43 protein-coding genes and 1 riboswitch are annotated in these 57,671 nt (G+C 54.6%); of the genes, 18 read left to right on the plus strand and 25 right to left on the minus strand.

Annotated elements, in window-relative coordinates; genetic code table 11:
• Positions 1–224: 224 nt before the first annotated feature.
• Positions 225–1,532, plus strand: coding sequence for a hypothetical protein (locus FAZ14_RS10415; protein ID WP_152446789.1), 1,308 nt, complete (start codon positions 225–227; stop codon positions 1,530–1,532).
• 357 nt (positions 1,533–1,889) lie between these two features.
• On the opposite strand, the gene FAZ14_RS10420 is transcribed toward FAZ14_RS10415, so the two are convergent.
• Genes FAZ14_RS10420 through FAZ14_RS10445 form a run of 6 tightly spaced genes read right to left on the minus strand, consistent with a single transcriptional unit; the run spans position 1,890 to position 9,187 of the window.
• Positions 1,890–3,008, minus strand: coding sequence for an alkylhydroperoxidase domain protein (locus FAZ14_RS10420; protein ID WP_153508493.1), 1,119 nt, complete (start codon positions 3,006–3,008; stop codon positions 1,890–1,892).
• Complete coding sequence (locus tag FAZ14_RS10425) at positions 3,005–4,045, minus strand: putative FMN-dependent luciferase-like monooxygenase (RefSeq protein ID WP_016941599.1); 1,041 nt, start codon at positions 4,043–4,045, stop codon at positions 3,005–3,007. Before FAZ14_RS10425 ends, FAZ14_RS10420 begins: the two co-directional genes overlap by 4 nt.
• 27 nt (positions 4,046–4,072) lie before the next feature.
• Positions 4,073–5,716: a dipeptide ABC transporter ATP-binding protein gene (locus FAZ14_RS10430; protein ID WP_153508494.1), complete on the minus strand. Its 1,644-nt coding sequence runs from the start codon at positions 5,714–5,716 to the stop codon at positions 4,073–4,075.
• Entirely contained in the window at positions 5,713–6,573 is an 861-nt protein-coding gene (locus FAZ14_RS10435; protein ID WP_153508495.1) for an ABC transporter permease, read from the minus strand. Before FAZ14_RS10435 ends, FAZ14_RS10430 begins: the two co-directional genes overlap by 4 nt.
• A 1-nt stretch (position 6,574) precedes the next feature.
• Positions 6,575–7,516: an ABC transporter permease gene (locus tag FAZ14_RS10440; protein WP_153508496.1), complete on the minus strand. Its 942-nt coding sequence runs from the start codon at positions 7,514–7,516 to the stop codon at positions 6,575–6,577.
• A 27-nt stretch (positions 7,517–7,543) separates the two neighbouring features.
• Positions 7,544–9,187, minus strand: a complete 1,644-nt coding sequence (locus FAZ14_RS10445; RefSeq protein ID WP_153508497.1) for a TIGR04028 family ABC transporter substrate-binding protein — start codon at positions 9,185–9,187, stop codon at positions 7,544–7,546.
• Positions 9,188–9,516: 329 nt separating this feature from the next.
• Here FAZ14_RS10445 and FAZ14_RS10450 point away from each other — a divergent pair, with 329 nt between their 5' ends.
• A complete protein-coding gene (locus tag FAZ14_RS10450) occupies positions 9,517–9,768 on the plus strand; it encodes a YdgH/BhsA/McbA family protein (RefSeq protein ID WP_012882788.1) in 252 nt (83 codons plus the stop codon).
• Between the two features lie 105 nt (positions 9,769–9,873).
• On the opposite strand, the gene FAZ14_RS10455 is transcribed toward FAZ14_RS10450, so the two are convergent.
• Positions 9,874–11,130: a valine--pyruvate transaminase gene (locus FAZ14_RS10455; RefSeq protein WP_153508498.1), complete on the minus strand. Its 1,257-nt coding sequence runs from the start codon at positions 11,128–11,130 to the stop codon at positions 9,874–9,876.
• A 393-nt stretch (positions 11,131–11,523) separates the two neighbouring features.
• Here FAZ14_RS10455 and FAZ14_RS10460 point away from each other — a divergent pair, with 393 nt between their 5' ends.
• The gene (locus FAZ14_RS10460) at positions 11,524–12,732 is read left to right on the plus strand and encodes an aldose 1-epimerase family protein (protein ID WP_153508499.1); all 1,209 of its coding nucleotides are present in this window, start codon (positions 11,524–11,526) and stop codon (positions 12,730–12,732) included.
• A 66-nt stretch (positions 12,733–12,798) separates the two neighbouring features.
• Here the strand turns inward: FAZ14_RS10460 and ghrB are convergent, their stop codons facing one another.
• From ghrB to FAZ14_RS10475, 3 genes are all read right to left on the minus strand, one after another.
• Positions 12,799–13,761, minus strand: a complete 963-nt coding sequence (ghrB, locus tag FAZ14_RS10465) for a glyoxylate/hydroxypyruvate reductase GhrB (protein WP_038926782.1) — start codon at positions 13,759–13,761, stop codon at positions 12,799–12,801.
• Between the two features lie 199 nt (positions 13,762–13,960).
• Entirely contained in the window at positions 13,961–14,416 is a 456-nt protein-coding gene (locus FAZ14_RS10470; protein ID WP_016941591.1) for an N-acetyltransferase, read from the minus strand.
• Entirely contained in the window at positions 14,413–14,973 is a 561-nt protein-coding gene (locus tag FAZ14_RS10475; RefSeq protein ID WP_016941590.1) for a DNA-3-methyladenine glycosylase I, read from the minus strand. The genes FAZ14_RS10470 and FAZ14_RS10475 overlap by 4 nt, the downstream gene beginning before the upstream one ends.
• A gap of 245 nt (positions 14,974–15,218) precedes the next feature.
• Between FAZ14_RS10475 and FAZ14_RS10480 the strand changes: the two genes are divergently transcribed.
• The 3 genes from FAZ14_RS10480 (at position 15,219) to glyS (ending at position 19,180) form a co-directional block, all read left to right on the plus strand.
• Positions 15,219–16,025, plus strand: coding sequence for a sulfite exporter TauE/SafE family protein (locus FAZ14_RS10480; protein WP_038926785.1), 807 nt, complete (start codon positions 15,219–15,221; stop codon positions 16,023–16,025).
• A gap of 161 nt (positions 16,026–16,186) precedes the next feature.
• The gene (gene glyQ / locus FAZ14_RS10485; protein WP_012882795.1) at positions 16,187–17,101 is read left to right on the plus strand and encodes a glycine--tRNA ligase subunit alpha; all 915 of its coding nucleotides are present in this window, start codon (positions 16,187–16,189) and stop codon (positions 17,099–17,101) included.
• Between the two features lie 9 nt (positions 17,102–17,110).
• Positions 17,111–19,180 (plus strand): glycine--tRNA ligase subunit beta, encoded by a 2,070-nt coding sequence (glyS, locus tag FAZ14_RS10490; protein WP_153508500.1) that lies wholly within the window; start codon positions 17,111–17,113, stop codon positions 19,178–19,180.
• Positions 19,181–19,259: 79 nt separating this feature from the next.
• On the opposite strand, the gene FAZ14_RS10495 is transcribed toward glyS, so the two are convergent.
• The 7 genes from FAZ14_RS10495 to FAZ14_RS10525 all read right to left on the minus strand — a co-directional run bounded on the left by FAZ14_RS10495 (position 19,260) and on the right by FAZ14_RS10525 (position 28,268).
• Positions 19,260–20,255 carry a WaaS/CpsH family glycosyltransferase gene (locus tag FAZ14_RS10495; protein ID WP_153508501.1) on the minus strand — a complete coding sequence of 332 codons (996 nt, stop codon included), beginning with the start codon at positions 20,253–20,255 and terminating at the stop codon, positions 19,260–19,262.
• Between the two features lie 219 nt (positions 20,256–20,474).
• On the minus strand, positions 20,475–24,068 hold the full coding sequence (gene uca, locus FAZ14_RS10500; protein ID WP_153508502.1) for an urea carboxylase: 3,594 nt from the start codon (positions 24,066–24,068) through the stop codon (positions 20,475–20,477).
• 100 nt (positions 24,069–24,168) lie between these two features.
• A complete protein-coding gene (locus FAZ14_RS10505) occupies positions 24,169–24,804 on the minus strand; it encodes an urea amidolyase associated protein UAAP2 (RefSeq protein ID WP_016941585.1) in 636 nt (211 codons plus the stop codon).
• Positions 24,805–24,806: 2 nt separating this feature from the next.
• The gene (locus FAZ14_RS10510) at positions 24,807–25,526 is read right to left on the minus strand and encodes an urea amidolyase associated protein UAAP1 (RefSeq protein WP_023638586.1); all 720 of its coding nucleotides are present in this window, start codon (positions 25,524–25,526) and stop codon (positions 24,807–24,809) included.
• A 50-nt stretch (positions 25,527–25,576) separates the two neighbouring features.
• Complete coding sequence (locus FAZ14_RS10515) at positions 25,577–26,356, minus strand: ABC transporter ATP-binding protein (RefSeq protein ID WP_153508503.1); 780 nt, start codon at positions 26,354–26,356, stop codon at positions 25,577–25,579.
• A 27-nt stretch (positions 26,357–26,383) separates the two neighbouring features.
• Positions 26,384–27,196 carry an ABC transporter permease gene (locus tag FAZ14_RS10520; protein WP_012882809.1) on the minus strand — a complete coding sequence of 271 codons (813 nt, stop codon included), beginning with the start codon at positions 27,194–27,196 and terminating at the stop codon, positions 26,384–26,386.
• A gap of 16 nt (positions 27,197–27,212) precedes the next feature.
• The gene (locus FAZ14_RS10525) at positions 27,213–28,268 is read right to left on the minus strand and encodes a putative urea ABC transporter substrate-binding protein (protein WP_153508504.1); all 1,056 of its coding nucleotides are present in this window, start codon (positions 28,266–28,268) and stop codon (positions 27,213–27,215) included.
• A 79-nt stretch (positions 28,269–28,347) separates the two neighbouring features.
• A riboswitch (guanidine-I (ykkC/yxkD leader) is annotated at positions 28,348–28,442 on the minus strand.
• A gap of 535 nt (positions 28,443–28,977) precedes the next feature.
• Between FAZ14_RS10525 and FAZ14_RS10530 the strand changes: the two genes are divergently transcribed.
• Entirely contained in the window at positions 28,978–29,688 is a 711-nt protein-coding gene (locus FAZ14_RS10530) for a DUF3053 domain-containing protein (RefSeq protein WP_016941581.1), read from the plus strand.
• Positions 29,689–29,986: 298 nt separating this feature from the next.
• Here the strand turns inward: FAZ14_RS10530 and FAZ14_RS10535 are convergent, their stop codons facing one another.
• The 3 genes from FAZ14_RS10535 to fdhD all read right to left on the minus strand — a co-directional run bounded on the left by FAZ14_RS10535 (position 29,987) and on the right by fdhD (position 34,058).
• The gene (locus tag FAZ14_RS10535) at positions 29,987–31,873 is read right to left on the minus strand and encodes a methyl-accepting chemotaxis protein (RefSeq protein ID WP_016941578.1); all 1,887 of its coding nucleotides are present in this window, start codon (positions 31,871–31,873) and stop codon (positions 29,987–29,989) included.
• Positions 31,874–32,340: 467 nt separating this feature from the next.
• Positions 32,341–32,967, minus strand: coding sequence for a superoxide dismutase [Mn] (gene sodA / locus FAZ14_RS10540; protein WP_016941577.1), 627 nt, complete (start codon positions 32,965–32,967; stop codon positions 32,341–32,343).
• A gap of 272 nt (positions 32,968–33,239) precedes the next feature.
• Positions 33,240–34,058: a formate dehydrogenase accessory sulfurtransferase FdhD gene (fdhD, locus tag FAZ14_RS10545; RefSeq protein WP_153508505.1), complete on the minus strand. Its 819-nt coding sequence runs from the start codon at positions 34,056–34,058 to the stop codon at positions 33,240–33,242.
• A 363-nt stretch (positions 34,059–34,421) separates the two neighbouring features.
• Between fdhD and exaC the strand changes: the two genes are divergently transcribed.
• Positions 34,422–35,957 carry an acetaldehyde dehydrogenase ExaC gene (gene exaC / locus FAZ14_RS10550; RefSeq protein WP_016941575.1) on the plus strand — a complete coding sequence of 512 codons (1,536 nt, stop codon included), beginning with the start codon at positions 34,422–34,424 and terminating at the stop codon, positions 35,955–35,957.
• Between the two features lie 159 nt (positions 35,958–36,116).
• Here the strand turns inward: exaC and xylB are convergent, their stop codons facing one another.
• Both xylB and xylA read right to left on the minus strand, forming a co-directional pair.
• A complete protein-coding gene (gene xylB / locus FAZ14_RS10555; protein WP_153508506.1) occupies positions 36,117–37,577 on the minus strand; it encodes a xylulokinase in 1,461 nt (486 codons plus the stop codon).
• Between the two features lie 154 nt (positions 37,578–37,731).
• Positions 37,732–39,051, minus strand: a complete 1,320-nt coding sequence (gene xylA / locus FAZ14_RS10560) for a xylose isomerase (RefSeq protein WP_016941573.1) — start codon at positions 39,049–39,051, stop codon at positions 37,732–37,734.
• Positions 39,052–39,417: 366 nt separating this feature from the next.
• Here xylA and xylF point away from each other — a divergent pair, with 366 nt between their 5' ends.
• From xylF to xylR, 4 genes are all read left to right on the plus strand, one after another.
• Positions 39,418–40,413, plus strand: a complete 996-nt coding sequence (gene xylF / locus FAZ14_RS10565) for a D-xylose ABC transporter substrate-binding protein (RefSeq protein ID WP_016941572.1) — start codon at positions 39,418–39,420, stop codon at positions 40,411–40,413.
• Between the two features lie 90 nt (positions 40,414–40,503).
• Positions 40,504–42,045 carry a xylose ABC transporter ATP-binding protein gene (locus FAZ14_RS10570; RefSeq protein ID WP_029456364.1) on the plus strand — a complete coding sequence of 514 codons (1,542 nt, stop codon included), beginning with the start codon at positions 40,504–40,506 and terminating at the stop codon, positions 42,043–42,045.
• A complete protein-coding gene (gene xylH, locus FAZ14_RS10575) occupies positions 42,023–43,207 on the plus strand; it encodes a xylose ABC transporter permease XylH (protein WP_038926810.1) in 1,185 nt (394 codons plus the stop codon). Before FAZ14_RS10570 ends, xylH begins: the two co-directional genes overlap by 23 nt.
• A 235-nt stretch (positions 43,208–43,442) precedes the next feature.
• Positions 43,443–44,702 carry a D-xylose utilization transcriptional activator XylR gene (gene xylR, locus FAZ14_RS10580; RefSeq protein ID WP_038926809.1) on the plus strand — a complete coding sequence of 420 codons (1,260 nt, stop codon included), beginning with the start codon at positions 43,443–43,445 and terminating at the stop codon, positions 44,700–44,702.
• Positions 44,703–44,739: 37 nt separating this feature from the next.
• On the opposite strand, the gene FAZ14_RS10585 is transcribed toward xylR, so the two are convergent.
• Both FAZ14_RS10585 and FAZ14_RS10590 read right to left on the minus strand, forming a co-directional pair.
• Positions 44,740–45,312: a DJ-1/PfpI family protein gene (locus FAZ14_RS10585; protein ID WP_085930106.1), complete on the minus strand. Its 573-nt coding sequence runs from the start codon at positions 45,310–45,312 to the stop codon at positions 44,740–44,742.
• Positions 45,313–45,626: 314 nt separating this feature from the next.
• A complete protein-coding gene (locus tag FAZ14_RS10590; protein ID WP_016941567.1) occupies positions 45,627–45,905 on the minus strand; it encodes a metal/formaldehyde-sensitive transcriptional repressor in 279 nt (92 codons plus the stop codon).
• 99 nt (positions 45,906–46,004) lie between these two features.
• Between FAZ14_RS10590 and FAZ14_RS10595 the strand changes: the two genes are divergently transcribed.
• A complete protein-coding gene (locus FAZ14_RS10595; protein ID WP_016941566.1) occupies positions 46,005–46,895 on the plus strand; it encodes a nickel/cobalt efflux protein RcnA in 891 nt (296 codons plus the stop codon).
• A gap of 325 nt (positions 46,896–47,220) precedes the next feature.
• Complete coding sequence (argG, locus tag FAZ14_RS10600) at positions 47,221–48,570, plus strand: argininosuccinate synthase (protein WP_016941565.1); 1,350 nt, start codon at positions 47,221–47,223, stop codon at positions 48,568–48,570.
• Positions 48,571–48,716: 146 nt separating this feature from the next.
• Here argG and FAZ14_RS10605 read toward each other — a convergent pair whose 3' ends face one another.
• Complete coding sequence (locus tag FAZ14_RS10605) at positions 48,717–49,217, minus strand: MarR family winged helix-turn-helix transcriptional regulator (protein ID WP_016941564.1); 501 nt, start codon at positions 49,215–49,217, stop codon at positions 48,717–48,719.
• A gap of 353 nt (positions 49,218–49,570) precedes the next feature.
• On the opposite strand from FAZ14_RS10605, the gene FAZ14_RS10610 reads away from it, so the two are divergent.
• The 4 genes from FAZ14_RS10610 (at position 49,571) to FAZ14_RS10625 (ending at position 57,436) form a co-directional block, all read left to right on the plus strand.
• The gene (locus FAZ14_RS10610) at positions 49,571–50,428 is read left to right on the plus strand and encodes a carboxylate/amino acid/amine transporter (protein ID WP_016941563.1); all 858 of its coding nucleotides are present in this window, start codon (positions 49,571–49,573) and stop codon (positions 50,426–50,428) included.
• A gap of 739 nt (positions 50,429–51,167) precedes the next feature.
• The gene (locus FAZ14_RS10615) at positions 51,168–52,118 is read left to right on the plus strand and encodes a pseudouridine-5'-phosphate glycosidase (RefSeq protein ID WP_038926807.1); all 951 of its coding nucleotides are present in this window, start codon (positions 51,168–51,170) and stop codon (positions 52,116–52,118) included.
• Between the two features lie 11 nt (positions 52,119–52,129).
• Positions 52,130–52,822: an HAD family hydrolase gene (locus FAZ14_RS10620; protein WP_016941561.1), complete on the plus strand. Its 693-nt coding sequence runs from the start codon at positions 52,130–52,132 to the stop codon at positions 52,820–52,822.
• Between the two features lie 141 nt (positions 52,823–52,963).
• Positions 52,964–57,436, plus strand: coding sequence for an indigoidine synthase IndC (locus tag FAZ14_RS10625; protein WP_153508507.1), 4,473 nt, complete (start codon positions 52,964–52,966; stop codon positions 57,434–57,436).
• The last annotated feature ends 235 nt before the right edge of the window (positions 57,437–57,671 follow it).

The raw sequence follows: 57,671 nt of genomic DNA on the forward strand, positions 1-57,671 counted from the left end.
ACTTGTTACTTGTTACTTGTTACTTGTTACTTGTTACTTGTTACTTGTTACTTGTTACTTGTTACTTGTTACTTGTTTATTTTTATTGAACTTTTTTTAAATTAAATGCGATATTTGTCACAAAAGATTCTGTTGAATGAGTGTTGGTTTTTTAGGTGATGATGACTATCCGAATCTCCAGAGGGCATTTGAAGTCACCCAATTTATCTATGAGGAGGAGTTTGGTGAAAAAATGCTTAATGTTTGGCAACAATAGTGATTATATTTTAAATTTCTATAAAAAGATATTTCCATTTTGTGTAAGTCGGTTTGCACCCTATATTGGATTTATGATAATAACCATTGTTATGGCTAGATATAACAGGGAAGAGTTGGCTATTTTTAGTTATTTTACCGCTATGTTTGCACTTCCTATTACAATCCTCTCAATGCCTTTAGCTATGATTGGTAATCTGGTTACAAGTGGGCAGAGAGATGGAAAATCGGGTGGCGCTATATTCCTGTCTGGTATGCCACTGGCGACTATACTTTCAATGTCTGGTTTTTTTATATCGTGGGGAATTGGTAATTTTTTTCTGAATTTGTATGATAAAGAGTCTTATCTGGTATATATCTGTTGCGTTCCATTTTTGATATTTAATAATTATCTTTTTTTCTTTATTGAGAGTTTTATAAGTGGCGGATTTATTGCTAAAGTAAAGTTATTTCTTTCTTTACTTTCCTCCTTGTTAATCTCATTAATCTCTTTTTATTTGAATGATATGAAGGCAGTTTATGTTTTTTGGTCTTTTTTATTTATAGAAGTCTCATTTTTCTTTTTTTATGGTGGGATTCTTCTTTATAAGAAAATAGATTTTGAATTGAAAGATCTTAATTATAAGAGAACAACTAGTCAACTGATTAATTTTGGCTCACCCATAGCTATTGGTCTGGCCGGACAGAAGTTAGTCTATTTTCTTTTAACTCAAAGACTAATGGGGATTAATCCTTTATATGTTTCTGACCTTTCAGTGATAATGAGTGTTATAGGATTGATTAGTATTCCTGTTGGTGCATTTTCTCAGATACATAGCCTATTTATTAGTGAGAGGAAACTTCCAGAGCAATATGGTTTTTTCAAGGTTGGATTATTTTTAATACTTTTAATTTGTTTGATTACTATTTTGCTTCTCTCTGTTTTTATGAAAGAAGTTATGATGTTATATGGAAATAATGGATTTGTTAATAATGCCGCTGTATATATATCTATATTCTTGTTTTTTATTACATCATCTTATATGCAATTTGGTATGTCACATTTGAGGGCAATAAATGATACCCTTATTCCCCAGGGAGTTGCTAACATTGTTCTGATTATTATTTTCTTACCTATTATATGGATGCCATATTTTAGCAGTATGAATGTGCCCAGTTTCATTATTGTTCAGGCTGCTTGTCTTTTTATTATATGTATATTTTTATTCCTTAGGGTAAAGAGTAAGGCATTATCTCAAGGGGGCTGTCAGAATGGGTCTTTGGGGGGTAAAGTATAGATGAGGAGAGTTAAAAGATAAGTGAAGGCCGGATTAATCCTACAGTACACATCCAATAAACCTCAAGATGCAGGGTTGAGGTTTATTGGGTTTAGAAATAAATAACACCAATATCTTTAGTCGATATATTTCTCTCATCTTGGTTATCCAGGCGTATTCTTTTCCTTGTTGTTTGGATTACAGACAGTGAACAAAATTCTCACATACTGAAGTATGCTTCGGTTTATTCACTGTCTTTTCCTATTGTATCGAGTAATAGATTCTTCCGTTCAACGTATATGGCATACAGCCTGTATGCTGTTTGTGTCTGAATGGGCTGTAACAATGACGTTTATTTGGATCAGTTCTAAATCTGATTTACCGCCCCGGCCAGAACGGCTCGCCGAGCGTCAGCATCAACCGGTTGGCCCAGGCAAAAAACGCGGTGGACTGAATCAGGTCGAGAATCGCCAGCGTGTCCAACCCTTGTTCACGCAGGCGCGCCAGATCCTGTGCGTTGGCCTGCGATGGCGTGGTGGAGAGCCGGGCGGCGAAGGTGATGATCGCTTGCCAGCGGGGGTGCTGTCCGGCGGCAAGATCTTCCCCCGGTGGTACGTCAAGCAGGCGTTGTACGGCGTCATGCTGCTTAGACAGTTGGCTGGCTTTGCGGGCGTGTACCGAGGCGCAATAAATACAGCCGTTTACCTTGCTGACGACGGCGGCAGCCAGTTCCCGGTCCTGACGCGGTAGTCCGCCGGACGTATAGAAGATGCCCTTGTCGGTAAGTGTGCGTTGCTCCAGCACCGGTAGATTGCGGCCCAGCAAGCGGAAGTAGTCGGAATCGGTATGACCGAAACGCGCCAGAATGGCTTGCTCATCCGGGGTAAATTCCGCCAGCGGTTTGGCCGGGAGCCACGGTTCCCAGCCGAGTTCACCCTGTGTAAACGCATTCGGCGCGGTTTTGCCGCTGTTGGTCAGCGCCTGGGTATGCCAGTGACCGGCGGCGGCGGCGGGTGCAACGGGGGCCCGTTCTTCGGCGTGACCGGCCAGTAGTCGATAACCGTACAGCAAGCGGCTTTGAAAACTGACAAACGCGACCAGTTGCGACAGGGTGACGATGTCGTCTACTGCCCAACCCACTTGTTGCAGTGCCTGCAACGACCCCGGTTGTGCGGCGATGGGCTGTAATGCCAGACGTTCGGCATGTTCCAGCGCCAGGTCCAGCGCTGCACCGGGCGTCGGGGCCGGAAAATCCGCCAGCCGTTGGGCATAAAAGTGCTGTAAACGGGCGTTCTGATGCCAGCCGCTGACCTTTTCGGCGATGAAAAAGCGCAATGCCAGCGGTAACGTGTCGCTTGTCGTCTGGCTGAACAGCGCGTCGTAGCTGCCTTGCGTATGCCGGGTGGCGGCATCACGCGTCGCTCTGGCCTGCGCCAGCGGCGAATCCGGGGCAATTTCCGAAAGCGTATCCAATATATCGAATGTCGACTGTGTCATGCGACCTCCTGCCCGACCGGGCGGGTGTGTTTGTCTTTTACCGGCGACCAGCCCAGTGCGGGGGCAACCCGGGTGGCAATCAACTCCAGCGAGCGCAGAATATGGGCGTGTGGCGGGTCGATAGAATGCACCTGAAACGCCAAATCAGTGGTCCGCGCCAGCGAGCTGTCCGCCTGCAGTGAGGCGATGACGTCTTCCGGTGTGCCAACGTGGCTGTCGAATGAGGCGATCAGTTCTTCTACCGAGCCGTTACGTGCCGGACGGCCCAACTGGGCCAGCCGGGCGGCGGAACGTTGCAGCCCGGTTTGCGCCAGTTGCAGCGCCAGCGCCCGGTCATCGGCGACGAACACACTGCGCGAACCCATGATGCGCGGTGTGACGCCGGACGGCAGCGCCTCCAGATAGGCGTCGATCATCGGGTTTTGCAAGTCGGCCAGCGTGGCATCCGGGAAAGCCTCCGGGCGCGGTTGGGTACGGGACAGCATCAGCCCATCGCCGGCCCGACCGGCACGGATAGCGCCTTCCACGGAAAACGTGGCCTGCCATACACGGCTATTGAGATGCGCAGCGGCTGGATAAAGCTGATTGCCGTCGGCGCTCAGCGGCTCGCCCGCCCAGGCGGCGCGCACCTGTGCCAGATAGCGGCCCAGAATCTCGCCACGCTGTTCGCTGTTATGGCCGAACGCCGCGAACGATGACGGCGTGCCGCCGGAGCCGATGCCGACTTCCAACCGACCGTGACTGAGCAGGTCCAGTACGGCGGTATCTTCCGCCACCCGCAACGGGTGTTCCATCGGCAGGGTAATCACTCCGGTACCAAGCCGAATACGTTGGGTTTGCGCGGCGACTTGCGCCAGGAACACCAACGGTGACGGCAGGCCGCCTTCGTCGGCGTGAAAGTGATGCTGTGCCACCCAGGCACTGTCGAAGCCCAGTTGCTCAGCTTTGATGATTTGTTCGGCGGCTAAGCGGTAACGTTGCCCGGCGGGCACGTCATCCAGCAAGCGGGTGAAAAACCCCAGACGTTTTTGAGTCATGATTAAATCCTTGGTGTAGTGTGTCCCTTAAGAGACGTGGTGCTGACCGGGAATCGCATCGATCAGTTCCTGGGTATAACGTTCAGCCGGTTGGGCAAAAATGCGCTCTACTGGCCCGGACTCCACCTGTTTGCCGTGGTACAGCACGGAAACGGTATCGGCTATCTGCCGTACCACGGCGAGATCGTGGGAAATAAACAGGTAGGTCAGCCCCAGCGAGGCTTGTAACTCGTCCAACAGGCGCAGGATTTGCGCTTGTACGGTGACATCCAGCGCGGAGACCGCTTCGTCCAGCACCAGCACTTTCGGCTCCAGCACCAGCGCGCGAGCGATGGCGACCCGCTGACGCTGGCCGCCGGACAGTTCTGCCGGACGACGTTGCAGTAGCGAGGCAGGCAGCGCCACCCGCTCGAACATCTCATGAACCCGGCTGGCCCGTTCTGTGCGAGCGTGGCGGTTAAAGTTGCGCAGCGGTTCCTCCACGATATCGAATAACCGCTGCGACGGGTCGAGTGAGCTAAACGGATTTTGATAAACCAACTGAATGGTCTGACGGAACTGACGTAGCGCTTCGCCGCGCAGTTGCGTCATGTCGGTGCCGTCGATCAGAATGCGGCCAGCCGTTGGGCGCTGGAAGCCAAGAATCAGGCGCGCGGTAGTGGTCTTGCCGGAGCCGGACTCGCCGACAATGGCGTGTGTGGTGCCAGGGGCTACGCTAAACGACACCGTATCCACCGCCCTAAATCGCTGCTTATGGTCGCCCGCCAGCGGGAATTCCTGTACTAACTGTTCCACCTGTACCATCGGCTGACCGGTGGCAGGCTGGTTCACCGCCACACGTGATGGACGGTGAGTCAGCGAGGGGATGTTGGCCAGCAGGGTGCGGGCGTACTGGCTTTGCGGCGCACTCAGCACCTGTCGGGCTGGCCCCTGCTCCTGAATATAACCTTTCTGGAACACCAGCAGGCGGTCGGCACGCTCGGCGGCCACCCGGAGATCGTGGGTGACGAATAAAATGGCGGTGTTGTTCTCCCGGCGCAGTTCGTCCAGCAGGTCGAGAATGCGTTTTTGCACCGTGACATCCAACGCGCTGGTGGGTTCGTCGGCGATGATCAATGCCGGTTTCAAGGCGATGGCGATAGCGATCAGCACCCGCTGTTTCATGCCACCGGAGAGCTCGTGCGGGTACTGGCTGGCGCGCAGCTCCGGCCTGGTCAGCCCGACGCGCGTTAACAGTGTCAGCGTTTGCTGGCGCAGGCTATGGCGATCGCTTTTTTGGTGTAGCCGCAACATCTCATCCACCTGCTCGCCGATGGTTTTGACCGGGTTGAGCGAACTGCCGGGGTCTTGCGGCACCAGGCTGACCACCCGGCCACGAATGCTGTCCAGTCGTGACGGTGACCACCGGCTAATCTCTGTGCCATTAAGGCGAATGGCTCCACGAGTCAGGCGACCGTTGTGTGCCAGCAGGCCGATCACCGCTTGCGCGGTGGTGGTTTTGCCGGAGCCGGATTCTCCTACCAGCGCCACCACTTCACCGGGTTGAATGACGAAGGACACCCCTTCTACGACCGTGCGTTCACCGTCGTCATCACGGTAGGCGATAGCGACGTCTTCCAGCTCCAGCACCGGTGTGGCTGGGCTGTGTTGTAAACTGAGCGGCAGACTCATCGCGTTAGCCTCCGAATAGACTGGCTGATGCGGTTGGTCGCCAGCACCACCGCGACCACCAGCAGGCCGGGGAAGGTGGTCAGCCACCAGGCGGTGGCCAGATAATTACGGCCTTCGGCGATGAGCAATCCCCATTCCGGCGTTGGTGGTGGTGCGCCGTAGCCGAGAAAACTCAGCGTGGCGAGTGCCAGAATCGCGCTGCCGAATTGCAATGCGGCGAATGCCAGTACGCTGGTGAGCGAGTTAGGCAGAATGTGGCGCCACAGCACGCCAAAGAAGGTGCCGCCACTGCCAAACGCCGCTTCAACATAATCGCTGCGGCGCACGCGCAGCACTTCCGCACGCACCAGTCGGGTAAAATTCGCCACCGACGTCACGCCCACCGCGATAGCCGCATTCAGATTGCCGAACCCCAGCAGGATGATGACGCTCAGCGCCAGCAGCAAACCGGGAATAGCCAGTAGCACATCGACACTGCGCATCACCACGGTATCCAGCTTTCCACCTACCGCGCCTGCCAGCAGCCCCAGCAGACTGCCGAGTACCAGACCCAGCGATACGGCTACTACCGCGCCGGAGAGTGAGTGCACCGCCCCATAGACGATGCGGGTGTAGAGGTCTCGCCCCAGTTGGTCGGTACCTAGCAGGTACGCCCCACCCGGTGCCAGCCGTTGTGCACCCGGCACACCCTCAATCGGTGATGTATGGGTAAACAGGCCGGGGAACAGTGCCCACAGTGCCACGGTCAGTAGCACCAGCCAGGCGAGCACCAGACCGGGCTGCGTGGCATAACGGCGCAGACGTGGTGTCTTGCGCAGCAGCGGAAAGGTGATTTTTTCCAGTTGAATGCTCGCCATATCACACCTCCAATGCGGTTTTCAGCCGCGGATCAAGCAACGGGTAGAGCAGGTCGACCAGCAGGTTGACGACCACAAAGGCGGTGGCGGAAATCAGCACGATGGCCTGCAACACGCTGGCGTCCTGCGTGTTGACCGCTTCCTGCGTTAACTGCCCCAGCCCGCTGCGGCCAAATACGGTTTCAGTGATGAGTGCACCAGCGATTAACTCACCCAGTAGCAGACCTGCCAGCGTCAGCGCAGGCAGCACGGCGTTGCGCGCCACATGACGCCATAACACACTCTGGCGGCTCAGGCCTTTGGCGCGCGCCACTGCCACGAACGGTTGTGCCAGCACTTGATCGATGCTGCGCATCAATACTTGAGCAATCGGGGCGGCAATCGGTACGGAGAGTGTCAGGACTGGCAAAACCAGTCCTTCCCATTCGCCGGGGTTGATCACCGAAATCCAGCCCAGCCGGAAGGAAAACACCTGAATCAATACGATGCCGAGCCAAAACGTGGGGATGGATATCAGCAGCGACGGTACGGACTGAAAGAGCTGGCGCAGCCAGGTGAATGGGGCCAGCGCTGAGAGAAACGCCAGCGTGATCGCCAGCAGCAACGCCACGCTGAACCCCAGCACTGCCAGCAGCAAGGTGGGGGGCAGGTTGGTTGCCAGTAAGTCGCTGACGGGCAACCCAGCCTGCAATGACAGCCCGAAATCGCCGTGCAGCAGGCGTGACAGTGACGCTGCATATTGGGTCAGCAACGGCACATCAGCACCGTAGGCCAGCCGTAGTTGCGCGATTTGGCTGGCGCTGAGCCCCAGCTCCGGGTTCATGAATTTGATCAGCACTGCATCACCCGGCAGTGCCTGTAGCAGCATGAACGACAAGGTAAATGCTGCCCACAGCACCAGCAGTGCATGTCCGAGGCGTGTTGCCAGATACGCTATGCGCATATTTTGCCCTCCGTCGCCGATGCCCGGTTACTTATCCAGCCAGGTGTTGTAGAAACTGGGGCGGCCCACCGCCTCAAAGCCTACGCCTTTCGTGCTGGCGCGACCGGCGAACACCTGCGGCTCTTCAAAAATCGGAATCACGTATGCCTTATCGATCAGGTAGTTCTGTACTTCGTCGACCAGCTCCAGCCGTTTGTTGCGGTCGGTCGCGGAGGCGATGCCATCCAACAGGGTATTAAGGTGGGTGTCTTCAAAGGTTTGTACCTTGTCGCTGGCCCCACCCTTTTGCAGCAGCAGATTGCGCAAGGTGGGGTAATACTGGCTTTTCAGCACATCCGGGTCCGCCCGGCCTACCATGCCCGGCGATACACCGGTTTTCAGTGGGTCGAGGCTGTCGACGGTTTTAGTGCCCGCATCGCCTGCCAGTACGTTCAATTTCACGCCCACTTTGGCCCACTGCTGCGCTACCAGTTGCAACATCTCTTTGTTCTGCGGCTGTGGCGGCGATTCGTAGGCGGTTAACACCAGCGATTGGCCGTCTTTCTGTCGAACGCCCTGCGCACCGATTTTCCAGCCCGCGTCGTCCAGCAGACGGGCGGCGGCGGCTGGGTCGAACGTCAGCTTATCGGACAGGTTGATGTAACCGGCGGCGGTTTTCGCCAGTACCGACGTGGCTTGTGGGTAGTTATTGGAATACAGCGTCTGGATGATTTCTTTCGGGTTGGTGGCGTCACTCAGCGCCTGACGCACGCGGATATCCGCTACCAACGGGTTATCCGGGCGGAAGTTGATACTGTTATTCACCCCGCGGGTTGGGGCGGCGTAGATCCGAATACCCTCACTCTGCACCCGTTGTTCGTCATAGGCCTGAATTTGACGGATAAAATCCGCCTGCCCGGAGACCAGTGCACCAATGCGCACACTGTCTTCCGGTGTTACCAGATAGGTGATGCCATCCAGATAAGGGCGGCCCTGATGGGCAAAATTCACCGGTGCCCAGTGGTAATCCTTACGTGCCACCAGTTTCAGTTCGCGCCCCGGTTTTTCACTGCTGACCACAAATGGGCCGGAACCGATGATGTGGGTCGCATCGCCTAACTGGTTGAAATTACGGGCCAGCGTACTCAGCGACACCAGACCGGAGCCGATAGCGGAGGTGCCTTGCAGGAAACCGGGCGACGGTTTTTTGAAGTAGAACTTCACCGTCAGCGGGTCGATCACTTCGCTGCGCTGGTAGTTGTTGATGACTTCGGAAATCGGCTGGTTGAGTTCTTTGTTGCCCAGCCCATAGGTGTCGAAATTTTTAGCGACGGCGTTGGCATCCAGCGGTGTGCCGTCAGAGAAGGTGACGCCAGGGCGTAACCGGAATGTGTATTCGGTGCTGTCGGCGTTAACGGTCCAGGATTCTGCAATCCAGGGTTCGATGTCCAACGTTTCCGGGTTCTGATACGTCAGCTTATCGGTAATTTGGTTGAGGATACCGCCATTAGGATAAAAACCACCTGCGGGTGGATACAAATTGGTATGCGGTTGTTGTTCCAGATAGATCAAGATGCCGCCGGTTTTTGGTGCAACGTCGGCGGCCACCGCCTGTGCGCCATTTCCCAGTAGTGCGAATGAAACAAGCAGACCCATTCCCCGCTTCTGTTGAGCGTTCAAGAAACCAAACATGGTTTTTTCCTTTTAGTTATCAGAGTGATACCAGCCACTATGCAGATGACGTCAGGGCTGGAAAAAGGCTGTCATATGAAAGGGATACTTCCACAGGCATGGCAAAACCACAAAGTACAAAACCGGCAATGAATATCTGCTTTTGGGGTAAGTCAAGGCGGGCAGGCGAAGGGCGAACGCGACGCTTTTTTATTTCATAAAATTTGAATGATATCTGCAAATAAACCCGTTTTTAACGAGCTGATAACAGGTCTATTATCACTTTCATCGAAGGCAATAACGCCTCCAGTAAAGAACATTAACCGAATACACTGTGAAGGATATCAACCATGAATGCCATCAAAAATATTGCTGTAGTTATCGCACTGGCTACCGTTTCTTTCGGCTCTTTCGCTGCGACTGAAGTACAGCAGTCTGCCAGCCAGTCTGTCGGTTCTGTCAGCGCCACGGCGAATACGCTGGACGGCCTGCAGGCTAAGCTGTCTGAAAAAGCGGATGCTGCCGGTGCCAAATCGTTCCGCATCATCTCTGCCACCAGCAGCGATAACCAGTTGCAAGGCGTCGCTGAGCTGTACAACTGATAGCGAGGGATATCACACCGATATCACGCGTAACGAGAACCGCCTTTGTAAACTGCACCCTAAAAGTTGGATACCCAACTTAGTAAGGTGCGGTTTTTTTGCGTGTCAGACGCCGCCTTCTTGCCGCGCCCGCTCCACCTCTTCGGCCAGAATAGCAACACCTTGCTCGATTTTTTCCGGCTCCGGCACGTAGTTCATGCGCAGGCACTGGTGAGCGTGCGGCCATTCCTGTTCCAGACCGGGGAAGAAGTAATGACCCGGCACCATCAGTACGCCGCGTTGCTTCAGCCGCTGGTACAGCACCTCGGTAGTGATGGGCAAGTCTTTGAACCACAGCCACAGGAAAATCGCACCTTCTGGTTTGTGAATCAGACACACTTCTGGCGGCAGATAACGACGAATAATGGCGATGGTCTGCTCCACCCGCTGGCGGTAGAACGGCCTGACCACATCGTTGGACAGCCGCAGCAGATCACCACGCTGGATCATCTCATGTGCCAGCGCCGGGCCAATAGAGCCGGGTGCCAGGCTGACAATACCGTTCATGTTGCCGAGCGCTTCGATCACCTGCTCAGAACCGATCACGATACCGCAGCGGGAACCGGGCAAGCCCAGCTTGGACAGGCTCATGCACAGAATAATGTTCGGATTCCACAGCGGTGTGGCATCGCTGAAGATGATACCGGGGAATGGCACGCCGTAAGCGTTGTCGATCACCAGCGGAATCTGGTGTTCACGGGCCAGTGCATCCAGATGCTGCACTTCGTCGTCGGTGAGCACATTGCCGGTCGGGTTGGTCGGCCGGGAAACGCAAATCATGCCGATATCATCGGTGATGTGCAGTTGCTCGAAGTCAACGTGGTATTTGAATTGCCCTTCCGCTAACAGCTCAATCTGCGGGCGAACAGAGACAAACATGTCCTCATCCAGCCCGGAATCAGCATAACCGATGTACTCCGGTGCCAGCGGAAACAGCACCCGGCGATGTTGCCCCTCATCAGTACGACCGGCAAACAGATTGAACAGGTAGAAAAATGCGCTCTGGCTGCCATTAGTCAGTGCAATATTCTGTGGTCCAATCTCCCAGCCAAACTGTTCACGCAGCAGATTGGAGAGCGAATGCAGCAACACATCTTTGCCCTGCGGGCCATCGTAGTTGCACAGCGCATCGGTCAATTTTCCTTGATCCAACAGATCACGACACAATTGCTGAAAATAGTCGTCCATTGCCGGAATATGGGCCGGGTTGCCGCCACCGAGCATGATGGCACCTGGGGTGCGTAACCCGTCGTTCAGGTCATCCATCAGTTGGGTAATACCAGCATGACGGGTAAATTTGTTGCCAAAACGGGAAAAGTTCATAATTTGTCAATAAAGGGTGAAGCACAGGTTAACCGACACCTTAGCGTGTGCCTCGGGGTGGTGCAATCATGGTGGAAATATCATCACCCTGTTTTTATCCATATATTTTTGTTATGTCAGAGTATTCATCTGCTGAACGCGTTTTCTGCTTCAGCATGTTCACGTCTGTTAGGCACTAAATGCTGAACGTGCGTCAGCTTTTAACTGATCACGATCGCGTTTTTCATGCAATATCATTAGGTATTCTTAATTAAAGTGTGATTTATTTTGCAAATATGTTGTGAAAAAAAAGCAGGTAATCATCTGGTGATAGCAATCACATTCTCCTGTCAGCTGGATTTGTAGTCTTTTAGCTTCACGGGCTTAATCAATTCAGCTAAAAGGATGTATGGAATGAAAAATGTACTGGCAATGAGTATCGCTTTGGCGCTGGTTTCCTGGCAGGCATCGGCTCAAACCTTTGTGCTTACAGACGTTGAAAGCAGCACCGAAAAGGGAAACTGGCAGATCAGCAGCGATGCGCTGAAGATTAAGGATCAGCACTTCAGCATCGAACAAAAGGTACTGCACGGCGGACGCCAGGAAGGCAGCAAGATTCTGACTATCACCAGTCCCAACGGACTGCAAATTACCCTGAGTCCGACCCGCGGCATGGATTTACTGCATGTCACCGGTAAAAACATCCGGCTGGGCTGGGATTCTCCGGTGGATGAAGTGGTCAACCCGAATACGATTACCCTGGAAAGCCGCAATGGACTGGGCTGGCTGGAAGGTTTCAATGAGATGATGGTGCGCTGCGGCTATGAGTGGACCGGACATCCGGTCACCAGCGACGGCATGATCTATACCCTGCACGGCCGTGCCGGCAATACGCCGGCGTCGAAAGTGATTGTGGATGTCAGCGATAAAGCGCCTTACACCATCACGGTGCGTGGCTTGCTCAAGGAAAACAGCTTTAAGAAATCCAACCTCGAAACCTGGACTGAACTGCGCTACGTGCCGGGGAGCGAGTCGTTTACCATTCATGACGTGCTGACCAATAAGTCAGATTACGCGCGTGATTACCAGATCATCTATCACAGCAATTTCGGCACCCCGATTCTGGAAGAAGGGGCACGTTTCCTGGCACCCGTGAAAGAGATTTCGCCGTTTAATGACTACGCCAGGGCCGGTCTGAAAAGCTGGCAGACGTATAAAGGCCCGACTAAAGGCTTCGACGAAATGGTGTTCAACATGACGCCTTACGCGGATAAAGAGGGCAAAACACTGGCCGCGCTGGTTAATCGCGCAGGCGACAAAGGGGTTTCCATCGCCTTTGATACCCATCAGTTGCCGTTGCTGACGCTGTGGAAAAACACCGACACCCAGAAACAGGGTTATGTCACCGGCATCGAGCCTGGCACCAGCTACGCCTATCCGGTCACCATTGAACGCCAGCAAGGGCGTGTGAAGAAGCTACAACCCGGCCAGAGCACCACGTTCGAGCTGACTTACAGCTTGTTGAGCAGCCCGGCGGCAGTACAACAAACCGAACAGAAAGTGAAAGCGATTCAGGGTGATCGCACCACCACGCTGACCGAAAAACCGATCGCGGTGGAGTAATCGCTCTTCGCGTGAAAATCCTCCTTCCCGATGTCGGGAAGGAGGGATCTCAATCTGCGTGCTGAACTACTTCAGCACGTCCGGATTGACGCAGTTTTCTTTAACGTCGCCACTGAGCGCGGCTATCAGGTTATCTACCGCGCAGGCCGCCATGTTGTAGCGGGTTTCATGGGTGGCGGAGCCGATGTGCGGCAGTGCAACCACATTGGGCAGCTTCAGCAGTGGTGAGTCTACCGATAGCGGTTCTTTCTCGAACACATCCAGACCAGCGGCGTGCAGGGTGCCGTCGGTCAATGCCTCAATCAGCGCCTGCTCATCCACCACCGGGCCGCGGCCAATGTTGATCAGAATGGCGCTGGATTTCATTTTCGCCAGCTGTGCCTTGCCAATCAGATGGTGGGTTTCCGGCGTCAGCGGCAGGGTAATACACAGAAAATCGGATTCCGCCAGCAGGGTGTCGAGGTCGCAGTGACGGGCGTTGAAGCGGGTTTCTGCCGCGTCATGACGGCGACGGGCGTTGTAGAGCACCGGCATGCTAAAACCGAAGTGCGCCCGCTGAGCCACCGCCAGACCGATACGCCCCATGCCCAGAATACCAATGGTTTTGTGGTGAACATCAATGCCAAACCAATCTTCACCGATGTTGCGCGTCCATTCACCGGCTTTCACACGCTCGGCGGATTTCAACGCCTGGCGCGCCGTCATCAGCATCAAGGTCATGACGGTATCCGCCACCGTTTCTGTCAGGACAGTCGGCGTATGCATCAGCAACGCTTTTTTGTCATTTAACGCCGCAACGTCAATGTTGTCGTAACCCACCGACACGGTAGAAACCGCCCGTAGTTTTGGCAGGTGGGACAGGTATTCCCGGCTGACGGTGTGTCCGGCCCCAATCAACCCTTCAGCACGCGCCAGTAACGGGTGGTCGATGGGAGGCAGGCCATCAAAAACCGAAACACTCGCGTGTTGCTCCAGTTTTTGGCGTAAATCGTCAGGGATCTTCTTGTAGAGGATGACTTCAGGTTTCATCAGTTCACTCCGGCTGATTGAGGCGATTGTCTGACTAAAACGACAGTTATTTTTGAACGCAGGTCAGCCTGTTAGCTTCGCATATCAAGGGCAGGCCTTTGCCGTAATAATGCCTAAAAACGTTTGGGCGATTTAATGAAATATCATGATAAACAATCGGATGGTACTTGTTATTTCTTCCCGGCGGCCTGAAACGTGGTCAGGGTGTCACGGCGGCGAGCAACGCCTGATCCTGCCAGTGCATAACCAGCAAGTGTGACTGGGTTTCATGCTGATAACTTTCCTGCACGGTCGTAAACCCTTGTTTGCGATAAAAGGCGCAGGCGCGGTGGTTCTGCTGATACACCTCCAGACTGAGCACCGGGAAGCGATGCTGAATATGCTGCATCAGCGCCGCGCCCACGCCCTGACCATACAGGCTGTGGTGAACAAACAGCGCGCCGACAAAGCGCTGATCCATCACGCTGATAAAACCGCCGATGCCCTGAGCATGCTCATAAATCCAGGTTTGTGAGTGGGGGATATAATGCCCGCGAACCAGCTCTTCACTTTCCTGCCAATAGTGCGCCGGGATAAAGGGGTGCGCCAGCGTGGTACTTTCCCGCCATAGTGCGACCAGCGCGTCCAGGTCTTGTGGCCGATAAGGTCGAATCACAACGCCTCCGGATGACAGCAACAGTCGGTGGTATGGTCGTTTACCAGCCCGGCAGCCTGCATAAAGGCGTAACAGATGGTGGAGCCGATGAATGTGAAGCCGCGTTTTTTCAACGCTTTCGACATGGCATCCGACACAGCGGTTTTTGCCGGAACATCAGCCAGCGATGTCGGGTTATTGATGACCGGCTGATGGTTAACGAAGGACCAGATAAACGTGGCAAAGTCGTCCCCTTGCTGCTGCATTGCCAGCCAGGCGCGGGCATTGCGGATAATGGCTTCAATTTTTCCGCGGTGGCGAATGATGCCCGGGTCCAGTACCAGCCGGTTCACATCGTCATCAGTCATGGCTGCTACCCGGTACGGATCGAATCCGTGGAAACAACGGCGGTAGTGCTCGCGTTTTTTGAGCACGGTTATCCACGACAACCCGGCTTGCTGGCCTTCCAGACACAGCAGTTCAAACAGCGCGCGGCTATCGGTACAGGGGGTTCCCCACTCGTTATCGTGATAATCCTGATACAGCGTATCCTGCGTGACCCAGCCACAGCGTGCCATCCTCTTCTCCTTACTCCCAGTGGTTATTTGCCGATGAGTGTTATTTAGCAACATTGTTAGCGGCATTGTTATTCACCCGCGTTGTTGGTATTGATGATGGTCGATTTCAGCGGACCAACCGGATCATCAGCCTAAGCGTGATGTGATGCAACCCTGACCTGACAAGGCAATGTGTGACACGGCGCGGGAATCACACCAAAAACGACAAGCGCAAAACGACAATTAATAAGCGACAAGGGGCGATAATGGGGATTGAGTGGATACTGGCCTATCTGGCGCTGGGAGCCGTGGTGGGATTTATGGCCGGATTACTGGGAATAGGCGGTGGCGGCATCATGGTGCCGGTGCTGACCGCGTTGTTCGCCGCACAAGGTGTGGAGAAAACGCATTTGGTGCATCTGGCGTTGGGAACCTCGATGGCGGCGATTGTGATCACCGCTATCTCCAGTCTGCGCACCCACCATCAACATCAGGCGGTGATGTGGCCGGTGGTATGGCGCATCACACCCGCGATTTTACTGGGAACCTTCGCCGCTACCTGGCTGGCGGCGTTATTGCCAACCCGTGCGCTGGCAATCTTCTTTTCCTGTTTTATGGCATATGTCTCGCTGCAAATGGTGTTGAACATCAAGCCAAAACCTCACCGCCAGTTACCGGGCGTGACCGGCATGTCGCTGGCCGGGCTGACTATCGGCGGTATTTCCGCACTGGTCGCCATTGGCGGTGGCTCGCTCACCGTGCCGTTTCTGACCTGGTGTAATGTACGTATCCAGCAGGCTATCGGCACCTCGGCGGCGGTAGGTTTACCGATCGCGCTCTCTGGCGCGCTGGGCTACATGATTAACGGCTGGTCTGCGACCGGCTTGCCCGCGTTCAGCGTGGGTTATGTTTCGTTACCGGCGGTGGCGCTCATCTCGGCGGTCAGCTTCTTCACCGCGCCGGTAGGCGCACGTTTAGCGCATCGCTTGCCGGTCGCGACGCTAAAGAAAGCGTTTGCCGGGTTGTTGCTGCTGTTGAGCCTGAAAATGCTACATACCGTATTTACCGGTTGATCGTTACCCGAAACAGGAAGGAAAAGGCGGCGATAATGCTATGTCACTGAAAATGTCGCCGTCACTGAAGTTGTTGCCGCATTCTGGCTGTATATCTTGCACTCAGAGGGTATACTGGCGGCTTCATTGTAAAAACCACTTGTATCGCGTGCGAATCCAACATGCAAAAGTTTGATACCAAGACCTTTCAGGGCCTGATCCTGACATTACAGGATTACTGGTCGCGTCAGGGCTGCACCATTGTCCAACCGCTGGACATGGAAGTCGGTGCCGGCACTTCTCACCCTATGACCTGCCTGCGTGCGCTTGGCCCGGAGCCTATCGCCGCCGCTTATGTGCAGCCGTCCCGCCGACCGACCGACGGTCGCTACGGTGAGAACCCCAACCGCCTGCAACATTACTACCAGTTTCAGGTGATCATTAAGCCGTCGCCGGACAATATTCAGGAACTGTACCTCGGTTCGCTGAAAGAGCTGGGGATGGACCCGACCATCCACGACATCCGTTTCGTGGAAGATAACTGGGAAAACCCGACGCTGGGTGCCTGGGGTCTGGGCTGGGAAGTGTGGCTGAACGGGATGGAAGTCACCCAGTTCACCTATTTCCAGCAGGTAGGGGGGCTGGAGTGTAAACCGGTGACCGGCGAGATAACCTACGGCCTGGAACGTCTGGCGATGTACATTCAGGGCGTGGACAGCGTCTACGATCTGGTGTGGAGCGACGGCCCGCTGGGTAAAACCACCTACGGCGACGTGTTCCATCAAAACGAAGTGGAGCAATCGACTTATAACTTCGAATACGCCGATGTGGATTTCCTGTTTACCTGCTTCGAGCAGTATGAAAAAGAAGCCCAGCAGTTGCTGGCGTTGGAAAAACCGCTGCCGCTGCCTGCTTACGAGCGCATTTTGAAAGCCGCCCACAGCTTCAACCTGTTGGACGCGCGCAAAGCCATTTCCGTGACCGAACGTCAGCGTTACATCCTGCGGATCCGTACCCTGACCAAAGCGGTGGCGGAAGCCTATTATGCCTCTCGTGAGGCACTGGGCTTCCCGATGTGCAATCGTAAACAGAGCTGAGAGGCAGCGATGACAGATAAGACATTTTTGGTGGAAATCGGCACCGAAGAGCTGCCACCGAAGGCTTTGCGTACCCTGGCGGAATCTTTTGCCGCCAATTTTACCGCTGAACTGGACGCCGCCGGGCTGGGTTACCAGTCGGTCGATTGGTTCGCGGCCCCGCGCCGTCTGGCACTGAAAGTGGCCGGTTTAAGCGCGTCCCAGCCGGACAGGGAAGTAGAAAAACGTGGACCAGCCATCGCGCAGGCGTTTGACGCCTCCGGCAACCCGACCAAAGCCGCAGAAGGCTGGGCACGCGGTTGCGGCATCACCGTCGAGCAGGCCGAGCGCCTGACCACCGACAAAGGCGAGTGGCTGTTATTCCGCGCACACGTGAAGGGCGAAGCAGCACAAACGCTGCTGCCGGGCATGGTCAGCACTGCGCTGGCGAAGTTGCCGATCCCGAAACTGATGCGCTGGGGCGATAACGACACCCAGTTTGTGCGTCCGGTGCATACCGTGACCCTGTTGCTGGGTGATGAACTGATCCCCGGCACTGTGCTGGGCATTGATTCTGCCCGTACCATCCGTGGTCACCGCTTTATGGGTGAGCCGGAATTCACGATTGATAACGCTGACCAGTACCCGCAGATTTTGCAGGAACGTGGCAAGGTCATCGCCGATTACGACGCGCGTAAAGCCAAAATCAAGGCTGATGCCGAAGAAGCGGCACGCAAGATTGGCGGCAATGCTGATCTGAGCGACAGCCTGCTGGAAGAAGTCACGTCGTTGGTGGAATGGCCGGTGGTGCTGACCGCCAAATTTGAAGAGAAATTCCTGGCGGTACCGGCGGAAGCGCTGGTGTACACCATGAAAGGCGACCAGAAATACTTCCCGGTTTATGACAACAGCGGCAAGCTGCTGCCGAATTTCATTTTCGTCGCCAACATTGAATCGAAAGACCCGCAGCAGATCATCGCCGGTAACGAGAAGGTGGTACGCCCGCGTCTGGCTGACGCCGAGTTCTTCTTCAATACCGACCGTAAAAAACGTCTGGAAGATCATCTGCCGCGTCTGGAAACCGTGTTGTTCCAGCAACAGTTGGGGACGTTGCGTGATAAGACCGACCGTATCGCCGCACTAACCGGCTGGGTGGCTGAGCAGATCGGTGCTGATGTCAATCACGCCAAACGTGCGGGCCTGCTGTCCAAATGCGACCTGATGACCAATATGGTGTTTGAATTCACCGATACTCAGGGTGTGATGGGGATGCACTATGCCCGTCACGACGGTGAAGCTGAAGATGTGGCTGTCGCGCTAAACGAGCAGTACCAGCCGCGTTTTGCTGGCGATGAACTGCCGTCCTCACTGGTCGCTTGCGCGCTGGCGATTGCCGATAAAATGGATACCCTGGCGGGTATTTTTGGCATCGGTCAGCACCCGAAAGGCGATAAAGACCCGTTCGCACTGCGCCGTGCGGCGTTGGGTGTGTTGCGCATCATCGTGGAAAAACGCCTGCCGCTGGACTTGCAAACCCTGACGGAAGAAGCGGTACGCCTGTACGGTGACAAGCTGACTAACGCCAATGTGGTCGACGATGTCATCGAGTTCATGCTGGGTCGCTTCCGTGCCTGGTATCAGGAAGAAGGCCACAGTGTCGACACCATTCAGGCGGTGCTGGCGCGTCGTCCGACTCGCCCGGCAGATTTCGATGCTCGCGTGAAAGCGGTGAGTCATTTCCGCACACTGGAGCAAGCCGAAGCACTGGCCGCTGCTAACAAGCGTGTCTCCAACATTTTGGCGAAGTCTACCGAAACGCTGAACGACAGTGTGCAGGCCGCATTGCTCAAAGAGAAGGAAGAGATTCAGCTGGCGACCTATGTTACCGCGCTGACCAGCAAGCTGGCACCGTGGTTTGCCGAAGGGCGTTATCAGGAAGCGTTAGCGGAACTGGCTCAGTTGCGTGAGTCAGTCGATAACTTCTTTGATAAGGTGATGGTCAACGCTGATGACGCGCAGGTGCGTATCAACCGTCTGACGCTACTCAACGAACTGCGTAATCTGTTCCTGAAAGTAGCGGATATTTCAGTGTTGCAGTAATTGCCCGGATAAATCAGCGCAGAGCGCGCTGTGTATGCAAAAGCCTCCTTTGTGGAGGCTTTTTTGTCATTGGGTATTGTTAAAGGTGTCTGGCGTTATCTGATATTTCCTGAATAACTTTTTCTACCCATGAACATAGCGTGTACTGATGGTAGATAGGTTCCGGTACGGGTTGGTAAGGGGTATGGATAAAACCTTGGGGAAGGTATCCATCCTGATCCAGCACACATACATTCTGTGGGTTATAAAAATCGTAGCTGGTGATGTGTGGATTCGTCGTAATCAACTTACGCTGATAAGCCATCGATTCATAGGCACGAAACGATAGCCCTGTCTGTTGGCCTTGAAGAATATCTAAAATTGCCCGAGAGTGGCTAATTTCATGGGCTAATTCAGCACCCAGTAGTAATTTTTTTGAGGTTTTTATTCTGTCGTCTTTTATATATTCTGGATTTCCTGATCCCCCAATATAAAAAATAATATTGGATTTAAGATTGGGATTTTTATCAAGAAAATGGGTGACTTGCTGGTATCTCTCCGGCGTGAAGCTCATAATAGAGAAAATATCGTACTCGCACGCCTGATAAGGAATCGAGCTTTTCCATGCAGGATCAATGTAATTGGTGATTTTGGTGAAGTGAAATTGCTCACAATCTTCACTATCGAAACTGAGTATGTGATCGAATTGATTCAGATACAAACCATTTTCTGGGGCTTTTTTCAAACCGTCCCATAATGTGGCGACAAGCTTTCTACCATGCCGGCGCAATATTGACAGGTGTTGTTCATTGAACAGGTTAGGTTCCGTCATAATAATGGCATCGAATGGCTCTCTGCCAATAAAGAAATTGTGTAAACTCAGTTTTATTTGATTATCAATAACAAGGTTTTTGTAGATTTTACCGGTTATCGTTTCGTAGGTTTGCGCAATGGATTCATGGTGTGAATCAAAATAGCTAAATGTTGACAGATCACAATGATCAATATGGATAACGTCGTGCCCCTGGCGTTTCATCTCTGTCACGATTGGTGTGGCTAAATTAGCCCAATCCGGGCAAATAAATAACAAACGCATAATGCCGCTATCCTCGGGGTAATTATTTATGGCTCGAGCTGAAGCTCAAACGTTGGAAAATATAGCATTAAATATTGGCTTGTGTCCCGCGATTATGCAGGTCGCCCGCCTCCCCAAGAGGTGGCTTAGGGCTGGCAATACAATAAACCCGCACGCTATCCTCCACATGCGGGTTCAGGTTTTACATGATGCCTGTTCTCTGGTGAAGGTTCCCGTTGGTTAATGTTCTGCCGGTTCGATCACCATCAGTAACTGCCCGGCTTGCACCTGATGCCCTGCCTGACGATGCAACGTATGAATGACACCGGCGACCGGTGCGATAATGGGGATTTCCATTTTCATCGATTCCAGAATACCGACGATTTGCCCGGCACTGACGCTGTCACCGGGGGCGGCAAGCCATTGCCACACACTCCCTGCCACCTGACTTTCCACCGCGTAACCGTTAGCCGGAATCACCTCATCATCGCTGGCCGTTTCTTGCAGGCTGCTGTCGAAGGTGAACTGGCCGTCGGCGCGCCAGCGTGCCAGCTCTTCGTCGAAGGCCAGTTGTCGCTGTTGCTGGAAGGTATCGATAGAGGGTTGCTGTTCAGCCAGCATGTGCTGGTAGTCGGCGAGGCGAAATTCCCCCTCTTCAATGCGCAACGGATAATCTCCCCACGGGAAGCGTTCACGGATAGCCAGCAACTCCTGTGCGCTGACCGGATAAAAGCGAATCTGATCGAAAAAGCGCAGCAGCCATGGCTGGCGAAAGACATCGGTTTGCCGATCGCGATTCCACATCTGTAACGTGCGGCCCACGAACTGATAGCCGCCGGGGCCTTCCATACCGTATACACACAGATACGCGCCGCCGATGCCGACCGAGTTTTCCGCCGTCCAGGTGCGGGCCGGGTTGTACTTGGTGGTGACCAGCCGGTGGCGTGGGTCGAGTGGGGTGGCGACGGGTGCGCCGAGGTAGACATCGCCCAACCCCATCACCAGATAATGGGCGTTGAAGACGATCTCTTTGACCTGCTCTACCGACGCCAGCCCGTTGATGCGGCGAATGAATTCGATGTTGCTGGGGCACCAGGGCGCGCCGGGTCTGACCGATTGGGTATAGCGGGTGATGGCTTCGCGGCAGGCGTCGTCATCCCAACTGAGCGGCAGCCAGACGGTACGGGAGGGCACGGCGGCGTGCCGCAGGTCGCCGAGGGCGTCGTCCGCCTGTTGCAGGTGCGTCAGCAGCGCGCTGCGTGGGCAGCGCAGGCTGTCGAAATGGATTTGCAGCGAACGAATGCCCGGCGTCAGTTCCTGCACACCCGGCAGCGGGTGCTGTTCCAGCCACTGCATCAGCGCGTGTACGCGAAAACGCAACGCGATATCCAGCCGGTGCTCGCCGTATTCCAGCAACAGGAAACGATCGCCTGCGGCGAGGCAGGTCACCGAAGGTCGCTCGTCCCGTGCCGCTCGGTGGTACAGCACCGGCGACGGGCAACAGGGGACGGGAGCGGGCTCTGCGGCAGGGAGACCGGCGGCGATGGCGCATTCCGCTGCGCGTGCCAGCTCGTCCGCCTGTTCCAGCGTGACCGGAATAAAACGAATGCTGTCGCCTGCTTTGAGCTGGCCCAGTTTCCACAAGTCAGCGTGGATCACCGTAGCCGGGCAGACGAAGCCGCCCAGTGACGGCCCATCCGGCCCCAGAATCACCGGCATATCGCCGGTAAAGTCGACGGTGCCGAAGGCGTAGGCGTTGTCGTGAATATTGGACGGGTGCATACCGGCTTCGCCGCCGTCGCTTCGCGCCCACTGGGGTTTGGGACCAATCAGTCGGATACCGGTGCGGCTGGAATTGTAATGCACCTGCCAGTCAGCGGCGAAAAAGGTGTCGATGTCTTGCGCGGTAAAATAGTCTGGTGCGCCGTGGGGGCCATAAATCACTCGCAGCGACCAGTGGGTATTCCAGTCAGGCGCAGGCAATACGGCGTCTGACATGGGGAGCGCTGGCGCGGCCAGATGCAGTACGTCACCTGCGCGCAAGGCCCGTCCGGCATGGCCGCCGAACTTGCCGAGTGTGAAGGTGCTGCGGCTGCCCAGGTAGGTCGGGCAGGCCAGGCCGCCTGCCAGCAACAGGTAGCTGCGGCAACCGGCACCCTGAATATCACCGAGCGTGAGCGTTTGTCCGGCGCGGGCGTGGTGAACGCGTCCGCCGTCGAGGGCGGCATTATCCAGTCGGATGTCGATGACAGCGCCGGTCACCACGAATGCGCAGTCATGGTTGAAACGCAGGGTTGGCCCACGCAGGGTGATCTCCAGTCCGGCGGCATCGGGTGCGTTGCCCAGCAACTGATTGCCAAGCCGGAATGAGTGGGTATCGAAGGGGCCGGAAGGCGGTACACCGACATGCCAATAGCCGATGCGGCCGGGGGCATCCTGCACGGTCGTCAGTGTGCCGCCGCTGAGCACATCCAGCGTCGCGGGCTGCCAGACAACCTCACCCAGAGTCGCGGTGATGATTTCTCCGTGTCTGACCGCAGGCAGGGGCAGCAGGTGGCGTAGCCAGTCGAGGTTGGTTTCGATGCCGTACAGCGACGTGGCCGTCAGCGCCTGTGCCATACCGTCGAGGGCGGCATCCCGGTTGTCACCGTGTACGAGGATTTTCGCCAGCATTGGGTCATAGAACGGCGATACCTCGCTGCCGCTGTCCAGCCAATGGTCGATGCGCAGGGTAAGCCCGGGCAAGGCGTCTGGAAAATCGACATGACTGAGCAAGCCAGCACAGGGCTGGAACTGTTTGGCCGGGTCTTCGGCGTATAACCGCACCTGAATGGCGTGACCGCGAGGTGTGGTGATAAGCGTATCAAGCGGCGGCAGGCAACCTGCGCCCAGTTCTACCATCCACTGCACGATGTCGACGCCGTACACCAGCTCGGTGACGCCGTGCTCGACCTGGAGACGGGTGTTGACCTCCAGAAACCAGAACTGCTTGCTGCCCTCGTCATACACATACTCGACCGTGCCTGCACTGCGGTAATTGACTGCCTGACACAGCCGAATGGCGGTAGCCTGCAGTTCAGCGCGCACGCTGTCACTCAGGTGGGGCGCCGGGGTTTCTTCAATCACTTTCTGGTTGCGGCGTTGGGCGGAGCAATCGCGCTCGCCAAGGGCTATCACGTTGCCCTGGCCGTCGCCGAAGACCTGCACTTCGATGTGGCGGGCCTGAGCGATGAATTTTTCCAGAAATACGCCGTCGTCGGCGAAATTGTTACCTGCCAGTCGTTTGACGCGGGTAAACGCATCAACCAGTTGGGCGGGGTCATTGCAGCGCTGCATGCCGATGCCGCCGCCGCCTGCGGTGCTCTTTAACATCACCGGATAACCGATACGTTGTGCCTGTTCGCAGGCGCTGTCCAGCGAGGTGAGCAAGCCGCTGCCGGGCAGCAGAGGGACGTCGTTCTGTTGTGCCAGTGCCCGGGCCTGATGCTTGAGGCCGAACGCGGTCATCTGTGCGACGGTCGGGCCGAGGAACACCAGGCCTGCTTGTTCGCAGCGGATCACAAAACCGGCGTTTTCACTCAGAAAACCATAACCGGGGTGGATCGCCTGCGCGCCACATTGAGCGGCGATATGCAGCAATTTGTCCTGATTCAGGTAGGTATCGCGTACCGGGCCGTCGCCCAACGACCAGGCTTCATCAGCCTGACGCACATGCTGCGAATGACGGTCCGCTTCGGCGTAAACCGCGATGGCTTTTACGCCCATTTTTTTCAGGGTGCGGATGATACGCACCGCAATAGCGCCACGGTTGGCAATCAATACACGCTCAAACATGACCGAGTCTCTTACGGGCAGGTCGTCCTGCGCTATTCTGGACGCGTGTTGCGGGTCGTCCCGCGCGTCACTGTTCCCGATGTGTGCCGTGTCGCTCTGTTTACCAGATAGCGATATCGACAGGTGTGGGGTTGTAGCCGTTGCAGGGGTTATTCAACTGCGGACAATTGGAGATCAGCACCAGTACGTTCATTTTCGCTACCATTTCCACGTATTTTCCCGGTGCGGAGATACCGTCGGCAAAGGTCAGCCCACCGTCCGGCGTGACCGGCACGTTCATAAAGAAATTGATGTTGTGGGTGATGTCGCGTTTGGTCAGCTGGTACTCCGGGTGTTGCGCTACCGCCAGCATCCAGCTGTCGCGGCAGGCATGCATGTGGCGTTTTTCCAGATCGTAGCGCACCGTGTTGCTCTCGGTGGCGCACGCGCCACCGAGCGTGTCATGACGGCCGCAGGTATCCGCCACGATTTCCAGCATCGGGCGGTCTTCATTGGAACGCAGCACGCTGCCGGTAGTGAGGAAGACATTACCCTGGCCGCGCAGGGTGTCGCTCATGCTGTAGCGTTCAGCAGTATCGTCAGCATTGTAGAACAGGGTATCGGCGGCCTGATTTCCTTCGAGGTCGGTAATGCGCAGCGTCTGACCGGCTTCGAGGCGGTGTAACCAGTAGTCGCCAGCTTGAACGGTGGCGCGGTAAACCGCCGTGGCGGGGTCGCGTTGACTGGTCTTTATCATGTTCAGACTCCTTGTGGCTGTTCAGCCAGATAATAAAGTGTGTTGTTGCGAAGCCCACGCTGGTTTTCCGGGCGCTCCAGACAGATAGCCGGTAGCGGCGCGCGCTGATAATCCAGTGTCAGACGCACCGGATGGCGCGGATAATCGGTGGCGGTGCTAAGCGGGTGCGGGCAGGTGTGCAGAATCACCAGCGTGTCCATGGCGAAGCGCAGCGTGACGCTGGCACCGGCTTTACCCTGTTGCTCAAGCCGCAGGTTTCCGTTGTCATCGCTACCGACATGGGCGAAAAAGTTGACGCACGCCGCCATGTCGCGCTTGCCGAGACCGTATTTGGCCAGTTCCACCAGAAAGCTGTCGTAGCCGTTTTGGTGACGTTCATTGCGGGCTTGCTGGTAGTTCAGCTCGCCAAACTGACGTGCCACCTGCTGGGCATTGGCGGTGCCACACACGGTGTCATGCCAGCCGAAACCATCGGCTTCGATACCGCAGAAAATGCGGCCCATATCCGAATACAGGCAGTGCCCGGTCGTCAGGCGAAACGTGTGCTGGCATTTGAGCGTATCCGGGGCGTTGTAGCGCTCCAGCGTGTTTTCCGGGTTGTAGAACAACATACCGACGTTGGCACCGCCTTCGATGTCGGTCAGACGCAGCGCAGTACCGCGGCGCATCAGCAGCGACCAGTGCGACCCGGCGGGCAGCTCGGTGAGATAATGTTCATTCATGGTGTTCAGGGTGTTGTGCATAGTGTCTTGCATAGTGTGATTCCTCCTGGTCAGGCGACATGCCGCTGCCTGTCAATCAGTTCTCCCACTGAAGCCCGCACACCGGCTGGTGCGCGCTCCAATGGCAGGTCATAGGTGATGCTGGCACCAAAGGCGTCTGGTGCTTGTGGGTCCTGACGGAGCTTGTCGAACACCCACAGGCGTGACCCGAGTGAGAATCCCTCTTTAAGGTCATGGGTGATCATGAAAATGGTCAGGCGGTGTTCCTGCCATAACTGGCTGATCAACTGGTGCATTTCGGCACGGATGCCGGGGTCGAGCGCACCGAAGGGTTCATCCAGCAGCAAAATGCGTGGGCGCTTAATCAACGCCTGCGCCAGCGCCAGCCGTTGTTGCATGCCACCGGATAACTGATGCGGATACTTCTGGGCGGATTGCTCCAGCCCGACCTGACGCAGCATTGCCATCGCCTGATCACGAAGCGCCTGGCGGCGCTTGCCCCATACCCGGCCGAGCCAACGCGCTTCGGCGAACTCCGCGCCAATCAGCACGTTTTCCACCACCCGCAGATGAGGGAACACCGAGTAGCGCTGGAATACCACGCCGCGATGTTCATCTGGCTCTTGCGGCATTGGCTCGCCGTCGAGTAGCAGTTGGCCGCTACTGGGGCTTTCGGTGCCGAGCAGCATCTTGAGAAACGTGGTTTTGCCGCAGCCGGAGGCACCGACAATAGAAACGAATTCACCCTCCTCAACGGAGATGTTGAGCCGTTCCAGCACCACCTGACCGTCGTACTCTTTTTTGAGGTTTTTTAGCGTTAATAACGACATAGGTTCTCCTGCGTTCTGGCCAGTGGCTTATTTCGCGTAATACCAGGGCCAGCCGCGACGGCTGATGACCCGTAGCAGCACATCAAGCAAAAACGCCAGCACCGTTATCCAGGCGACGTAGGGCAGAATGACATCCATCGCCAGATAGCGACGCATCAGGAAGATGCGGTAGCCCAGCCCTTCGGTGGCGGCGATAGCTTCGGCGGCGATCAGAAACAGCCAGGCGGAGCTGAGCGACAGGCGTACGGCGTCCAGTAAGCGTGGCATCAGCTGTGGCAGGATCACCCGCCACAGGATTTGGCCGCTGTGGCCGCCGAGGGTTTGCGCTTTTACCAGTTGTTCCTGCGGCAGGCTCTGGATATAGAGTTGCAGGTCCCGCACGATGAATGGCGTGATGCCCACCATAATCAACACCACCTTGGATACCTCGCCCAGCCCGAAAACGATGAATAGGATCGGTAGCACCGCCAACGGTGGGATCAGCGCAAACAAGGTGATCAGCGGCGACAGGGTGGCGCGCACCGCCGGGAGTGCGCCACATAGCAGCCCGAAGACCAGCGCCAGCACGGCGCTTAAACCCACGCCGGTCAACAACCGCAGCAGGCTGGCGGCGGTGTCGACCCACAGCAGGTATTCGCCGGTGCGCTCGTTGGGTTCAAACGCCATACGGTGCATGGCTTGCGCCATCGCCCCCAGGCCTGGCAGCAGTTTGTCAGCGGCGTTCACCGCCAGCCGGGCGTCGGACGCCATCAGGTAGACGAGCAGCAGCGCCAGTAGCGGCAGAAACCCCATCATCCCGCGTGTCAGCGGCAACGGCTGGTAGTTAATCAATTTGCGCATCCGGCGTTCTCCTGTATTACAGCTTGTTGTCGACGGCCAGTTTCAGGAACTCGTCGCTAAAACGCAGTTTGACGTTGTTGGTATTACCCCACAGACCAGCCGGAGTTGAGACACCGACCACGTCTGCGCTGGGGGCGCTGTCACCCAGCAGGCCATGACGGAAGGAGAACTCTGCGACTGACTGCATGGTGGTTTTCAACTGCGGGTTCTGGACGAACTCCAGCGTTTGTTTCGGGGTGGCGAACAGGTGGGTGGCGGCCAGTTGCGCGTCAAACCCGGCCAGGTCGGTACCGGCGGCTTGCCCCATGGCGGTGCGGGCTTCACGGGCGGTAGCGCTGTCGCCTGACATGGTTTGCAGGGTTTCATACCATGCGCCAGTCAGCGCTTTGCCTAACTCCGGGTGATTTTTCAGCGTCGCGGTGTTGACCACCAGTAGATCGAGGATTTCGCCGGGGATTTGCGCGGAAGAAAACGCCAGCTGGCTACCCGGCTGTTTTTTGGCTTCCGCCAGCAGTGGGTTCCAGGTGATGATGGCCTGTACGTCAGGTGTACCAAAGGCGGCGACGAGATCAGCATCGGCGGTGTTCACCACCTTGATGTCTTTCTCGCTCATACCGTTCTTTTCCAGCGCTCGTGCCAGCAGGTAGTGAGAGACCGACAGTTGCACCAGATTAATCGGTTTGCCTTTGAGTGACGCCAGGCTGTTGGTCCCTTTGATCAGAATGCCGTCGTTGCCGTTTGAGTAGTCGCCGACGATAAGTGCGGTGCTGTCCACGCCGCCTGCGGCAGGAATAGTCAGCGCGTCCATGTTGGTCATGGCGCAGCCGTCAAAACCACCAGAGGTGTATTGGTTAACGGATTCAATGTAATCGTTGACCTGTACAAACTGGATATCAATGCCGTACTTGTCGGCCCATTTTTTGATAATGCCGTGCTGCTGGGCGTAATCCCAAGGCATCCAGCCGGCATAAATAGACCAGCAGAGTTTAAACGCGGGTTTGTCCGCGGCCTGTACGCCGAGGCTGCACAGTGCCAGTGCGCAAACAAGGAGTAATCGTTGAATCGTTTTCATGGTGAATGTCCTCTGACGTTGGGCGCAATCATTAAAGAAAGAAAAAAGCAGGAGGGCGGCGAGCATGCATCTCGCTGTATCCTCCCGGGCTTTTTTCCCGCCGTGTAACCGCCAGAGGGCGGTCGGTAACTCTCGGACCTGCGCAGTAAAGCCGGAACCCTAGTCACCCATTTCCAAATTGTCTGGCGACACCGGTTGCCCGCTATCGCTCCTGCTGTCGATGATATAAAGCAAAATGCTTGCCAGCTTGTGTGGCAACCTGCGTGCCTTTGAAGGGCAATAACCGTGTTTTGATTTATCTATCAAGCTATTAACAGGGGATGTCATCGGGCCAGATGGCAAGTCGGTAAGGGGAGGGATGAGCGATAATGGTTAGCGTGCCTTGTCGGGTTGCACTGTTTATGTGCAAGATGGCACGGTGTTGGTGTGAAAGAGGCCAGTGGTGTGCAGGTTCATGCGCATACTGCCCGTTGCAGGAGCGTGCCTGGGTAACAGAACAGACAATTCTGCAGGTGGCATGGCATTTTTCCGGCGTAGAATAGTGATTCTTAACGGCTGAGCTGGCGGTTGGGTGAAAAAAACAGGCGTGGTATGTGCCATGCGGCGGCTGGTTCGGTTACGCTTAGGGCGATATGACTGTCGGGTGACTGCTCGTTGGTGAGCCAACAAGGTCGCCGGGTCACGGTAGTGAAAATAAACAGGAGTAGTAATGATGTTGGCGGATTACCGTTCGCGCTGGCTGCTGCCAGTGGTTATGTTGGTTGTGGCATTGCAACTGTCGGCCTGCGGCGACAAGGATAAGGATGCTCGTCAGGCGTTCATCACTTTCCTGCAGGGAATTTCACAACAGGAAGGGCGTCAGTTGCCAGCGTTGACCGAACAGCAGAAACAGAGCTTCGGGCGCTTTACCCAGGATTACGCTGTGATGACCGATTTCAACCAGCAGTTGGATCAGGCATTAGCGGGCAGCCTGACACCGGTGCTGGATGTGATATCCCACATTCGTGTACCGCAGGATTACATGACACAACGCGATAACCTGCGTCAGGCGCTTGGTGGCCTGAATATGCTAAGCCCACAGGTGCAGAACGCCAAAACACTGGCGGATAACGCCCGCCGGGCGCTCAAGCAGACGGAAGAATTGCAGTCGGTGTATGACAAGGTCTACAACCGCGCGGTTTCTTTGCCTGCAAACGCGATGGTGACCGTGGTGCCAGCCAGCACGTCATTTGCGCAAAGCGTTGTGCAGGTCGGGGAGTATCTCCAGGCACAGGGCAACCAGGTGGTATTTGGTAACAACGGCGTACAGTTCCACACCCAGCAGCAGGTGGATCAGTACAACAGCCTGATGACGGACATTGCTAACCAACAGCAAAAACTGTTCACCACCCTCAAGTCTCAGAATTTCCTGCCCCACTAAGGTGGTTCGCGATATGGGCCGGTTTTCGCGAAAAGGCCGGCCCATGGCGAAATTTATTGTGATTTAAATCACAGTACGCTCCACACTGGTGCTATCGCTGACGGAACTTATCGCGGGCATCAGCCTGAAAAAAGCCTTCTGATTTCAGTGTGCGGTTGGCGTCTGCCATTACCATCCACCATAAACACCCGCCATAAAAAAGGGCAACCCAGCCGGGTTGCCCTTTTCTGTGCTGTTTTATCGCTTCCCCTTTTTACCGGTTTTGCTGTGGTAAAAAGGGGGGGCGTTTGATGACTGATTAACGCTTATAAGACAGCTGTTGTTGGTGACTGGCGAATGGCAAACCGTGACTCGCGGGTGCCAGCTCATGCGTGGATGAGAGGCGGAAAACCGATACGGCGTTGGAGAGCACCATAGCCTGTTCTTCCAGCGAGCTGGCGGCAGCGGACGACTGCTGCACCAGTGCGGCGTTTTGCTGGGTGGTGCTGTCCATCTCGACAATTGCCTGATTCACCTGCGCGATACCGCGACTTTGCTCATCGGACGCGACGGTAATTTCACCCATAATGTCGTGTACATGCGTTACCGCAGTCACGATCTCCTGCATGGTTTTACCCGCCGAGTGGACCAGATGCGCCCCTTTCGATACCTGCTCGACCGAGGTGGAAATCAAGCCTTCAATTTCTTTGGCTGCCTGCGAACTGCGCTGTGCCAGGTTACGCACTTCATTGGCGACCACGGCGAAACCACGACCCTGCTCACCCGCACGGGCCGCCTCTACCGCGGCGTTAAGCGCCAGAATATTCGTCTGGAACGCAATACCGTTGATGACAGAGGTGATTTCCGCGATGCGCTTGGAACTGCCTTCGATATCGGACATGGTTTGCACCACATCGGCGACCAGTTTGCCGCCTTCCTGCGCGGTGTGCGTGGCATCCAGCACCAGTTTGTTGGCCTGGTGGGCGTTAGCGGCGTTCTGTTTCACGGTAGCGGTGAGCTGTTCCATGCTGGCGGCGGTTTCTTCTACCGATGCCGCCTGAGATTCGGTGCGGGCGGCCAGATCGTTATTGCCGGTGACAATTTCGCTGGCGGCGGTGGTTATCTGAGTGACCCCCATCCGAATATCATCGATCATGTTATGCAGGTTGGCCTTCATTTTTGCCATTGCACCAAACAGCATACCCAGCTCGTCGTGGCGTGTGGTTTCAATCGCGACAGTCAGATCGCCGGTGGCGATACTTTCAGCAATAGCCACTGTACTGTTTAATGGACGGGTAATCAGGTGCGAGATATACCAGGCAATCAGCGCGCCGAGTATCAGGGTAATCAGCGAGGTAATGGCAATCTGCCATTCGGCACTGGTGATATCGCTCTGAGTAGCGGCGGTTTCCTCTGCGACCATCTTATCGACCGTGTCGAGCAGTTGATTAGCCGTTTCACCCAGCTGTTTGGCTTGTTCCATCTCCACCGTATAAGCCGGAAGGTAAGCCAGGATCTGCGTTTTATAGGTCGACAGCGTAGAGACAACCGGTGCCATAATCTCCTGCTGCTCCGGTGTCAGCACCTGAATAAATTGGCTGAGGCCTTTTTGTGCATCGTCCAGCGCCGCAATCAGCGGTTTTTCCGACTCACTATTTAATGACAACAGCAGGCCGCGTACCAGGTAACGCACGTTCACCAGCTTTTGGTGCAACGAGGTCAGTTGTAACTGCAGCGGCATGTTGCCAGCGACCTGTTGTTCTATTTGTTTGAGCGGCTTTTCAGAGTCGGACAGGTTCCAGCTTTTTCTGACGGCATCTTTTTTGGCTACCGCGTCGGTATAATTTTTCTGACGCTCTTTATATAGCGCAATCAGCTTGCTGATATTATCCAGACGCTCATTATAATCGCCACGCCAGGGTTTATCCTGAATAGAAGAAATTAATTTAACAATATTATCAATGTGTTTACTATTTTCTTTAATACTATCTGGGCTATAGCTGGCACTATACAGTGCGCGATAATAACGGGCTTCAGTAACTTCATCATTGATTTGGTTGCTGAAGATAACTTTTTCAAAACGCCCCTTCAGTGTTTCAATATAGCGGACACTCACGGCCGCAATAACGACAGTCAGTAATAGGATCAAGGAGAAACCTAATCCTAACTTCTTGCCCACTTTGATATTTTCGAATTTTATAGCCATTGGTTTTCTTCCATCATTAATAGGCTCTTAATCACCGGGGATTTAGCTGTTCACTATCAGGTTACCCTGCATCACCTGGCTTTTCCGATACGGGGAGCAGGGTTATTGCCCCTCGTGGTTGCGTACCCCAGCTGATATCAGGAACGCTGCCTGGTTGTTGCTTTTTTTGCTGTGCTTTTAAATCTATTGGGTAATTGTGTGAATATAAAATTGCCATGCTGGCGGCCATATACCGACTATGACGAGAGCACGCTGAATCTATCGGCGTACCCTGCTAAAACTTTATACCCGCCATACTTCAAGTTGCCGGTGTGTTAGGCGTTCCTGCAACCCGAATGATTTAAGGTATACACTGTTTTTCCCGTTCATGATTCGAAAAACACAATAAAAAAACCCGGTATAACGAAAGTTATTCCGGGTTTGTCGGGTTTAATTTCCTGTTCGGAAATTAATTGTTACTTTCTGTATTATTTCTTCGCTTCGGCAAAACGCTTAGCGGCTTCGTCCCAGTTTACAACGCTCCAGAAGGCTTTGATGTAATCCGGGCGACGGTTCTGATATTTCAGGTAGTAGGCGTGTTCCCACACGTCCAGCGCGATGAGCGGGTAGCCGGAGGCACCGGAAATCGCTTCACCCATCAGCGGGCTGTCCTGGTTGGCAGTGGAAACCACAGCCAGCTTGCCGTCATCTTTCAGTACCAGCCACGCCCAGCCTGAACCGAAACGGGTTGCGGCAGCCTGCTCGAATTTTGCTTTGAACTCGTCAACGCTGCCGAAATCACGCTCAATCGCGGCTTTCAGTTCGCCTTCCAGCGTAGTGCCCAGTTTCAGCCCTTTCCAGAACAGGCTGTGGTTGGCATGGCCACCGGCGTTATTACGCAGCGGGCCTTTCTTGTCAGCAGGCAGTTGATCCAGCTTGGTGATCAACTCTTCGGCAGACAGGCTGGCAAATTCAGGCAGGGACTCCAGCGCTGCGTTAGCGTTATTGACGTAGGCCTGGTGGTGTTTGGAGTGATGGATTTCCATCGTCTGCGCGTCGAAATGCGGCTCCAGTGCGTCATAAGCATAAGGCAGGGATGGCAGTGAATAACTCATGTTTAGCATCTCCATTGTTGTGGTGCGCAAATTCTTGTCATGTACAAATCGTTATCATGCACAAGGCGTTTGTGTAACCGGTCTGTGCGGCACCGTCGTTTGTTAGCACCGCGTAAGCATTAAGTTCATTATAGTTAATTAAATGATCTTGAAAACGATTATTCACGGTGAAAGCCAGATTAATGTGGGGTTTTATCCTATTATTACAATTGGTTATGCCGTAATTAGACTAGCTAACAACAAATCGATCTAAGCTATACCCGGCGCAGCCGTTATGGCTGCAACCGTTGCGGATGGGTATAGATGGTGGCGCGCCCGGGGCGGCAAAAGCCAACCAGCGTGAGATTGCAACGCTCCGCGACCTCTACGGCCAGTGAGGTGGCGGCAGAAACCGCAAACAGGATTTCCACACCACACATCGCGGATTTCTGCACCATTTCATAGCTGGCGCGACTGGAGACCAGCGCGGCACCTTGTTGCCAGGGCTGGCGTGCCCGTGTTCCCAATAGTTTATCCAGCGCTACGTGGCGACCGACGTCTTCACAACCGCCCAGTAACTCGCCTTGCGGCGACAGCCAGGCCGCCGCATGGGTCGCACCGGTCAGCGCACCAGCCTGTTGCACGTTTTTTAATGCCTGTAATGCGCCTTCCAGACAAGACAACGAGAAGTGCTGTGTAAATGGCAGTGGCGCTACCGGTTTACCAATTTCCGCCAGTTGCTCCACACCACACACACCGCAGCCGGTGCGCCCATCCATCGCTCGCCGACGTGCTTTTAGCCCGGCAAAACGGCGGCTGGACAGCTCTATTTGTACTTCGATACCGTTACATACCGGCACAACATCCATGCCGTAAATATCCTGCGCCGACTCAATGATGCCTTCTGATAAAGAAAAGCCGAGCGCAAACGGTTCGAGATCTTTTGGCGATGCCATCATCACGACGTGTGAAATACCGTTGTAAACCAGCGCCACCGGCACTTCTTCCGCCAGCCAGTCCTGCTGCGGTAAATCCAGCGCACCCTGACGCCAGACATGATGCTGGCAGGCGCCAGAACGCGCTGCAACGTCCTGAGAATCATCACTGTTCACTGTGTTGTGCCTGTTGTTGGTGAATCTATTCCGACATTATTTCACCGCCGTGGCGACGATGCGAATTTTTATCCTGCCACAGTGCGGCTATCCCATTGAGTGTAAAAGCGCTGGCATCAATGCGGGGATAGCAAACTGTGCGCTGTGTCGAAGAGTGATATTTTTTACTGCTACAGGGCTTTTACAATCCGGCAACACTGTATACGATTTAATCATTACTTTCTGTGAGGACCAATCAGCCAGATTAGGGTCTATCCTTGCCGACGTTTGCGCCGACGAGGTCTGGCTGCCGCACGCAGGGGCACCGGCATGAGGCCGCGTATCTTCCTGCAATGACACGTTGTGTTACCAAAGGAGAAAGGAATGGACATCGATAACGCAAGCCGGGTGAAACCTGGTGAATACGGCCCTGCCCTTACGCTGAAAAAGCGTTATGACAACTTTATCGGCGGCGCGTGGGTCCCGCCCTCCGGTGGAGAGTATTATGTCAACCTGACGCCGGTGACCGGACAACCCCTGTGCGAAGTCGCCAGCTCCAGCAGCCGTGATGTTGATCATGCGCTGGATGCCGCTCACAAGGCCAGCGCGGAGTGGGGGGCCCTCTCTAGCCGCGAGCGTGCGCAAATCCTCAACCGGATAGCCGACCGTATGGAGGCGAATCTGGAACTGTTGGCCAGCGCGGAAACCTGGGATAACGGAAAGCCTATCCGTGAAACCATGAATGCTGATGTGCCGTTGGGCATCGATCATTTCCGTTACTTTGCCGCCTGTATCCGCGCGCAGGAAGGGTCTATCAGCGAAATCGATCATGACACTGTCGCCTACCATTTCCATGAGCCGCTGGGCGTTGTCGGGCAAATTATCCCCTGGAACTTCCCGTTGCTGATGGCGTGCTGGAAGCTGGCACCGGCGCTGGCTGCCGGTAACTGCATCGTACTGAAGCCGGCCAAACTGACCCCGCTGTCGGTGCTGCTGCTGATGGAATTGATTCAGGATATTTTGCCGCCGGGCGTACTGAACGTGGTGAACGGGGCGGGTGGGCAGATTGGTGAATATCTGGCGACATCGCCGCGTATCGCCAAAGTCGCCTTTACCGGCTCGACCGAAGTGGGCCAGCAGATCATGGGGTATGCGGCGCAGAACGTTATCCCGGTTACGCTGGAACTGGGCGGCAAATCGCCGAACATTTTCTTTGCCGACGTAATGGACCAGGAAGACAGTTTCTTTGACAAAGTGCTCGAAGGGTTCGCGCTGTTTGCCTTCAACCAGGGCGAAGTCTGTACCTGTCCGAGCAGGGCATTGATTCAGGAGTCTATCTACGAGCGGTTTATGGAACGCGCCATCAAACGCGTCGAGTCTATTCGGGTCGGTAACCCACTCGATAGCCAGACCATGATGGGCGCGCAGGTCTCAGCCGGTCAGCTGGATACCATCCTCAACTACATTGATATCGGTAAGAAAGAAGGGGCGGAAGTTCTGACGGGTGGGCACCGTAAAGTGCTGCCGGGAGAACTGGCGCAAGGCTACTATCTGGAACCGACGATCCTGTTCGGCCAGAACAGCATGCGCGTGTTCCAGGAAGAGATCTTTGGACCGGTACTGGCGGTCACCACCTTCAAAACACCGGAAGAAGCGCTGGCGATTGCCAACGATACGCCTTACGGTCTGGGGGCGGGTGTGTGGAGCCGCAATACCAACATTGCGTACCGTATGGGGCGCGGCATCCAGGCAGGCCGTGTCTGGACCAACTGTTACCATGCTTACCCGGCCCATGCCGCGTTCGGTGGTTATAAACAGTCCGGTGTCGGGCGTGAAAACCACAAGATGATGCTGGAACACTACCAGCAGACCAAATGCTTGCTGGTGAGCTACTCCGAAAAACCGCTCGGTCTGTTCTAACCCGACAACCGTGCGTTGTCACCTGACAGACGATACAGGGGCTACATCTGCAGCCCCTTTTTTTGTCTATAGAAAACCCCCAGCCAGGCTGGGGGTTCCGTTTTGCTCGATATCTGGACGAGTTGCATTAACACCTCGTTCAGAAGCAAAGAGAAAAGATTAGGACATCAGCGGCAACAGAGACTGGTAAAGCTGGCGGAATACGGTGCGTTGTTGTGCGTACTGCGCATGGCGCGTGGCATCAGGCTGGTGAACCTGCTCCAGTGGTAAGGCGGGCAATAACTGCGCCAGTGGGATGGTCGGATTTAGCGCGATTTGTGCCAGCCTTGCTGCACCCAGTGCCGGGCCCACATCGCCGCCGGTGCGGTATTCCAGCGTCTTGCCGCTGATATCGGCCAGCATTTGCCGCCAGTAAGCGCTGCGCGCACCGCCGCCAATCAGCGTGACCCGCTGAGGTTCCAGCCCGGTTGCGTGCAGGGCGTCCATACCGTCCGCCAGGGCAAATCCCACCCCTTCCAGCACCGCGCGTGCCAGCGCGGCACGCCCGTGCGAGTGCGTCAGCCCCCAGAAAGCGCCTTTGGCCTGTGGGTTGTTGTGCGGCGTGCGCTCACCAGACAGATAAGGCAGGAACCACACGGGCGTCGTGGTTTCTTCGGCGCTGGCCTGCTCAGCTTCGTTCAGCAGTGCCGCTACGCTGTCGGCATGGGTCAGTCGGGCTGCCCAGTCGAGGCAGGATGCCGCGCTCAGCATCACGGACATCAGATGCCAACTGTTGGGCAACGCATGGCAAAAGCTGTGAACCGCGCGTTGAGGATTGCTAAGAAAGCCGTTGCTAACCGCGAAATAGACCCCGGATGTACCGAGCGACAACATGGCCTGACCCGCCTGATAAAGACCGACTCCGATGGCACCGGCAGCGTTGTCGCCGCCACCCGCCACGACCGGCACTGATGTCATGCCCCAGCGCTCGGCGAGGTCGGCGCGCAACTGCCCGGTAATCTGGTTACCTTCGAACAGTGCAGGCATCTGGTCGCGGTTAAGCCCGCAGGCTGCGAGCAAGGGGTCGTTCCAGTCGCGCCGGGCGACATCCATCCACAGTGTACCGGCGGCATCGGACATGTCGCTGGCAAAATCCCCCGTCAGCCGCCAGCGCAGATAGTCTTTTGGCAACAACACTTTGTCGATACGTTGAAAAATATCCGGTTCGTGTTGCTGTACCCATTTCAGCTTCGGTGCGGTAAAACCGGGCATCATCAGATTACCGGTGATGCGGCGTGCATCCGGCACCCGTTGTTCCAACTGCTGGCATTGCGCAGCGCTGCGCCCGTCATTCCACAAAATGGCTGGTCGCAGTACCCGTTGCTGTGCATCCAGCAGCGTTGCGCCGTGCATCTGGCCAGTGAGCCCGATGGCGCGAACCGTTTTTAGCGTCTGCTGTGCCGCCAGAGCGCTCAATGCGGCATCGGTAGCCTGCCACCACATTTCCGGGTCCTGTTCTGACCAGAGCGGATGGGGGCGAGAGACACTCAACGGTGCGCTATGACTGGCGGCGACCTCGCCGTTTTCCCGTAATAAAATGGCTTTCACGCCGGATGTGCCAAGATCGATGCCGATGTACATAATGCCTCACTGTGACTCACGTGCGGTTATCAGGCTGCACCCTGATGCGGTGTACCCTGTGGTGATATCCGTACTGCTGGCGCAGAATCCAAAAACCGTGTGGGGTGATGGGGTGTGCGCCAGCTTACATCAATTCAACCGAGCAGATAGCGATTCAACCGAACAGATAACGATTCACCAGATTTTCCAGCCGTTCCTGCTGGCCGCTGTGGTGCTGCGGATTCAACTGGTGGCGGGTGGCGTAGCTTGCCAGCATGTCCAGCGAAGCGTTGCCTTGCAGGATTTGCTGGCCCAGCTCGCTATTCCAGCCTGCGTAGCGGTTGGCAACATGCTGATTGAGTTCGCCGTCTTCCACCATGCGGGCCGCCACTTTGAGCGACAGCGCCATCGTATCCATCGCGCCGATGTGGGCGTGGAACAGGTCGTAGCGATCGGTGCTTTGGCGGCGGACTTTGGCATCGAAATTGAGGCCACCGGTGGTAAAACCACCCGCTTTGAGGATTTCATAAAGCACCAGCGCGTTTTCCTCTACGCTGTTGGGGAACTGGTCGGTATCCCAACCGAGTTGCGCATCGCCACGGTTGGTGTCCACCGAGCCAAAGATACCGAGGGCAATCGCGGTGGCTATCTCATGATGGAAGGTATGCCCAGCCAGTGTGGCGTGATTGGCTTCGATATTGACCTTAATTTCCTTCTCCAGCCCAAATTGTTTGAGGAAGCCATAAACCGTGGCGACATCATAGTCGTACTGATGTTTGGTCGGCTCCTGGGGTTTGGGTTCGATCAGCAATGTACCGTTGAAGCCAATTTTGTGTTTGTGTTCCACCACCATCTGCATGAAGCGGCCAATTTGTTCGCGTTCCTGACGTAAGTCGGTGTTCAATAGGGTTTCATAACCTTCACGGCCACCCCATAACACGTAGTTTTCACCGCCCAGCGTTTTGGTGGCATTCATCGCGCTAAACACTTGTGTCGCCGCCCAGGCGAACACGTCCGGGTCGGGGTTGGTGGCGGCACCAGCGGCATAACGCGGGTTGGTAAAGCAGTTGGCGGTACCCCAGAGCAGCTTCACCCCGGTTTCTTGCTGTTTGGCGGCCAGAATCTCGGTCATGGCGGCAAAATTGTTCAGATACTCCTGAAGAGAACCCCCTTCCGGTGCGACGTCGATATCATGGAAGCAGTAGTAGGGTGCCCCCAGTTTGTGCAGGAATTCAAAGGCGATATCGGCTTTACGTTTGGCCAGCGCCAGTGCGTCGCCGGACTGCTGCCAGGGACGGGCAAAGGCACCCGCACCAAACATATCGGAACCGTTCCAGCAGAAGGTATGCCAATAGCAGACCGCAAAACGCAAGTGGTCAGCCATACGCTTGCCGAGGACGATCTCGTCAGGGTTGTAATGGCGGAAGGCAAACGGATTGCGGCTGCCCTGACCTTCAAAGCGAACTTTTTCTATCTGATCAAAATAAGCGTGCATTGTTATCTCCTTGCAAACCACCGAAATAGCGGTATTCAGCCTTGTTTCAATATTCCGTTCGCCTTGCGATTTCCTCAATTACGTTATTTCACACTGAAATTCAGATAATTATTAAATGTGCGTTTGATCGCAAAAAATAACCGGAATAATCTGCAAAACCGCTCGCATGCTGATGTGTGAAGAAAGGGATTAACAAGATAAAAATATGACCGCTATCATAAAATAACAATTAAACCAAAAAACGTAATTCAGAGATAAAAATCAGCAATTGCTGAGCCTGACTTTTCTTGTCAACAATTCCCTGCAACGTAGCCGTAAGTGAAGTGACGTTTTTATCCCGCCTTCCTATAACAAAGGTACTCTACGATGAAAATGAAACACGTATTACTGTCAGTCTGTGCTGCACTGACCATGCTAGGCCAGCCGGGGTTTGCTAAAGAAGTGAAAATCGGTATGGCTATCGATGACTTACGCCTCGAGCGCTGGCAGAAAGACAGGGATATTTTTGTGAAAAATGCCGAAGAAAAAGGGGCGAAAGTGTTTGTGCAGTCAGCCAACGGTAATGAAGAAACACAGATTTCCCAGATAGAAAATATGATTAATCGCGGTGTCGATGTGCTGGTGATTATCCCTTATAACGGTCAGGTTTTAAGTAACGTGATTGCTGAAGCGAAACGAGAGGGAATAAAGGTACTGGCCTATGACCGTATGATTAATAATGCAGATATTGATTTTTACATTTCTTTTGATAATGAAAAGGTCGGAGAGCTTCAGGCAAAATATCTGATAAATAAGGTGCCACAAGGAAATTATTTTTTGATGGGTGGTTCACCGGTTGATAATAATGCCAAGTTGTTCCGTCAGGGGCAGATAAAAGTGTTAAAACCCTTGATTGATAGCGGCAAAATTAAGGTTGTCGGTGACCAGTGGGTGGATGCCTGGTTACCGGAGAATGCGCTGAAAATCATGGAGAACGCGCTGACCGCCAACAACAACAAAATTGATGCGGTAGTAGCCTCGAACGATGCCACGGCCGGTGGTGCGATTCAGGCGCTTTCCGCTCAGGGGCTGGCGGGTAAGGTCGCTATCTCCGGTCAGGATGCCGATCTGGCGGCCATCAAACGGATTGTGGCAGGGACCCAGACCATGACCGTTTACAAACCTATCAGCAAGCTGGCGCAAGAGGCGGCGACTATCGCAGTATCGCTGGGACAGGGGAAAAACCCGCAGTCCAACGCCACGCTCAATAACGGCAAGAGAGACGTTCCTGCCTTCCTGCTGACGCCGATTCCGGTCGACAAGATGAACATCGACAGTACGGTCGTTGCCGACGGATTCCACAAGAAAGCGGATATCTATTGATTGATGCGTCTGATTGACGCGTTCGCCTGCCGTCCGGCCGCCGCCACTGCGGTCGTGCCGGGCGAGCGGCATCGGCCAGGTGGAGGGGGTATGCCGTATCTGTTGGAAATGAAAAACATCACCAAGGCGTTTGGGGCGGTGAAAGCCGTGGACAATGTCAGTCTGCAACTGGAGGCAGGGCAGGTGTTGTCGCTGTGCGGTGAGAACGGCTCCGGCAAGTCGACGTTGATGAAAGTGCTGTGTGCGGTTTATCCGTACGGCAGTTATGAGGGCAGCATCAGCTTTGCGGGCGATGAGCTGCGGGCCGGGCATATCCGCGACACCGAGCAAAAAGGGATCGCCATCATTCATCAGGAGCTGGCGCTGGTCAAAAACATGACGGTGCTGGAAAACATCTTTCTTGGTAATGAGTGGACGCGCGGCGGCGTCATGGATTACGACGCCATGTACCTGCGCTGTCAGACCATGCTGGAACAGGTGCGTTTGAGCATTGACCCGCATACCCGCGTCGGTGAACTGGGGTTAGGCCAACAGCAACTGGTGGAGATAGCCAAGGCGCTGAACAAGCAGGTCAGGCTGCTGATTCTCGATGAGCCGACAGCATCGCTGACAGAAAAAGAAACCGCGGTATTACTGGATATCGTGCGTGACCTGCGTCATCACGGTATCGCTTGTATCTACATCTCCCACAAGCTCAACGAGGTCAAAGCGATTTCTGATGTGATTTGTGTTATCCGCGACGGCAGGCACATTGGCACCTGCCCGGCGGACTCGCTCAGCGAAGATCAGATTATCGCCATGATGGTGGGGCGCGAACTGACGGAGCTGTATCCAAACGAACCACATGAGATAGGCGAAGAGGTACTACGGGTCGAGCACCTGACCGCCTGGCATCCGGTTAATCGTCATATTCGTCGGGTGGATGATGTCTCGTTCAGCCTACGCCGGGGGGAAGTATTGGGGATTGCCGGGCTGGTGGGTGCGGGTCGTACCGAGACGGTGCAATGCTTGTTCGGTGCCTATCCAGGGCGCTGGCAAGGGGATATCCGGGTGGAAGGCAAACCGGTGACTATCCGCCATTGTCGACAGGCGATGGCGCTAGGGATCGCCATGGTGCCGGAAGACCGTAAAAAAGACGGCATTATTCCGGTGATGAGCGTAGCGCAGAACATCACACTGGCAGCGCTCGATCAGTTCACTGGCGCATTGTCAGTCCTGCGGGATGCCGACGAGCAGCACAGCCTGCGGGAGTCGATAGCTCATCTGAAAGTTAAAACCGCCTCGCCGGAACTGGCGATTGCCCGTCTTAGCGGCGGCAACCAGCAAAAGGCCATTCTGGCGAAGTGTCTGCTGTTGCGCCCGAAAATCCTGATTCTGGATGAACCGACTCGTGGGATAGATATCGGTGCAAAATACGAAATCTACAAATTGATCAATCAGTTGGTGAAGCAACAGATCGCCGTCATCGTGATTTCCTCTGAACTGCCTGAGGTTTTGGGCTTGAGTGACCGGGTGCTGGTGATGCATCAGGGGCGGCTCAAGGCGGATTTACCCAACCGTGGGCTAACGCAGGAGCAGGTGATGGAAGCGGCATTAAGGAGTGAGCATCATGCTGAAAACCTGGCTGTCTGACCGTGCGCCTGTACAGGCGGCGTCTTCCGGTGACGCCACGCGTCGCCGTTCTTTCAACTTACAGGTGTTGGTGATGATCGCGGCGATCATCGCGATCATGCTGTTTTTCACCGTTATGACCGAGGGAGCCTATCTTAGCGCCCGTAACATTTCCAACCTGCTGCGCCAGACCGCGATTACCGGCATTCTGGCGGTGGGCATGGTGTTTGTGATTATTTCCGCTGAAATTGACCTGTCGGTGGGATCCATGATGGGGCTACTGGGCGGTGTGGCGGCGATTCTGGATGTCTGGTACGGCTGGCCGTTACCCCTGACGGTGGCAGTGACCTTGTTATTGGGGTTACTGCTCGGGGCCTGGAATGGCTGGTGGGTGGCGTATCGCCGGGTACCGTCGTTCATTGTCACCCTGGCGGGCATGCTGGCGTTTCGTGGTGTACTGATTGGTATCACCAACGGTACCACGGTATCGCCTACCAGCCCGGCGATGTCGCAGATTGGTCAGAGTTATTTGCCGGATGGGGTGGGATTCTTATTCGGCGTGGTTGGGTTGATGCTGTTTGTGGCGTGGCGCTGGCGTCAGCGGTGGCGTCGTCAGCATCTGGGATTGCCGGTGGCGTCGGCGTCAGGCGATGTGACTCGCCAGTCGCTCATGGCCGTCCTGGTGTTGGGCGCTATCTATCTGCTCAATGACTATCGCGGCGTGCCGACACCGGTGCTGTTGCTGACGCTCATCATGCTGGGCGGCATGTTTATGGCATTGCGCACCGCCTTTGGCCGACGTATCTACGCGGTGGGCGGTAATATCGACGCCGCCCGGCTGTCAGGGGTGAATGTCGAACGCACCAAACTGGTGGTGTTTGCCATCAACGGCCTGATGGTGGCGGTGGCAGGGCTGGTACTGAGCTCCCGACTGGGGGCCGGGTCGCCGTCTGCGGGGAATATCGCGGAACTGGATGCTATCGCCGCCTGTGTTATTGGCGGTACCAGTCTGGCCGGTGGTGTCGGTAGTGTGGCCGGTGCGGTGATGGGGGCGTTTATTATGGCATCGCTGGATAACGGTATGAGCATGCTCGATGTGCCGACCTTCTGGCAGTACATCGTTAAGGGCGGCATTTTGCTGCTGGCGGTGTGGATGGATACTGCCACTAAACACAAAGCCTGAAAAACGTACGCTCTGAAAAACGTACGCTCTGAAAAACATAAGCTCTGAACACTGTGGATAGCCGGGATGACGGCGCATCTTTGCAAAATGAGCGAGACAGTTCGCAAAGTCAGTAAACGGGTTTGGGGTTGTCGGCCGACCGTGCTATGTAGGCGGAAGGTCGGCTTTCCGCGCCGGATGTTGTCCAGAAAGCCATGATGCTGCCGCCGCACGTATCCGAAGAGAACATATCGCTATGTTTGAGAAACGCTACCGCATTACGTTGCTGTTTAATGCCAACAAAGTATACGACCGGCAGGTGGTTGAAGGCGTCGGAGAATACCTGCAGGCCTCTCAGTGTGACTGGGATATTTTCATCGAAGAGGATTTCCGTTGCCGTATCGATAATATTCGCGACTGGCTGGGGGATGGGGTTATCGCGGATTTTGATGACCCGGCGATTATCGCCTTGCTGGCCGGGGTGCGGGTGCCGTTGGTGGGGGTCGGCGGCTCTTATCACAATCCACAGGATTACCCGCCGGTGCACTACATTGCCACCGATAATTACGCACTGGTGGAAAGTGCGTTTTTGCATCTAAAGAACAAGGGGTTGAACCGGTTTGCGTTTTACGGCCTGCCGACATCGGTGGGCAAAGGGTGGGCGCAGGAGCGGGAGTACGCTTTTCGCCAACTGGTGGCGGCCGAGCAGTATCAGGGCGTGGTGTATCAGGGCATGGAGACATCACCGGACAACTGGCAGTATGCCCAGAATCGGCTGGCGGACTGGATTCAGACGCTGCCGCCCCAAACCGGCATTATCGCGGTGACGGATGCCCGCGCCCGCCATTTGTTGCAGGTTTGCGAGCACCTCAACATCGCGGTACCGGAAAAGCTGTGTGTGATTGGTATCGACAATGAAGAACTGACCCGTTATCTGTCACGTGTCGCGTTATCATCGGTGGCGCAGGGCACACGACAAATGGGGTATCGGGCCGCCAAACTGTTGCATCAGTTGCTGTTGACGCCCAATGCGCTGCCGTTGCAGCGTATTTTGGTGCCGCCGCTTCGGGTCGTGGAACGCAGCTCGACGGATTACCGTTCAGTGCGCGACCCGGCGGTGATTCAGGCAATGCATTTTATTCGTCATCACGCCTGCAAAGGCATCAAGGTTGAGCAGGTGCTGGATGCGGTGGGGCTGTCACGTTCCAACCTTGAAAAGCGCTTCAAGGATGAAACCGGGCAGACGATTCACGGCATGATCCATGCCGAGAAGCTGGAGCGGGCAAGAAATCTGCTGGTCTCTACATCGTTGTCGATTAACGAGATTTCATCCATGTGCGGCTATCCCTCGTTACCGTATTTTTATTCGGTGTTTCGCAAGGATTATAATCTGACGCCGCGTGAGTATCGCGAGCGCTATGGCGAAGGGGGTTACGACGGTAATCGTTACGACAATCATCTCTGTGACAATCACCTTTACGACCATCATCAGGCGGTATTTTGTCGCTACCTATGACGGCACTGGTGCGCCGTCATCGTCGTCATGATGTGACTCAGGCGGGTACGCGCCAGTAGTCGTAATAGATATGCTCGACCTGGAAATTTACATCGTCTTTATCGTCGCTCAGTTTGCTGGCAAGGGTGAAGGCGAAGTCAAATGCGACGCCCAGCCCTTTGCCACTGATAAGGTTACCGTCCACCACGACTTTTTGGTCGACATACACACCGTCGGTAACATCCTTCCAGAGGTCGCCGGAGCAGACGTAATGGCGTCCTTTGAGCAAATGGTTACCGCCCAGCACTCTGGCTGCCGCTGAGCATAACGGGCAAATTAGCTTACCGGCGTCATCATGGCGGCGAATAAATTCTGTCACCATCGGGTTGGCGGCCAGGTTCACCGTGCCTTGCGGCCCGCCTGGGATCACCACGGCGTCAAACAGCCGGTCCATATTTCTTTCCAGCAGGGCATCGGCAAACATGCGGATATTGTGGTAGCTATGCAGCTCCAGCCGGTCGTGACAAGAAAGCAGGGTGACGTTGATTTTTGTACGATGTAGCACATCGATCACCATAATTGCTTCCGCTTCTTCGAATCCGGGAGCCAACAGAATGGCGACGTTCTTCATGGTATCTCCAGCAGTCATCAAGGGGAGTAACATCTGTGCCGCCGAGAATAGCAAAGAAATGGATTTCAATTGAAACATCGTTTTAATATTGAGTGGTGGGTCGCGTAATCGATGTTTACTCATCCGTGCAGGTGGTAATTAGCGTTATACTCGCTCCCTTCACGCTGTGATCACCACCCGACAAGGCAGGAACCTGACTCCGTGACGAGGTGGCTTCATGCAACCGATTTTCGCGCCCGTTTTCCCCTGAGTGTGGCCGTAATATTGTGACTTGATATGGTTACTTCATAGATATTGCTACTTCATAGATACTGTTACTTCATATAGGAGCGAATCACCGTCACGATCGCTTCCAAATCGGTGGCGCGTTCTGCCGGGTCTGCGTCTTCATTCATCAGGTGGTCACGGATGTGGCCTTCCAGCACTTCGCCCATCAGCCCGTTCACCGCGCCCCGAATGGCGGCAATTTGCTGCAGAATTTCCAGACATGAACGCCCTCCACCATCCAGCGCTTTTTCCAGTGCTTCTGCCTGACCTTTGATGCGTCTGACGCGAGTCAGCAGTTTCTTTTTTTCATGAATAGTATGCGGCATGGCGACTCCCGTCTTGTCTGACCCTATACTGGGGTATAGTATAATTATATCATTTTACCTTCAGGCTTACCCCTCAATCGCCTGATTCGGACGCTAACTATGACGGATTTTTCCTTACTTTTGCAGCAGGGCGTGACCAACGCCTGGTTGTTTATCCCTAGCGCCGTATTGTTAGGCGCGTTGCATGGCCTGGAGCCGGGGCATTCCAAGACGATGATGGCGGCATTTATCGTCGCGATCCGGGGAACGGTGAAGCAGGCTGTCATGCTGGGGATTGCCGCGACCTTGTCTCATACCGCTGTAGTCTGGTTGATTGCATTAGGGGGGATGTATTTGAGCCAGCAGTTTACCGCTGACTCCGCCGAACCCTGGTTGCAGTTTGTTTCCGGTGTGATCATCCTTGGGACGGCGAGCTGGATGTTTTGGCGCACCTGGCGTGATGAACGGGCGTGGAAACACCATCAGCATCACCCTGATCACACGCATCACGACCATCATCACGATCATGACCATGACCATCATAGCCATCCCCACCACAGTCATCATGGCGTTGCACATGCGGTTACTGAGTCTGGCCATTCGCATGACCCGCTACAGGAACAGGGTGAATATCAGGATGCGCATGAACGGGCGCATGCTAACGAGATACGTCAGCGTTTCGCCAACCGGGAAGCAACCAATGGGCAGATCCTGCTGTTTGGGTTGACCGGCGGGTTGATTCCCTGTCCTGCCGCGATTACGGTATTACTGCTGTGTATTCAGGTAAAAGCGTTTACGCTGGGTGCTGCGCTGGTGGTGTGTTTCAGTATCGGGCTTGCGTTAACGCTGGTGGCAGTGGGCGTGGGGGCCGCGCTGAGCGTGCAGCATGCCAGTCGTCGTTGGCCAGGGTTTGCGGCGCTGGCGCGTCGGGCTCCTTATTTTTCCAGCCTGCTGATCGCGGTGGTGGGGGGATATATGCTGCTGCATGGCTGGGTACGTTTGCCGCTATAACCGTATTCATACCGAAATTCATACCGACAGGATGCGCGGGTGAGGGTGAAAAATGGTGATTTTCTGGTCTTGTCTTGAGTCCGGCGGTTGCCGTAGTGAATTTTTTTCCTGAAAACCCGCCTCTTCTCTTCCGGTCTGCTGGAAAAGATGTTTAAATTATCAATCATAAATTTTGCATAAATATGCATTGATGCGCGGTGATTTAAGGTCATCGATTCTGAGGGTACCGCGTCGTGCGCGTTTCAATGCCTAACCAGATATTGCGTAACCCGGCGGCAGGGCTGCTAAGCTTAACGCCATCGAAATCAAGCAGGGACTAATAGTTATGACGACGATTTTGAAACATCTTCCGGTGGGCCAGCGGATTGGGATTGCTTTCTCCGGTGGTCTGGATACCAGCGCCGCCTTATTGTGGATGCGTCAGAAAGGCGCGGTACCGTATGCCTATACCGCGAATCTGGGGCAGCCGGATGAAGACGACTACGACGCCATTCCGCGTCGCGCCAAAGAGTATGGTGCAGAAAATGCTCGTCTGATCGATTGCCGTAAGCAACTGGTGGCAGAAGGGATTGCCGCGATTCAGTGCGGAGCGTTCCACAACACGACTGGCGGTATGACCTATTTCAATACGACCCCGCTGGGTCGCGCGGTGACCGGTACGATGCTGGTTGCAGCAATGAAAGAAGATGGCGTGAATATCTGGGGCGATGGCAGCACGTACAAAGGTAACGACATCGAGCGTTTCTATCGCTACGGTCTGCTGACCAATGCCGAATTGAAAATCTACAAACCCTGGCTGGATACCGATTTTATCGACGAACTGGGCGGCCGTCAGGAGATGTCCGAGTTTATGACGAAGTCGGGCTTTGACTACAAAATGTCGGCAGAAAAAGCCTATTCTACCGACTCCAACATGCTCGGTGCCACGCACGAAGCGAAGGACCTGGAGTTCCTGAATTCCAGCGTGAAAATCGTCAATCCGATCATGGGCGTGAAGTTTTGGGACGAAAACGTCCGCATTCCGGCAGAAGAAGTGACTGTGCGCTTTGAGCGTGGCCACCCGGTAGCGTTAAATGGCCAGACATTCTCTGATGACGTGGAACTGATGCTGGAAGCCAACCGCATTGGCGGTCGTCACGGTCTGGGTATGAGCGACCAGATCGAAAACCGTATCATTGAAGCGAAAAGCCGCGGTATTTATGAAGCCCCGGGGATGGCGCTGTTGCATATCGCCTACGAGCGTCTGGTCACCGGTATTCATAACGAAGATACCATCGAGCAGTACCATGCTCATGGTCGCCAACTGGGGCGTCTGTTGTATCAAGGCCGTTGGTTTGACCCGCAGGCACTGATGCTGCGTGATGCGTTGCAGCGTTGGGTTGCCAGCGAAATCACCGGTGAGGTGACGCTTGAGCTGCGTCGCGGTAATGATTACTCGATTCTGAATACGGTTTCGGACAACCTGACATACAAACCGGAACGTCTGACGATGGAAAAAGGCGAATCCGTGTTCTCGCCGGATGATCGTATCGGTCAGTTGACGATGCGTAATCTGGATATCACCGATACCCGCGAGAAGCTGTTCAACTACGTTGAAAGCGGCCTGATTTCTTCCGGTAATGCCGGGTTGCCGCAAGTCGCGCCCCAGTCTCTGCCGGATAAGTCCGCGAAATAAGCGCGTCCTGAAGGACATGTAATCTCTACAGCAATCATCTTTACAACAATAACCTTTACAACAACAAGGGCATCCAGTTGGATGCCCTTTTGTGTGTTATTTTTCGCTATTTGTTCGTGATTGCATGTTCGTGATTACATCGAGCATTAGCGGTTGTTCACTAAGTGTTTTTCAATGCGCCCGAGTAAGGTACGCAGCTGATTTTTTTCTTCTTCACTGAATGGGGAGAGGATGTCGCGTTCATTCTCCACGTGTTCTTCCACCACCCGATTGATGAGCGCGAAACCTTCATCAGTCAGTTGGATGTTGACTGAACGGCGATCGCCTTCAATCGGCATCCGTCGCAACCAGCCCGCTTGTTCCAGCCTGTCCAGACGGCTGGTCAGGGTGCTGTTGTTGATCATTAGCGCGCTGACAATTTGGGATGGGCTGATGGCATAGGGGGCTCCGCGTCTACGCAGTGTCGCCAGAATGTCGAATTCGCGGGCGCTGAGTTTGTACTTACCAAAGACCTTATCCAACGCGCGGTCAATCAACAGACTGGAACGAGAAAGGGTGCCAATAACCAACATCGGCTCAACATCGAGGTCGGGGCGTTCGTTGCGCCATTGCTGAACAATATCCGAGACTTCCAGGTAGCGTGCCATAGAGTAAATATCCTTAATTAATATAAAACCCATTCCTTTATTGAAGCGTAGGCCAATACCGTTACGCGATCAACACTACTGTAATATTCCTTAAAGAAATGTTCAATCAGATATGTTGTTGACACATTATTTACGGTTGCGTATATTACGAAATCGTAATATATAGTGTTACTTATGAATATCACGGGATGTGATGTGTCAGGATACAGGAAGATCGCCAGTAAGTAAGTCAGGAGAACTGCACATGGATGTGCGCCTTCTATACGGCCAGGGAGGCGGTACACGCCTCAGGCTGAGCCGGTTCAAACCGAATCGTGCTTTTTGACAGGAACAGTTTGAGGAAGGTTCATTTCGTGAAATTAAAAGATTTCGCCCTTTATGCTCCCTGTGTCTGGGGAACCACCTATTTTGTCACCACCCAGTTTCTTCCAGCCGACAAACCGTTGTTGGCTGCATTGATTCGTGCGTTACCTGCCGGTCTTATTCTTATTTTTGGTAAAAAACTGCCTCCGGTCAGTTGGTTATGGCGCTTGTTCGTGTTGGGCGCGCTCAATATCGGTGTGTTTTTTGTGATGTTGTTTTTCGCGGCCTATCGTTTGCCCGGCGGCGTTGTCGCTTTGGTAGGGTCGCTTCAGCCGCTGATCGTCATCCTGCTGTCTTTCCTGCTACTGATGCAGCCGGTGCTGAAGAAACAAATAGTGGCCGCCATTATCGGCGGTATTGGCATTGTGTTGCTGATTTCCTTACCGTCGGATCCGCTGGATCCGGCCGGGTTGGTGGCATCGGTAGTAGCGACGATAAGTATGGCGTCTGGTCTGGTGCTGACCAAGAAATGGGGTCGCCCGGCAGGGATGACCATGCTGACGTTTACCGGTTGGCAGTTGTTTTGTGGCGGGTTAGTGATTCTGCCGGTACAGATACTTCTGGAGCCGCTGCCGTATGCCTTCACCTTGACCAATCTCGCCGGCTATTTCTATCTGGCGATCCCCGGTTCCCTGCTGGCCTATTTCATGTGGTTCTCTGGTCTTGAGGCCAATTCCCCGGTGATCATGTCCATGCTGGGCTTCTTCAGCCCAATGGTTGCTCTGTTACTGGGTTTTTTATTCCTTCATCAGGGATTGTCCAGCCCACAATTGATTGGCGTGATATTAATTTTTACGGCAATTATCATCGTGCAGGATATCCCGTCATCTGGCAGGGGGGAGAATTGAAAAAATGACACATTTCGGATTACTCCTGGCTAAAAATTCTTAGTGTATACCCTTCATACCTCAAGTTGCAGGTGTGTTGGCTGCGTTACTCGGCCCATTCATGGGTCTCGCCCCTTCGGGGCCGCTGCCAACAGCGTTCAAATCGGCTTACGCCAATTTGTCACTCACCCCAGTCACTTGTGTAAGCTCCTGGGGATGAAATGAGAGACATCCTGTCTCTCACCGGAGGCCAGCCGTTGGCTGGTCAAATTCGTTCCCAACGATTTGTCGCTTGATTGCCGCGTGGCAAGGCTCTAAAGGGTCAACGTGTGGCGTTGTTCAACACGCCAGTGTGTTGTCCTGCAACTCGAATATTTGGGTTATATACAGAAAACGTTTCTACTGCCGGGTGGAATTGGGTGTTGAAAAATGTATACGCGAATTTTTCACAGTTACGTCGGAAATTTTTGTGTTAATAATATGTTGATCAATACATTCTGGTGATTAAATTAATAGTTTATATCTTGCAGACAAGAATGAATTTTTCTCATTTAATGAACAGGAAATACACTAATGGCTAAGATTTTTCATTAGTGATTAATATAAATCGATAGTGGCCCACAATATATTATTATCAATAATATCATGTAACTAATGATTGTTATGTCATTGATATCAGACGTGACTCCCACCTGCATCTGCGGGAAAGACGTCGCCCGGATATAACCTGACATAATCACCCCCAGGATGAGAGAATATTATGCCTAAAACGGATTTTGAGCATGAATTGCTGCGGTTTAGCGACGAAGTAAAAGACGCGCTGCATACCGGGAAACCGGTCGTAGCGTTGGAGTCGACCGTGATTGCTCACGGTCTGCCTTACCCTGACAATGTCGCTACCGCCAGAAATATTGAAGCGGCTGTTCGCGCTGAAGGGGCGATTCCTGCGACGATTGGCATCGAAAACGGTCGGTTTTTGATTGGTATGTCGGATGCCGATCTCGAGCGTTTTGGGGCGACGAAAGGGATTGTGAAAACCAGTAGCCGTGATATCCCGGTGATTCTGGCGCAAGGTGGCAAAGGTGCGACCACTGTGGCGTCATCGCTGGTGGCAGCAGACCTGGCGGGGATTCCTTTCTTCGCGTCGGCAGGGATTGGCGGTGTGCACCGGGGGGCGGAAAAGTCGATGGATATCTCCGCTGATTTGATCCAGTTCACCCGTTCCCGGGTGGCGGTGGTCTGTGCCGGTGCCAAGAGTATTCTCGACCTGGGTCTGACGCTCGAATATCTGGAAACCCAGTGCGTGCCTATCATTTCCTATCAATCTGACGATTTCCCCGCGTTTTACTGTCGCTCCAGCGGTTTCCCCAGCCCTCACCGACTGGACGATCCGCACGTTGTTGCCCGCGCCATTGACATGCACTGGAAGTTGGGGAACCGCAGTTCGGTGTTGATTACCCACCCGATTCACGACAGCGATGCCATTGGTAAGGACGAGGTCGAGTCGATTATCCGTGAGGCGGCAATTCAGGCAGAGCATGAAGGTATTCGCGGGCCGGGTGCCACGCCGTATCTGATGCGTGCCGTCGCTAAAGCGACGCAAGGCCGAACAGTGAAAGCGAACATGTCGGTGTTGATCAGTACTGCGGCGCTGGCGGGCCGCCTGGCCTGCGCTCATACCGACTATTTGCGGCAGCAAAATCAGGCATAAGGATATGTCTCATGAAGCCTCTTATTATTTTTGATCTGGACGGTACGCTGGTCGATACACCGAGCGGTATTGTCAGTGCGTTTGTAACGGCATTACGTGACGTAGGTATGCCCGTTGAGGACCGCAGCGCCATTCGTGCCACTATTGGCTTGCCGCTGGAAAAGGCATTTAGCCAACTCCTGTCGCTGCCGGTGGAGGATGAACGGATAGCACAGGCTATCAGGCAATATCAGGCGGTTTTCCGTGAGCAGGTGTTGCCGCAGGCACCGGGGCTGGTCTTTCCCGGCGTGGTGGATGGCCTGTCTTTGTTCAAGCGTCAAGGGTATATGCTGGCGGTCGCCACCAGCAAGGTGTTCGCCAGCGCCAGCGCGTTGCTGGACGCGGCAGGGCTGGCACCGTTCTTCGATCTGGTGCTGGGTGCTGACATGGTGACGCATCCTAAACCCCACCCTGAAATGGGGCTGCTGGCGATGTCGCGTCTGGGGGCTGAGGCCGCTACCACCGCGATGGTTGGGGATACCACCCATGATTTGTTAATGGCAAAACAGGCGGGAATTGCCGCTATCGCGGTCACCTGGGGGATTCACCACATCAACCAGCTTAAAGCAGTGGAACCAGAGGTCATTGTCGATACATTTGGCGAGGTAGTCGGGGCTGCCCACGCGTTATTAAAGCCGTCTTCTTCCCCGGTATCTTATTATTGATTCTGTCTGATTTTTCTTGGTGGTTTATTTTTTTCTGAAAGTGTATTTGGCCTGGATTATGGGCCAAATACTGCATATGGCGGTTAATCCTGAAATAAAGCCTCTCGACGTACTTTTACTGACTCATCTACGAGGATTGTAATGGATCAGATCCAGAATCACGCACTTAATTATCCAGTGTTAGTATTAAATAAAGGATTATTACCGAATTATGACGATATTTCTTTAGCTCGTTACCTCTTTTCTGCCATGACGCTGGCAATATCACGTATTAGCAGAAATGAAGAAATGGTGGTGGGTTTTCATTTGCATCCACAAGAAATAGCGGGCTGGGAAAATGCCCCACGTATTTTTGAAAATATTATTGCATTAAATATTCAACTTAATAGTGCGACGCCAATTGCCGGTTTTATTCAGAATATGACGGAGTGGATAAGACCGGATGCAATTCAGCAGGAAAATAACCGTAGTGTCAGAGTGCTCACGCTGGGGGGACAGCAAACGCTCCATCTCCATGATGTCTTTGACCTGGAATTAACGTGGCAGCCGCCAATGGATAATGAGCCGGTACGGTCACTGGTCTGCCATGTCGACAAGCGGGAAGAGACGGTTATGTTGACGCTGCGATTTAACCCGGACCGTTTCAGCGCCGCCTTGGTTCAAAAGCTCCCAGCGGTATGGCGTCAGATAACAGAGTGTGCCGGGAGTGATGGTGACGAGACGCTGCGGGATATCGGCCTGATTGATGAGGCCGGGAGCGAACACGTATTGCATGTTTTTAACCAGACCGAACATGTCTGGTCGGGAGAGAAAAACGTTGTTGAGCGGCTGAAAAGCCAGGTGCTGAGTCAGCCGGAGCAGACTGCGGTGGTGTTTCGCGATCAGCGTTTGAGTTATCGACAGCTCTACCATCAGGCAAGTGCACTGGCGCATTACCTGAATGCGCAGAGTGCGGAGCATGAGCGTTGTGTGGGGGTGTTTGTCGAGCCATCGTTGACGCTGATGGTGGGAGTGTGGGGGATTTTGCTGTCTGGCAATGCCTACCTGCCGTTATCGCCGGAGTACCCGGAAGACCGGCTGGCGTATATGCTGGAAAATAGCCAGACACGTATCGTGGTTACCCAACCTCATTTGCGTGAGCGGCTGCTGGCGCTGGCACCACCGGGCATACACGTGGTCACGCCGGATGACGTTGAGGCGTTTGTGCGCCAACACCCCTCGGCGCAGTCTGACGCGCCCGCCATCTATATCGCGCCGCATCACCTGGCTTATGTCATTTATACCTCCGGTAGCACCGGCAAGCCGAAAGGCGTGATGATAGAACATCACAGCGTACTAAATCAGATGAACTGGCTGGCCCACACGTTCGCATTAAATAACGAAACGGTGATTTTGCAGAAAACGCCGATGAGCTTTGATGCGGCGCAGTGGGAGATTCTATCGCCCGCTTGTGGTTGCCAGGTCGTGATGGGGGAGCCGGGGGTGTATCGCAATCCGGAGCAACTGGTGGACATGCTGGCGGAATACCAGGTGACCACGTTGCAGTGTGTACCGACATTATTGCAGGCGTTGCTGGATACCGAGCGTTTGAGCGAGTGTCCAGCGCTGCGGCACGTGTTCAGCGGCGGCGAGGCGTTGCAAAAACATCTGGCGCTGGAATGTCTGGAGACACTGCCTGATTGCGAGCTCGTCAATTTGTATGGCCCGACCGAGTGCACGATCAACAGCTCCGCGTTTCGTGTCGACTCAGCGGTGACCCGTCAGGGTCCGGATACGCTGTCCATCGGCTCTCCTGTGGCGAATACCCGCTATTACATTCTGGATAACTGCCTGACGCCGGTGGCGGTGGGTGAAATTGGGGAGCTGTACATTGGTGGTGATGGGGTGGCGCGAGGCTACCTGAATCGTGATGACCTGACCGCTGAGCGTTTTATTGCCGATCCGTTCGCGCCAGCCGACGCGGGCCGACGTTTGTATAAAACCGGCGATATCGCCAGTTGGAACCCCGATGGTACGGTTCAGTATGTTGGCCGTGCTGACAATCAGGTGAAATTACGGGGATACCGTGTTGAGCTGGATGAGATTCGTTCGGCTATCGAAACCCATGAATGGGTGAAAGCGGCGGCGGTGATTGTCAAGCGTGATCCTTTCACCGGTTATCAGAACCTGATTTCGTTTATCGAACTGAATGCCCGCGAAGCGGCGCTGATGGATCAGGGTAACCACGGTTCACATCATCAGTCCAAAGCCAATAAAGCGCAGGTGATGCTGCAACTGGCCAACAAAGGGTGTCGGGAATTTCCGGAAGATAGCCCCCCCTATACCCTTGACCTGCCGGGCAAAGACGCCGATGAAAAACAGCGGCGTACTGCGTTTTCCCGCAAAACCTACCGGTTTTACGACGGGGGTGCCGTCGGGCGCGACGATGTGTTGTCGCTGTTGCGCGAGCCGGTATTGACCGCGGCTTCCCGGCAGCCAGGCGACCTGACGCTGGACGAACTGGGGCACGGATTGCGTTATCTCGGCCAGTTCACCAGTGAAGAGCGGTTGTTGCCCAAATACACCTATGCTTCACCGGGGGCGTTGTACGCGACCCAGGTGTTTCTGGAGCTGAACGGCATAGCCGAATTAGCTGCGGGGTACTACTACTATCAGCCGGTTCACCACCAGCTGATCCGGGTCAGTGAGCTGACATCGCTGCCATCGGGTGGTTTGCGACTGCACTTTGTCGGCAAGCAAAGCGCGATCGAACCGATTTACAAGAACAATATCCGGGAAGTGCTGCAAATCGAAATGGGGCACATCATCGGTATGCTGGATAACGTCCTGCCAGACTATGGCTTGGGTGTGGCGTTGTGTGACGCCGCCGTGCCGGACCCAACACCGCTGGCGATTGACCCGGATGATGATTATCTGGGGGCGTGCGATGTGCTGGGCGGGCCCCATTTGCCTGCGGACGATGGTCTGGAGATTTACGTGCAGACCGCCGGGACGCGTATTGCCAATCTGCCCATCGGGACCTACCGCTATATCCGTGGCGACCTGGAGCATATTGCCGATGAGGTGATCGATAAGAAACATGTTATCGCCATCAATCAGGCCGTTTATGAGCGTTCATCGTTTGGTATCAGTATTGCCAGCCTGACCGACGGCTGGGAAGGGTATGTGCATGTGGGGCGCAAACTGCAGCATTTGCAGATGAACGACATGAACATCGGGCTGATGTCTTCCGGCTATAGCTCGGAAACCGGCCATGACCTGCCTGCCGCCCGTCGTTTCTGGCAGATACTCGGTCGCCGGACTGGGCCGTACTATTTCTTCATCGGTGGACGCATCAGCGATGAGCAGAAATACAGCGAAGGCATGAAAGAAGATGCGGTACACATGAAAGGGCCGGCGGAGATGATTCGTGATGATCTGGCGGCGTTCATGCCGGACTACATGATGCCGAACAAAGTGCTGATTCTGGATGCGTTACCGTTGACGGTAAACGGCAAAATCGACATGAAAGCGCTGGCGAACGTCGATGTTGAATTAAAGCATAAGACGATCGTGGCCCCCCGTACCCCGCTGGAGCAGCAAATTCTGGCTATCTGGCAGGCAAAGCTCAAGCGTGAGGAGATGTCGGTCGATGACAATTTCTTTGAATCGGGCGGCAATTCGCTGATCGCGGTCAGCCTGATTAATGAGTTGAACACCTCGCTGAACGCCAGCCTGCCGCTTCAGGTGCTGTTTCAGGCACCTACTGTTGAAAAGCTGGCGGCGTGGCTGAGCCGTGCGCGTCAGGAACCGGTATCCCGCCTTGTGCCGTTGCAACCCAAAGGGCGTCAGGCACCTATCTACTGCTGGCCTGGGCTGGGCGGCTACTGTATGAACCTGCGTTTACTGGCGCGCCAAATGGGGACGGCGCGACCGTTCTTTGGCATTCAGGCGCACGGCATCAATCCGGGTGAGGAGCCTTACGCCACCATCAGCGAGATGGCTGCTAAAGATATTGAACTGATTCGTCAGCATCAGCCGCACGGTCCTTATACGCTGTGGGGGTATTCTTTCGGCGCTCGTGTCGCGTTCGAAACGGCCTGGCAACTGGAGCAGGCGGGCGAGGTGGTGGAAAGTCTGTATTTGCTGGCACCTGGGTCGCCGAAGTTACGCGATGAACGGGTCGTTGCCATGCACCGGACCGCCGATTTTGATAACCCCGGTTATCTGACCATTCTGTTTTCGGTATTTATCGGCAGTATTACCGACCCGGCGCTGACACGGTGTCTGGAAACGGTACGCGACGAAGAGGGGTTTGTGGCGTTTATTACTGCGCTTAATCCGGCATTGGATGACGGTCTGGTCAGGCGAATTACCCGCATTGTGTCGCAGACCTTCGAGTTCAGCTACACCTTTAGCGAGTTACAACAGCGGCAACTGAAGGCACCTGTCACCATCATCAAGGCTCAGGGGGATGATTATTCGTTCATTGAGGACCACGGTGGGTTCTCTGCCCTGCCGCCGACCGTGATGGAACTGATGGCAGATCACTACAGCATGTTGAAAGCGGCAGGGATAACCGAGCTGGCAAGCGTTATCCAGTATCAACAAGTGCCTTCCAGTCAGGTGGGGTGATACGGCGACAGGCATAAAACGCGCGGGAGGTCCCCGCGCGTTTTTTCCAGTCTTGTCCCGCTATTGAGCCGATGTTTTCGCTATTTTGCGATGAAAATCCCATATTTCCCCGTGTAAATCCCATTTTTGAGACGAAAAGTGTGCTGAAACGAGGGGGGGTGGCAACTGCGGACAAAAACAAAATTTGTTTATTGGCAAAGTGTTCCATGCTGACTGCGATGGCAAGCAAGTCATG

Origin of the sequence: Dickeya oryzae (genome assembly GCF_009372235.1) — a bacterium.
In the GTDB taxonomy this organism is placed as follows: Bacteria; Pseudomonadota; Gammaproteobacteria; order Enterobacterales; family Enterobacteriaceae; genus Dickeya; species Dickeya oryzae.

Excerpts from the sequence above, each read along its gene's own strand:
- FAZ14_RS10420 (WP_153508493.1), bottom strand. The coding sequence starts at position 3,008 with ATGACACAGTCGACATTCGATATATTGGATACGCTTTCGGAAATTGCC.
- FAZ14_RS10425 (WP_016941599.1), bottom strand. The coding sequence starts at position 4,045 with ATGACTCAAAAACGTCTGGGGTTTTTCACCCGCTTGCTGGATGACGTG.
- FAZ14_RS10430 (WP_153508494.1), bottom strand. The coding sequence starts at position 5,716 with ATGAGTCTGCCGCTCAGTTTACAACACAGCCCAGCCACACCGGTGCTG.
- FAZ14_RS10435 (WP_153508495.1), bottom strand. The coding sequence starts at position 6,573 with ATGGCGAGCATTCAACTGGAAAAAATCACCTTTCCGCTGCTGCGCAAG.
- FAZ14_RS10440 (WP_153508496.1), bottom strand. The coding sequence starts at position 7,516 with ATGCGCATAGCGTATCTGGCAACACGCCTCGGACATGCACTGCTGGTG.
- FAZ14_RS10445 (WP_153508497.1), bottom strand. The coding sequence starts at position 9,187 with ATGTTTGGTTTCTTGAACGCTCAACAGAAGCGGGGAATGGGTCTGCTT.
- FAZ14_RS10450 (WP_012882788.1), top strand. The coding sequence starts at position 9,517 with ATGAATGCCATCAAAAATATTGCTGTAGTTATCGCACTGGCTACCGTT.
- FAZ14_RS10455 (WP_153508498.1), bottom strand. The coding sequence starts at position 11,130 with ATGAACTTTTCCCGTTTTGGCAACAAATTTACCCGTCATGCTGGTATT.
- FAZ14_RS10460 (WP_153508499.1), top strand. The coding sequence starts at position 11,524 with ATGAAAAATGTACTGGCAATGAGTATCGCTTTGGCGCTGGTTTCCTGG.
- ghrB (WP_038926782.1), bottom strand. The coding sequence starts at position 13,761 with ATGAAACCTGAAGTCATCCTCTACAAGAAGATCCCTGACGATTTACGC.
- FAZ14_RS10475 (WP_016941590.1), bottom strand. The coding sequence starts at position 14,973 with ATGGCACGCTGTGGCTGGGTCACGCAGGATACGCTGTATCAGGATTAT.
- FAZ14_RS10480 (WP_038926785.1), top strand. The coding sequence starts at position 15,219 with ATGGGGATTGAGTGGATACTGGCCTATCTGGCGCTGGGAGCCGTGGTG.
- glyQ (WP_012882795.1), top strand. The coding sequence starts at position 16,187 with ATGCAAAAGTTTGATACCAAGACCTTTCAGGGCCTGATCCTGACATTA.
- glyS (WP_153508500.1), top strand. The coding sequence starts at position 17,111 with ATGACAGATAAGACATTTTTGGTGGAAATCGGCACCGAAGAGCTGCCA.
- FAZ14_RS10495 (WP_153508501.1), bottom strand. The coding sequence starts at position 20,255 with ATGCGTTTGTTATTTATTTGCCCGGATTGGGCTAATTTAGCCACACCA.
- uca (WP_153508502.1), bottom strand. The coding sequence starts at position 24,068 with ATGTTTGAGCGTGTATTGATTGCCAACCGTGGCGCTATTGCGGTGCGT.
- FAZ14_RS10505 (WP_016941585.1), bottom strand. The coding sequence starts at position 24,804 with ATGATAAAGACCAGTCAACGCGACCCCGCCACGGCGGTTTACCGCGCC.
- FAZ14_RS10510 (WP_023638586.1), bottom strand. The coding sequence starts at position 25,526 with ATGAATGAACATTATCTCACCGAGCTGCCCGCCGGGTCGCACTGGTCG.
- FAZ14_RS10515 (WP_153508503.1), bottom strand. The coding sequence starts at position 26,356 with ATGTCGTTATTAACGCTAAAAAACCTCAAAAAAGAGTACGACGGTCAG.
- FAZ14_RS10520 (WP_012882809.1), bottom strand. The coding sequence starts at position 27,196 with ATGCGCAAATTGATTAACTACCAGCCGTTGCCGCTGACACGCGGGATG.
- FAZ14_RS10525 (WP_153508504.1), bottom strand. The coding sequence starts at position 28,268 with ATGAAAACGATTCAACGATTACTCCTTGTTTGCGCACTGGCACTGTGC.
- FAZ14_RS10530 (WP_016941581.1), top strand. The coding sequence starts at position 28,978 with ATGATGTTGGCGGATTACCGTTCGCGCTGGCTGCTGCCAGTGGTTATG.
- FAZ14_RS10535 (WP_016941578.1), bottom strand. The coding sequence starts at position 31,873 with ATGGCTATAAAATTCGAAAATATCAAAGTGGGCAAGAAGTTAGGATTA.
- sodA (WP_016941577.1), bottom strand. The coding sequence starts at position 32,967 with ATGAGTTATTCACTGCCATCCCTGCCTTATGCTTATGACGCACTGGAG.
- exaC (WP_016941575.1), top strand. The coding sequence starts at position 34,422 with ATGGACATCGATAACGCAAGCCGGGTGAAACCTGGTGAATACGGCCCT.
- xylB (WP_153508506.1), bottom strand. The coding sequence starts at position 37,577 with ATGTACATCGGCATCGATCTTGGCACATCCGGCGTGAAAGCCATTTTA.
- xylA (WP_016941573.1), bottom strand. The coding sequence starts at position 39,051 with ATGCACGCTTATTTTGATCAGATAGAAAAAGTTCGCTTTGAAGGTCAG.
- xylF (WP_016941572.1), top strand. The coding sequence starts at position 39,418 with ATGAAAATGAAACACGTATTACTGTCAGTCTGTGCTGCACTGACCATG.
- FAZ14_RS10570 (WP_029456364.1), top strand. The coding sequence starts at position 40,504 with ATGCCGTATCTGTTGGAAATGAAAAACATCACCAAGGCGTTTGGGGCG.
- xylH (WP_038926810.1), top strand. The coding sequence starts at position 42,023 with ATGCTGAAAACCTGGCTGTCTGACCGTGCGCCTGTACAGGCGGCGTCT.
- xylR (WP_038926809.1), top strand. The coding sequence starts at position 43,443 with ATGTTTGAGAAACGCTACCGCATTACGTTGCTGTTTAATGCCAACAAA.
- FAZ14_RS10585 (WP_085930106.1), bottom strand. The coding sequence starts at position 45,312 with ATGAAGAACGTCGCCATTCTGTTGGCTCCCGGATTCGAAGAAGCGGAA.
- FAZ14_RS10590 (WP_016941567.1), bottom strand. The coding sequence starts at position 45,905 with ATGCCGCATACTATTCATGAAAAAAAGAAACTGCTGACTCGCGTCAGA.
- FAZ14_RS10595 (WP_016941566.1), top strand. The coding sequence starts at position 46,005 with ATGACGGATTTTTCCTTACTTTTGCAGCAGGGCGTGACCAACGCCTGG.
- argG (WP_016941565.1), top strand. The coding sequence starts at position 47,221 with ATGACGACGATTTTGAAACATCTTCCGGTGGGCCAGCGGATTGGGATT.
- FAZ14_RS10605 (WP_016941564.1), bottom strand. The coding sequence starts at position 49,217 with ATGGCACGCTACCTGGAAGTCTCGGATATTGTTCAGCAATGGCGCAAC.
- FAZ14_RS10615 (WP_038926807.1), top strand. The coding sequence starts at position 51,168 with ATGCCTAAAACGGATTTTGAGCATGAATTGCTGCGGTTTAGCGACGAA.
- FAZ14_RS10620 (WP_016941561.1), top strand. The coding sequence starts at position 52,130 with ATGAAGCCTCTTATTATTTTTGATCTGGACGGTACGCTGGTCGATACA.
- FAZ14_RS10625 (WP_153508507.1), top strand. The coding sequence starts at position 52,964 with ATGGATCAGATCCAGAATCACGCACTTAATTATCCAGTGTTAGTATTA.